Origin of the sequence: Streptomyces sp. NPDC101151, assembly GCF_044768335.1 — a bacterium.
Taxonomy (GTDB): Bacteria; Actinomycetota; Actinomycetes; order Streptomycetales; family Streptomycetaceae; genus Streptomyces.
This window is the reverse complement of the sequence record NZ_JBIWPP010000018.1, coordinates 89,792-147,134: the sequence shown is the minus strand read 5'-3', so window position 1 is coordinate 147,134 and position 57,343 is coordinate 89,792. Positions and strand designations below refer to the sequence as shown.

48 protein-coding genes and 1 pseudogene (1 of these 49 only partly in view) are annotated in these 57,343 nt (G+C 71.7%); 19 read left to right on the top strand and 30 right to left on the bottom strand.

Annotated features, from left to right (window positions below; all coding sequences use genetic code 11):
- The 9 genes from ACIRU3_RS29040 to ACIRU3_RS29000 all read right to left on the bottom strand — a co-directional run.
- Positions 1–149: the start of a M20/M25/M40 family metallo-hydrolase gene (locus ACIRU3_RS29040; protein ID WP_404062120.1), read on the bottom strand. Its footprint begins 1,156 nt before the window's first position; 149 of the gene's 1,305 nt are visible here — the first part of the coding sequence; its start codon is at positions 147–149; its stop codon lies beyond the left edge, outside the window.
- Positions 142–975: a M55 family metallopeptidase gene (locus tag ACIRU3_RS29035; protein WP_404062117.1), complete on the bottom strand. Its 834-nt coding sequence runs from the start codon at positions 973–975 to the stop codon at positions 142–144. Before ACIRU3_RS29035 ends, ACIRU3_RS29040 begins: the two co-directional genes overlap by 8 nt.
- Positions 976–1,032: 57 nt before the next feature.
- Positions 1,033–2,709 (bottom strand): ArnT family glycosyltransferase, encoded by a 1,677-nt coding sequence (locus tag ACIRU3_RS29030; protein ID WP_404062113.1) that lies wholly within the window; start codon positions 2,707–2,709, stop codon positions 1,033–1,035.
- 16 nt (positions 2,710–2,725) lie between these two features.
- Entirely contained in the window at positions 2,726–3,748 is a 1,023-nt protein-coding gene (locus ACIRU3_RS29025) for a glycoside hydrolase family 26 protein (protein WP_404062110.1), read from the bottom strand.
- Positions 3,745–5,340 (bottom strand): glycosyltransferase family 2 protein, encoded by a 1,596-nt coding sequence (locus tag ACIRU3_RS29020; protein ID WP_404062108.1) that lies wholly within the window; start codon positions 5,338–5,340, stop codon positions 3,745–3,747. Before ACIRU3_RS29020 ends, ACIRU3_RS29025 begins: the two co-directional genes overlap by 4 nt.
- A gap of 216 nt (positions 5,341–5,556) precedes the next feature.
- Positions 5,557–6,276 (bottom strand): class I SAM-dependent methyltransferase, encoded by a 720-nt coding sequence (locus ACIRU3_RS29015; RefSeq protein WP_404062105.1) that lies wholly within the window; start codon positions 6,274–6,276, stop codon positions 5,557–5,559.
- Between the two features lie 140 nt (positions 6,277–6,416).
- Positions 6,417–8,885 carry a SpoIIE family protein phosphatase gene (locus tag ACIRU3_RS29010; RefSeq protein WP_404062102.1) on the bottom strand — a complete coding sequence of 823 codons (2,469 nt, stop codon included), beginning with the start codon at positions 8,883–8,885 and terminating at the stop codon, positions 6,417–6,419.
- 153 nt (positions 8,886–9,038) lie between these two features.
- Positions 9,039–11,474, bottom strand: a complete 2,436-nt coding sequence (locus tag ACIRU3_RS29005) for an MFS transporter (RefSeq protein ID WP_404062100.1) — start codon at positions 11,472–11,474, stop codon at positions 9,039–9,041.
- Positions 11,475–11,637: 163 nt separating this feature from the next.
- Positions 11,638–12,081, bottom strand: coding sequence for an SRPBCC family protein (locus tag ACIRU3_RS29000; protein ID WP_404062097.1), 444 nt, complete (start codon positions 12,079–12,081; stop codon positions 11,638–11,640).
- 133 nt (positions 12,082–12,214) lie between these two features.
- Here ACIRU3_RS29000 and ACIRU3_RS28995 point away from each other — a divergent pair, with 133 nt between their 5' ends.
- The 4 genes from ACIRU3_RS28995 (at position 12,215) to ACIRU3_RS28980 (ending at position 15,990) form a co-directional block, all read left to right on the top strand.
- Entirely contained in the window at positions 12,215–13,279 is a 1,065-nt protein-coding gene (locus ACIRU3_RS28995; RefSeq protein ID WP_404062094.1) for an Rv2578c family radical SAM protein, read from the top strand.
- Between the two features lie 136 nt (positions 13,280–13,415).
- Positions 13,416–14,978, top strand: coding sequence for an alpha/beta hydrolase (locus tag ACIRU3_RS28990; RefSeq protein WP_404062091.1), 1,563 nt, complete (start codon positions 13,416–13,418; stop codon positions 14,976–14,978).
- Between the two features lie 55 nt (positions 14,979–15,033).
- A complete protein-coding gene (locus ACIRU3_RS28985; protein ID WP_404062087.1) occupies positions 15,034–15,432 on the top strand; it encodes a RidA family protein in 399 nt (132 codons plus the stop codon).
- A gap of 39 nt (positions 15,433–15,471) precedes the next feature.
- The gene (locus ACIRU3_RS28980; RefSeq protein WP_404062085.1) at positions 15,472–15,990 is read left to right on the top strand and encodes a GNAT family N-acetyltransferase; all 519 of its coding nucleotides are present in this window, start codon (positions 15,472–15,474) and stop codon (positions 15,988–15,990) included.
- Here ACIRU3_RS28980 and ACIRU3_RS28975 read toward each other — a convergent pair.
- Positions 15,977–16,579 (bottom strand): adenylosuccinate lyase, encoded by a 603-nt coding sequence (locus tag ACIRU3_RS28975; protein ID WP_404062082.1) that lies wholly within the window; start codon positions 16,577–16,579, stop codon positions 15,977–15,979. The two genes, ACIRU3_RS28980 and ACIRU3_RS28975, sit on opposite strands and share 14 nt — an antisense overlap.
- Positions 16,580–16,986: 407 nt before the next feature.
- Between ACIRU3_RS28975 and ACIRU3_RS28970 the strand changes: the two genes are divergently transcribed.
- From ACIRU3_RS28970 to pssA, 9 genes are all read left to right on the top strand, one after another.
- A complete protein-coding gene (locus tag ACIRU3_RS28970) occupies positions 16,987–18,792 on the top strand; it encodes a 3-hydroxyacyl-CoA dehydrogenase family protein (RefSeq protein WP_404062080.1) in 1,806 nt (601 codons plus the stop codon).
- A gap of 169 nt (positions 18,793–18,961) precedes the next feature.
- Positions 18,962–19,777 carry a TetR family transcriptional regulator gene (locus ACIRU3_RS28965; protein ID WP_404062077.1) on the top strand — a complete coding sequence of 272 codons (816 nt, stop codon included), beginning with the start codon at positions 18,962–18,964 and terminating at the stop codon, positions 19,775–19,777.
- A gap of 864 nt (positions 19,778–20,641) precedes the next feature.
- Positions 20,642–21,979: a crotonyl-CoA carboxylase/reductase gene (gene ccrA / locus ACIRU3_RS28960; protein ID WP_404062260.1), complete on the top strand. Its 1,338-nt coding sequence runs from the start codon at positions 20,642–20,644 to the stop codon at positions 21,977–21,979.
- A gap of 9 nt (positions 21,980–21,988) precedes the next feature.
- Entirely contained in the window at positions 21,989–24,016 is a 2,028-nt protein-coding gene (locus tag ACIRU3_RS28955) for a protein meaA (protein ID WP_404062074.1), read from the top strand.
- Positions 24,013–24,972: an HpcH/HpaI aldolase/citrate lyase family protein gene (locus ACIRU3_RS28950; RefSeq protein WP_404062071.1), complete on the top strand. Its 960-nt coding sequence runs from the start codon at positions 24,013–24,015 to the stop codon at positions 24,970–24,972. Before ACIRU3_RS28955 ends, ACIRU3_RS28950 begins: the two co-directional genes overlap by 4 nt.
- 5 nt (positions 24,973–24,977) lie before the next feature.
- Positions 24,978–25,505 (top strand): MaoC family dehydratase, encoded by a 528-nt coding sequence (locus ACIRU3_RS28945; protein ID WP_116145089.1) that lies wholly within the window; start codon positions 24,978–24,980, stop codon positions 25,503–25,505.
- Between the two features lie 3 nt (positions 25,506–25,508).
- Entirely contained in the window at positions 25,509–26,714 is a 1,206-nt protein-coding gene (locus ACIRU3_RS28940; RefSeq protein ID WP_404062068.1) for an acyl-CoA dehydrogenase family protein, read from the top strand.
- Between the two features lie 169 nt (positions 26,715–26,883).
- Positions 26,884–27,540 (top strand): phosphatidylserine decarboxylase, encoded by a 657-nt coding sequence (locus tag ACIRU3_RS28935; protein ID WP_145884640.1) that lies wholly within the window; start codon positions 26,884–26,886, stop codon positions 27,538–27,540.
- A gap of 22 nt (positions 27,541–27,562) precedes the next feature.
- Entirely contained in the window at positions 27,563–28,381 is an 819-nt protein-coding gene (gene pssA, locus ACIRU3_RS28930; RefSeq protein ID WP_385787229.1) for a CDP-diacylglycerol--serine O-phosphatidyltransferase, read from the top strand.
- A gap of 191 nt (positions 28,382–28,572) precedes the next feature.
- On the opposite strand, the gene ACIRU3_RS28925 is transcribed toward pssA, so the two are convergent.
- Complete coding sequence (locus tag ACIRU3_RS28925; protein ID WP_404062065.1) at positions 28,573–29,709, bottom strand: glycerate kinase; 1,137 nt, start codon at positions 29,707–29,709, stop codon at positions 28,573–28,575.
- Positions 29,710–29,873: 164 nt separating this feature from the next.
- On the opposite strand from ACIRU3_RS28925, the pseudogene ACIRU3_RS28920 reads away from it, so the two are divergent.
- The 3 genes and pseudogenes from ACIRU3_RS28920 to ACIRU3_RS28910 all read left to right on the top strand — a co-directional run.
- Positions 29,874–30,935 (top strand): annotated as a pseudogene (locus tag ACIRU3_RS28920) (ADP-ribosylglycohydrolase family protein); the annotation flags it as partial.
- Between the two features lie 87 nt (positions 30,936–31,022).
- Entirely contained in the window at positions 31,023–31,412 is a 390-nt protein-coding gene (locus tag ACIRU3_RS28915; protein ID WP_404062258.1) for a CU044_2847 family protein, read from the top strand.
- Between the two features lie 394 nt (positions 31,413–31,806).
- On the top strand, positions 31,807–32,298 hold the full coding sequence (locus ACIRU3_RS28910) for an NUDIX domain-containing protein (RefSeq protein ID WP_404062062.1): 492 nt from the start codon (positions 31,807–31,809) through the stop codon (positions 32,296–32,298).
- A gap of 40 nt (positions 32,299–32,338) precedes the next feature.
- On the opposite strand, the gene fdxA is transcribed toward ACIRU3_RS28910, so the two are convergent.
- The 13 genes from fdxA to gap form a co-directional block, all read right to left on the bottom strand.
- Positions 32,339–32,659, bottom strand: a complete 321-nt coding sequence (gene fdxA, locus ACIRU3_RS28905) for a ferredoxin (RefSeq protein WP_404062060.1) — start codon at positions 32,657–32,659, stop codon at positions 32,339–32,341.
- Positions 32,656–33,795: a flavodoxin-dependent (E)-4-hydroxy-3-methylbut-2-enyl-diphosphate synthase gene (ispG, locus tag ACIRU3_RS28900; protein WP_404062058.1), complete on the bottom strand. Its 1,140-nt coding sequence runs from the start codon at positions 33,793–33,795 to the stop codon at positions 32,656–32,658. The genes fdxA and ispG overlap by 4 nt, the downstream gene beginning before the upstream one ends.
- 13 nt (positions 33,796–33,808) lie before the next feature.
- Entirely contained in the window at positions 33,809–35,596 is a 1,788-nt protein-coding gene (locus tag ACIRU3_RS28895; protein ID WP_404062255.1) for a 1-deoxy-D-xylulose-5-phosphate synthase, read from the bottom strand.
- Between the two features lie 104 nt (positions 35,597–35,700).
- Entirely contained in the window at positions 35,701–36,690 is a 990-nt protein-coding gene (locus tag ACIRU3_RS28890) for a 4-hydroxy-3-methylbut-2-enyl diphosphate reductase (RefSeq protein ID WP_404062056.1), read from the bottom strand.
- Complete coding sequence (gene ptlI, locus ACIRU3_RS28885; protein ID WP_404062054.1) at positions 36,687–38,084, bottom strand: pentalenene oxygenase; 1,398 nt, start codon at positions 38,082–38,084, stop codon at positions 36,687–36,689. The genes ACIRU3_RS28890 and ptlI overlap by 4 nt, the downstream gene beginning before the upstream one ends.
- Before the next feature lie 35 nt (positions 38,085–38,119).
- Positions 38,120–39,133 (bottom strand): pentalenene synthase, encoded by a 1,014-nt coding sequence (gene ptlA / locus ACIRU3_RS28880; protein ID WP_404062051.1) that lies wholly within the window; start codon positions 39,131–39,133, stop codon positions 38,120–38,122.
- Positions 39,134–39,409: 276 nt separating this feature from the next.
- A complete protein-coding gene (locus tag ACIRU3_RS28875; RefSeq protein WP_404062048.1) occupies positions 39,410–40,423 on the bottom strand; it encodes a polyprenyl synthetase family protein in 1,014 nt (337 codons plus the stop codon).
- A complete protein-coding gene (ptlD, locus tag ACIRU3_RS28870) occupies positions 40,420–41,337 on the bottom strand; it encodes a neopentalenolactone/pentalenolactone F synthase (RefSeq protein WP_404062046.1) in 918 nt (305 codons plus the stop codon). The genes ACIRU3_RS28875 and ptlD overlap by 4 nt, the downstream gene beginning before the upstream one ends.
- A gap of 53 nt (positions 41,338–41,390) precedes the next feature.
- The gene (gene ptlE, locus ACIRU3_RS28865) at positions 41,391–43,214 is read right to left on the bottom strand and encodes a neopentalenolactone/pentalenolactone D synthase (protein WP_404062044.1); all 1,824 of its coding nucleotides are present in this window, start codon (positions 43,212–43,214) and stop codon (positions 41,391–41,393) included.
- Complete coding sequence (gene ptlF / locus ACIRU3_RS28860; RefSeq protein ID WP_404062041.1) at positions 43,187–43,999, bottom strand: 1-deoxy-11-beta-hydroxypentalenate dehydrogenase; 813 nt, start codon at positions 43,997–43,999, stop codon at positions 43,187–43,189. Before ptlF ends, ptlE begins: the two co-directional genes overlap by 28 nt.
- A gap of 143 nt (positions 44,000–44,142) precedes the next feature.
- The gene (locus ACIRU3_RS28855; protein WP_404062038.1) at positions 44,143–45,510 is read right to left on the bottom strand and encodes an MFS transporter; all 1,368 of its coding nucleotides are present in this window, start codon (positions 45,508–45,510) and stop codon (positions 44,143–44,145) included.
- An 84-nt stretch (positions 45,511–45,594) separates the two neighbouring features.
- Positions 45,595–46,449, bottom strand: a complete 855-nt coding sequence (gene ptlH / locus ACIRU3_RS28850; RefSeq protein ID WP_404062035.1) for a 1-deoxypentalenic acid 11-beta-hydroxylase — start codon at positions 46,447–46,449, stop codon at positions 45,595–45,597.
- 209 nt (positions 46,450–46,658) lie between these two features.
- Complete coding sequence (gene gap / locus ACIRU3_RS28845; protein ID WP_404062032.1) at positions 46,659–47,663, bottom strand: type I glyceraldehyde-3-phosphate dehydrogenase; 1,005 nt, start codon at positions 47,661–47,663, stop codon at positions 46,659–46,661.
- 135 nt (positions 47,664–47,798) lie between these two features.
- On the opposite strand from gap, the gene ACIRU3_RS28840 reads away from it, so the two are divergent.
- Positions 47,799–48,260 carry a MarR family winged helix-turn-helix transcriptional regulator gene (locus tag ACIRU3_RS28840; protein ID WP_404062030.1) on the top strand — a complete coding sequence of 154 codons (462 nt, stop codon included), beginning with the start codon at positions 47,799–47,801 and terminating at the stop codon, positions 48,258–48,260.
- Between the two features lie 74 nt (positions 48,261–48,334).
- On the opposite strand, the gene ACIRU3_RS28835 is transcribed toward ACIRU3_RS28840, so the two are convergent.
- Positions 48,335–48,535, bottom strand: coding sequence for a DUF2191 domain-containing protein (locus ACIRU3_RS28835; RefSeq protein WP_404062027.1), 201 nt, complete (start codon positions 48,533–48,535; stop codon positions 48,335–48,337).
- A 404-nt stretch (positions 48,536–48,939) separates the two neighbouring features.
- On the opposite strand from ACIRU3_RS28835, the gene ACIRU3_RS28830 reads away from it, so the two are divergent.
- On the top strand, positions 48,940–49,674 hold the full coding sequence (locus tag ACIRU3_RS28830) for an SIR2 family NAD-dependent protein deacylase (RefSeq protein ID WP_404062024.1): 735 nt from the start codon (positions 48,940–48,942) through the stop codon (positions 49,672–49,674).
- A 30-nt stretch (positions 49,675–49,704) separates the two neighbouring features.
- Here the strand turns inward: ACIRU3_RS28830 and ACIRU3_RS28825 are convergent, their stop codons facing one another.
- The 5 genes from ACIRU3_RS28825 to ACIRU3_RS28805 all read right to left on the bottom strand — a co-directional run bounded on the left by ACIRU3_RS28825 (position 49,705) and on the right by ACIRU3_RS28805 (position 56,798).
- Positions 49,705–50,187, bottom strand: a complete 483-nt coding sequence (locus ACIRU3_RS28825) for a methylated-DNA--[protein]-cysteine S-methyltransferase (protein ID WP_404062021.1) — start codon at positions 50,185–50,187, stop codon at positions 49,705–49,707.
- An 11-nt stretch (positions 50,188–50,198) separates the two neighbouring features.
- Entirely contained in the window at positions 50,199–51,686 is a 1,488-nt protein-coding gene (locus ACIRU3_RS28820; protein ID WP_404062018.1) for an AlkA N-terminal domain-containing protein, read from the bottom strand.
- An 83-nt stretch (positions 51,687–51,769) separates the two neighbouring features.
- Positions 51,770–53,446 carry a hypothetical protein gene (locus ACIRU3_RS28815; protein WP_404062015.1) on the bottom strand — a complete coding sequence of 559 codons (1,677 nt, stop codon included), beginning with the start codon at positions 53,444–53,446 and terminating at the stop codon, positions 51,770–51,772.
- A 26-nt stretch (positions 53,447–53,472) separates the two neighbouring features.
- Positions 53,473–55,041 (bottom strand): serine/threonine-protein kinase, encoded by a 1,569-nt coding sequence (locus ACIRU3_RS28810; protein WP_404062013.1) that lies wholly within the window; start codon positions 55,039–55,041, stop codon positions 53,473–53,475.
- Complete coding sequence (locus tag ACIRU3_RS28805) at positions 55,038–56,798, bottom strand: FHA domain-containing protein (RefSeq protein WP_404062010.1); 1,761 nt, start codon at positions 56,796–56,798, stop codon at positions 55,038–55,040. The genes ACIRU3_RS28810 and ACIRU3_RS28805 overlap by 4 nt, the downstream gene beginning before the upstream one ends.
- 83 nt (positions 56,799–56,881) lie before the next feature.
- Between ACIRU3_RS28805 and ACIRU3_RS28800 the strand changes: the two genes are divergently transcribed.
- Positions 56,882–57,343, top strand: a 462-nt coding sequence (locus tag ACIRU3_RS28800; protein ID WP_404062008.1) for a hypothetical protein, incomplete at its 3' end; no start/stop codon positions are given.

Below are 57,343 nucleotides of genomic sequence, written 5' to 3'. Positions count from 1 at the left end.
GGTTCCAGGCCGGCCCCGGCCAGCCGCTCGGCGGCGTACTCGGCGGCGGGCCGCTCCTGGCAGTCGCCGCCGCCCCGGTTGGTGGTGTCGATCCGGATCAGGCCGGAGGTGAACTCGACGACCTCGTCCAGTGCCTGCTCGTCAGCCATACTGCTCCTCCACTGCGGCCGAGACGATCGTGGTGACCGCCTTGAAGGTACGGATTCCCTCGTACATGGTGTCGCTGGTGTACGCCACCTTCCGCTCACCGATGCGGGCGACGCCCGGGACGACGGTGGCGGCCATCGCCAGGTGCTCGGCGTCGAACTCGACGGCGACGGTGAACGGCCCGCCCTGCGCGGGTTCGCGGCGGACCGCGAGCCGTGCGGCCTCCTTGGCCGCCGCGCGGATGTCGGCGGCGGTCCGGGCCGGGGTGCGACACACCGCCGCATACCGGGACACATGGTCCTTGACCGCGACCTTCAGCGCCTCCGGCGCGTACCCGAGCGCGTCCTCGCAGGCCAGGTCGTCGCCGGTGACCAGCACGACCGGTACGCCGTACTCCGCGACCACGTGTGCGTTGAGCAGACCCTCGCTCGCGCGGACGTCGTTCACCCACACCCCGGTGATCTGGTTCGCGAGATAGGTGTGGGCGAGGACGCCCTCCATGCCGGCACCCGCGTGATAGCCGACGAACGCGATGCCGTCCACGTCGCCGTGCTGCACGCCCTCCACCATGGACAGCGCCTTGTGCCGCCCGGTGAGCATCTCGACCCGCTCGTCGAGCCGCTCCAGGAGCAGGTTGCGCATGGTCCAGTGGGCCTCGTTGACGAGCACCTGATCGGCGCCGCCGTCGAAGAAGCCGAGCACGGCGGCGTTCACGTCCGACGTGAACATCGACCGGCAGCGCTCCCACTGCGGCGTTCCCGGGAGTACGTCCGCCGGCCAGGTGACACCGGTCGCACCCTCCATGTCCGCACTGATCAGGATCTTCATGCTGGGCACGTTACGCGTCCTGGCCGGGGCAGGCTACGACGGGGCTGCTCCGCGGCGTCAGGGCCGGCCGTCGCTCTGCCTGACCCAGATCTCGAAGTGCCCGCCGCCCGTGGACGTGCGGTACGGCAGCGAACCGGTCAGGCGGTAGCGTCCGCTGGTGCGCATCTCCTGGCGCACCGCCTCCTCGACCGCGGGCAGGCCGCCGGAGTAGTCCAGGACCACGCCGTCGAAGTAGCCGTCGCGGACGGCCGCGCGATAGCCGGGGATGCCCGACAGACGGCGGCCGTCGTGGGTCTTGTAGTCGATGAAGAAGAAGGACACCCAGTCCTGATAGGAGCTGCGGCGCTCGCGGCTGAGGTAGTACACCGGGCCCTCCTTCGGATCGCCCAGCCAGTGCTGCCCCGGACGCGCCGTGTAGGCCAGCTGCGGGATCAGATAGCGAGTGTCCGGCCAGCTGCCGAAGTAGGCGGCGGACTGGCTCAGGCCGAGGGTGAGCGCGACGACCCCGATGGCGATGCCCCACTGCGGGAACTTGAAGTGGGCGCCCATCAGCCGGGTCACCCCGACGCCCGCCATGGGCGCGGCGAAGAACAGCCCGAAGCCGATGTGCTTCTGCAGGGACGTCTCGGTCTGCAGATGGATCTGGTAGGCGGGCGCGAGCAGCGCGGTACCGGTGAGCAGCACGCCCAGGCAGGTGCGCCAGCGCCGGCCCGGGACGGCCCGCCGCCACCCGGGGATCTCGCTCAGCCGGGCGGTGCGGGCGTAGGTGACCGTGCCGACCAGGGCGACGGCGACCAGCAGCCCCGCCCAGCGGCTGGTGTCGTGCAGGATCTGCCAGGCGGGCGTGTCCCCGTGGGCGCGTGCCGTGGTGGTGCTCTGGATCGCCGTCAGATAGCCGCTGGCGGCAAGGCCGCCGACCAGCGCGGCGACGGTGGCCACGGAGAAGACCGTGCCGCGCAGCAGGGCACGGCGCACATGGTGATGCCGGTACGCGGCCAGCACGTACAGCAGCACCAGGGTGGGCAGGAACAGCGCGGAGGCGTACTTCACGGCGACCGCGAGTGCGGCGACCAGCCCGACGGGCGTGGCCAGGATCCAGTGCCGCGGTGCGATCACCACCAGGAGCCACGCGGTCAGGGCCAGCAGACAGACGGCCATGGCGTCGTAGGTGGCGAAATGACCGAGGAAGAGCGTCGGCATCGAGACGGCGAACAGCGCGCCGGCGCACAGCCCCGCGCGCTCGTTGAACAGCCGCCGGGTCAGCCCGTACAGACAGGCCGTGGCCGTCAGCATGAACAGCAGGCTGAGCGCGCGGACCCCTTCGAGGCCGAGGACGGAGTCCACGGCGGCCGCCAGCACGGGGTACAGGACGGGCGCGCCGGAGAAGTAGGTGTCGAAGCCGCCGTAGTCGGGGGCTCCGTAGAAGAGGTGGCCGATCTCCACGTGTCCGGCGTAGACGTAGAGCGCTTCGTCCTCGAAGGCGGAGTTGGCCAGCCGCAGCGACAGCGCGGCCTGGACGAGCAGGATCACGGCGAGCAGCGCGAGGCCGACCGCGCGGCGGCGCCGCCCGGTGTCGGCGGCCCAGCCCATCCGGGCGGGCGGCGGCAGCGTCCAGCCGGGCAGCGGCTGCTCGACGAAGGAGAAGCCGGGGTCGGCCTCCGCCGGTGGCGGCGGCAGGACCCGCAGTTGCAGGGTCTCTTCGTGCACCGGCCGGAACGGCTCCGTGTGGGTCATCGTGGCTTCTGTCTGTCTACTTCAGGGCGGCGAAGTCGAGGTCGTAGCGGTGGTTCTTGGCTGCCGCGCGGAACGCGGCGAGCGTCTCGGGACTGCTGTCGACCCGCCAGTCCGTCTCCTTGTTCAGGTCGAACCAGATGAAGCCCACGATGTCGCTGCGGCCGGCGACGGTCTTCAGCAGTTCGGTGATCTGCGCGCTCTTGCGCACATTGGGCTGGGACCCCGTCTCGGCCAGCAGGAAGGGGCGCTCGGTGAAGGTCCTGATCTGCCGGAAGGTGGGCCCGAAGAGGCTCTGGAAGTCCTGGGCGCCGGTGCGCGCGTAGTAGCCGACGACGCCGACCCAGTCGACGTAGCCGTCGCCCGGGTAGTAGGGCCTCAGGGCCACCTGGGGCACCGGATTGATGACGTTCGGGCTCCAGACCCAGATGACCGTGGAGACGCCCTCGTCCTGGAAGACGTCGTGCACATGGCGCCAGGCCCTGACGAACTGCGCGGCGGTCGCGTCCTTGGTGCCCCACGGGTACCAGGCGCCGTTCATCTCGTGGGCCAGGCTCATCGCGACGGGCACGTTCAGAGCGCGCAGCGTCCGGGCCGTGCTGACGATGTAGGCGTCCTGGCTGCCGTCGGCGATCTGGGCGAGCGTGGCCTTGTGCGGTTCCCAGGCGATGTACGGCAGCTGGCCGTTCTCCCACACGGCCCGGGTCTGGTCGGCCTGCGGTTCGTCGCCCCAGCCGAGGTAGTACTCCAGCATCGTCGGGGTGCGCCCGACCTGGGAGGCGTAGCGCTGGACGGGACCGAGGTCCTTGGGGACGCCGTCGAAAGTGGCGCCGAAGTACTTGTTCCTCGGGTGCAGGAGCGGGGTGACGTCGTAGGGCTGCGCGGGCGCGTACGTCGTGCCGCCGCCGGGCAGCGTCGCGGCCGGCTGGGCCCCGTCGCCACCGGCACCGATGGGCGCCGGGCCGGAGTCGGCGCAGCCCGCCAGGCAGACGATCGCGGTGAACAGGGCGGCCAGCAGCCGGGCGAGGGCGGTCGCCTTCACTCGGTCACCTCCCTCGGCTGGATCAGCACACGGGTGACGGCCACCGCGTAGAACAGGCCGGATGCCAGCATCAGCGCGAAGTTCTCCGGGTGAGCGCCGTTCATCCGCCACACGGAGAGGGCCGGCCACAGTACGGCGGTGGGGGCGCTCCACAGCCACATCCCACCCCAGAAGCGGCGGGTCTTGTTCTTCTTCGCGCCGCTGGATCCGGTGGGCTGCCAGCCCATGGGGCGGCGGCGTACCACGTCCCAGATGGCGAAGACGTGCGCCCATCCGTACATCACCCGTGTCGCCCAGGCCTCCAGCCGGTAGGGGTTGCGGTGCCACAGGGGGTAGACCACGGTCAGGTACAGCACGCTGGGCAGGACCATCCAGTAGTTGGTGGCCTGCAGCTGGTCGGGATAGCGCACCAGCAGGGTCAGCGCGATGAGCGGGGTGACGAAGGTGAGCAGGGCCGTTTCGATGTAGTAGATGAAGCCGGAGATGTAGCAGAGACGGCTGGCGAAGCGCATGCGCACCTGCCAGAAGTCGCGCAGGCTGCCGAGCATGCTCATCGAGGCCATGCACCAGCGGTACTGCTGGTTGTAGTAGGCGCCGACGGTGTCCGGGCACATCCCGGTGGACAGCGCGAGCGGTACATAGCGCAGGTCCCAGCCGCGGGCGCGCAGGTCGAAGCCGGTGTGCATGTCCTCGGAGTGCTCGATGAGGCTGGTGCCGCCGATCTCGTCCAGGGCGGCGCGCCGGTAGACCGCGCAGGAACCGACGCAGATCGAGCCGTCGCTGCGCTGCCGGGAGACCTGCACCGAGCGGTAGAACAGCTCCTGGACGGCGCCGCCGCCCCGCTCGATCCAGTTCTGCTGGTCCAGGACCCGGAAGAACTGCGGGGACTGGACGATGGCGCAGCGCGGGTCGGCGTCCAGGTAGGGCATCAGCTCGTGCAGCAGGTCGGCGCGCGGCACGAAGTCGGCGTCCAGAATGAGGACCGCCTCGCCGGAGGAGTTCTCGAAGCCGTGGCGGAGGTTGCCGGCCTTCTTGAACCAGCCCCGGTTGGGCCGGACCAGGTGGCGGAAGCCGAAGTCGGCGGCCATGGCGGCCGCCTCCGCGCTGTCCCCGTCGTCCAGCACCAGGACGTCGACCTCACCGGGGTAGGTGTCGGCCAGGATCCGCACATGGCGCCAGGTGTTGTGCAGCACCTCGATCGGCTCGCCGCAGACCGGCAGGAAGACGTCGACGCTCGGGAAGTGCTGCGGCTGCCAGCGGCGGACCAGGCGGCGGTGGGCCCTGAGGTCGAAGCTGGGGGCGAACGCCTCCAGCCGCATGGATATGAGGAAGCCGACGACGGCCAGCAGCAGAGAGGGCGCGAACACCCAGATCCATGCGCCGTGCCGGGCGGTGTCGACCTGGCTGAGCAGCACACAGACGAAACCGAGGAGGGAGCTTGACGTCAGCACCCAGGTGTGGCGCTTGACGTAGCTGTACTTCTCCCGTTCGTCGGGCGGCGTGGGCAGCAGCCCCTGGGGGGCCTGCTGGCGCCCGGAGCGCGGAGCACGCCGCCGCCCTCGGCTGCGTACTTCCGCCGTACGGACGGTCACGGCTGAGGGCCCCCCTCTACACCTTCGTGTGAATAAGCGAGGGGAATGCTATAGGACGGATCTTCACTGGATGAACACGACTACGTCACGGGTGGACCCTTGGACTCCGGCCACCGTCACGGGGGGATCCGGCCCGGCGGACCGCGCGCCGCGCGGGAGGGCGGCCACTGCGCCCGCCCGCCCCGCGCCGCACGGCGATCCGGTGTCCGGAGGCGCCTACTTGCCGGCCAGTACGAACCAGCGTGCCGGAAGGTCGATGCGGGTGCCGTCCGCGAGGTGCTCGGTCTGCGGCAGGGCGGTCTCGCCGTCGGCGAGCACCTCAAGACCGGCCTCGCCGAGCAGCCGCGGGATCTCCTCGTCGTCGGCGTCGGCGGGCTTGAGGCCGTGGTGGAAGACCCGCTGGAGCTTGGGCCCCGGGCCGTCGGGCTGGGTCGCCGCGTGTTTGAGGACGTCCCGTGAGCCGGAGGTGAGTTCGACCACGAACGCCCGCCCCTCGGTGCCGATGATCTTGGCGACCGCGGCGGCCACCGCGGCGCGTGCGTCCGGTTCGCTCTGGTGGATGACGGCCCGCATGTAGACGTGGCTGTCGCCGAGCCGCTCGTGCAGGGACCGTACGGCGCCGGTGTCGGTCAGATCGAGCTGCTGGAACTCGACGGGGTGACCGTCCGCGGCGCGGCGGGCGTGCTCGACGGCGGCGTGCGAGAGGTCGACGCCGACGGCGCGGGCGAACCGGGTGGCGAGGTAGCGGGTCTGGGTGCCGTTGCCGCAGCCGAGGTCGACGATGGCGCGTGCCGTGTCCGCGAACGGCAGGAAAAGCTCGCTGTGCGGTTCGGCGGTGAGGGAGGGAGCGGAGTCCCAGATCGCCTCGCCCGCCTCGTCGGAGGTTTCCCGCCAGTAACTCTCCCACGCGTTGCGGTAGTTGTCCGATACGTTCATCGCGCTCTCCCCACGGTCGGTTCCGTGATCGGAATATCGCGAGGGCCGCGCGCGGGGCAAGGGGCGGGAGGTCACGTTCACTGGATGTGTGGACCCCGGTCACCCGTCGAGGGCGCGCAGGTGGGTCACGCGCCCCCTGTTCAGCGTCTTCCGGTGATGGCCTGTTCGAACCAGACGGTCTTGTGGTGCCCGCTCGCGCTGGCGCCCCACTCGCGGGCCAGGCGGCTGACCACGCGCAGACCGCGGCCCGACTCGTCGGACGGTCCGGCGCCGAGCATGGCCGGCAGAGCCGGTTCGTCGTCCGTGACCTCGAACAGGAGGGCGTCGGTGCGGACCACCCGCAGTCCGACGGGACCGCCCGTGCCGTGCCGGACGGCGTTGGTGACGACCTCGCTGACCAGCAGCTGAGCCGTCTCCACCGCGTGCGGCAGGCCCCACTCCAGCAGCCGCTCCCGGACCAGGCGGCGGGCCCGCGCCACCTCACGCGGGTCGGCGTCGAGATGCCACGCGGCGACATGGTCGTCGGGGATGCCGTTGAGCCGGGCCATGAGCAGGGCGACGTCGTCCTTGCGGCCGCCGCGGGTGTTGAGGGCCCGGATGATGGTGTCGCAGGCGGCGTCCATGGAGGCCGCGGGGTGGGCGGCGGACTCGCAGAGCGCGGCGAGACCCTCGCCGATGTCGGAGCCGCGCACCTCGACCAGTCCGTCGGTGCACAGCACCAGCCGGTCGCCGGGCGAGACGCGCACGACGACGGACTCGAACGGGACACCGCCGACCCCTATGGGCGCACCGGTCGGCAGGTCGAGCAGTTCGCTGCGGCCGTCCTCGGCGCGCACCAGGACCGGCGGGATGTGTCCGGCGTTGGCGAGGTGCAATTCGCCGCCGATGGGGTCGTAGACCGTGTACAGGCAGGTGGCGAGGTAGTTCTCGCCGAGCCGGCGGGCCAGGTCGTCCAGGTTGCGCAGCAGTTGGGCCGGCGGGGTCTCCAGCGTGGCCATCGTCTGCACGGCCGTACGCAACTGGCCCATCATGGCGGCCGAGTTGAGGCCGTGGCCCATGACGTCGCCGACCACGAGGGCGGTGCGCGAGCCGGGCAGCTTGATGGTGTCGAACCAGTCGCCGCCGATCCGGCCGAGCCGGGTGCCCGGCAGATAGCGGGTCGCCACGTCGCAGCCGGCCATCCGCGGGGCCACCTGCGGCAGCATGCTGTCCTGCAGGGTGTCGGCGACGTTCTCCTGGTAGGTGTACATGCGGGCGTTGTCGAGCACGAGCCCGGCACGGGCGGCGAGTTCGGCGCCGGTGGTGCGGTCCATGTCGTCGAAGGCCGCGCGGTCAGGGCGGCGCATCAGCACCATGAAGCCGAGAACGACGTTGCGCGCCTTGAGCGGGACGATCAGCAGGGAGCGGCCGTTGATCAGCGGCCTGAGGTCGCGCTTCTCGAACTCGCTGGAGATGCGGTTGCCCAACTCCTCGCTGATCCTGGGGATGAGGACCGGCTCGCCCGTGACCATGCACTGGAAGAACGGGGTGTGCTCGGGAAAGGCGAAGGCCTCGCCGACGGGCACGGTGTCGTCCCAGCGTCCCGGTTCGTCGTTGTGCTCGACCCAGACGCGGTGCATCAGGGTGCTCGCGTCCGGCGGGCCGTCGGGGAACCCTTCGCCCGCCAGGACGGCGGAGCGCAGATGGGTGCCGGCGAAGTCCGCGAAGCGGGGCACGGCGGCGCTGGTGACCTCGCGGATGGTCTCGCCGAGGTCGAGCGAGGAGCCGATGCCGGAGCTGACCTCGTTGAGGAACTCCAGCCGCTCGCGCACGGCGGCGTACTCGAGGTCGTGCTCGGCGCCGGTGGGGATCACGGGCGCCGTGCGCTGCTGCGGCACGACGGCTTCGGTGCGGCCGCGGCCGGGGCGGCGCGGCACGCCCCAGTACGGGGTGACGGGCACCCGGTCGTACTGACTGAACTCCAGGACGGGATAGCCGAGTTCGAGGATCTGGGAGACGATCCGGCCGCTGGGCCCCGGGCCCATGTTGGGCAGGACCTCGGGAAGCCGGCGGGCCAGTTCGTCGGAGGCGGGCAGTTCGGTGTGGCGGGCGAAACCGGGTGAGATGCGTTCGGCGGTCTCGTCGTCGTAGCCGCGCTCCTCCCGCAGCCGGGTGGCGTCGGCGGCGAGCACCAGCAGCCGGGAGGGTTCCGGGCCGACCAGCGGGTAGGCCCACCACAGCACGTCGATCCGCGTCTCGTCGTCCAACTCGGCGCCGGACTGCTCGTCCGGGTGCGGAAAGAGGCGGGCACGGCCGGCGGTCGGGTAGGCGGTGCGGCCGCCGAGGGAGGCCTCCAGGTCGGGGCCGAGCCCGTCGTAGGCGTCGGTCAGGGCGTCGCCGTCGGGATCCTGGGGATCGTCGGAGAGTGCGCCCGAGACCGGCAGCAGGTCCACGACGGGATGCCCGACCGCGTCCTGCCTGTCCACGCCGAACAGGCGGCGCGCGCCGCTGCTCCAGTGGGACACCAGACCGTCGCGGTCGACGACCACCACGGCCAGCGGGATCCGGCCCGCCGCGGCGTCACCGGCACCGCGGCCGGGAGGTGTGTCCCGCTCGCTGCCACGGTCCATGGCCCAGGCCCTCTCTCCCCACGGCTGTTCGCAAACGATCTGTGCCGCCCGCCACTACGGTACGGCTGCGGCCGGTCGCGATGTGTGGCAATCCTGGAATTGGTTTCACCGCATCGCACCGGCGCGCAGCTCGGCGCCCCGCGGGCGCTCCCCTCAGTCCTCGTGGCCCAGTTGGAGGTCCCGTTCGGTGCGGCCACCGCCCGCGACCTGGAGGACCGTGGCGACCGGCGGGTAACCTGCGGCGATCACGGTGTACTCGCCGGAGGACAGATCCACGAACCGGAACGTTCCGTCTGCTCCGGTGGTGAGGGTGTCGACGACATTGCCTGCGGCGTCGAGGAGCGTCACGCGCGCGTCCTGCACGGGGCGGCCGCCGCCCGCCCGGACGGTGCCCTTCAGAACCGCGCCGCCCGCGAGTTCGATGTCCTGCCGGGTCTCGCGGGCGGCCTGGACGGTGACCGGGAGCGCCGTGGGGCGGAACGCGGGGGCGCTGGCGGCGAGGGTGTACTCGCCGGCGACCAGTTCGGTGATGACGTAGCCGCCCTCGCGCCCGCTGCGGGTGGTGGCGACGACCTCGCCGTGCACGTTGGTGAGGGTGACGATGGCGTCCCGGACGGCGCTGCCGTCGGCGGTGAGCACACCGCCGGCGAGGCGTCCGGCGCCGCCGAGGACGACGTCGAGTTCGACGGGCCGCTCGCCGACGGTGACGGAGACGGCCTGCGGCTGGTGGCCGCCCGCGGCGGCGATCAGCACGTACGAGCCGGAGCCGGGGGTGGCGAGCGCGTACCGCCCGTCCTCGCCGCTCGCGCCCCGCCCGATCTGCTGTCCGGCGACGTCGATGAGGGTGAGCGCCGCGCGGGGCACGACGGTCCCGTCGGGGTGCTGCACCGTGCCGCACACCGGGATGCCGGCGGTGTGCGGCGAGCGAAGCGGGATGGGGGTCCCCCCGGCCGAAGGCTCGGGGCGGGCCTGCGGGATGGGGGCGTTCACGGTGGCGGGTTCCGTCTCGGTGGCGTTGTGGGACACCAGCGGTTTCTCCTTGAGGAAGAAGGCGATGAGCAGGCCGAGGACGAGCACCGGGACGAGGTAGAGGAAGATCCGGGGCATCGCGTCGGCGTAGGCGCGGATGTAGGCGTCGCGCAGGGCCGGCGGCAGCGCGTGGACGAGCTGCGGGGTGAGGGATTCGGGATCGGGCAGCCGGGCGCCCGCGCTCGGGGACAGTTCGCTGCGCAGGGCATCGGTGAGCCGGCCCGCGAAGAGGGTTCCGAAGACGGCGGCGCCGACGCTGCCGCCGATCTGCCGGAAGTAGGTGTTGGCGCTGGTGGCGGTGCCGAGGTCGGCCGGGCGCACGGAGTTCTGCACAGCGAGGACGAGAACGGGCATCACCAGGCCGATGCCGGCGCCGAGGACCGCCATCCAGATGCTGTAGTGCAGCCGGGGTGTGCCGGCGTCCAGGCGGGACAGCAGCCACATGCCGACGGCGGCGAGGGCGCCGCCGAGGAGCGGGAAGAGCTTGTAGCGGCCGGTGTGGCTGATGAGCTGTCCGCCGATGATGGAGGCGCCGACGATGCCGGCCATCATGGGCAGCATCAGCAGCCCGGACTCGGTGGCGCTGGCCCCGTCGACCATCTGCAGGAAGGTCGGCAGATAGCTGGCCGCGCCGAACAGGGCGACGCCGATCACCAGGCCGACCAGGCCGGTGACGTTGAAGACGGGGTCCCTGAACAGCCTGAGCGGGATGAGGGGTTCGGGGGCGAAGCGCTCGGCGACGAGGAAGAGGGCGGTTGCGGCGAGGGCACCCGCGCCGAGCCCGAGGATCTCCCGGGAGTCCCAGGCGTACTCGGTGCCGCCCCAACTGGTCAGCAGCACCAGGCAGGTGGAGGCCGCGGCGAGCAGCAGCGCGCCGAGCACGTCGAGCCGGGCGCGGACCCGTGGCCTGGGGAGTCTGAGGACGACCGTGACGACGGCCAGGGTGACCAGGCCGAAGGGGACGTTGATGTAGAAACACCAGCGCCAGGACAGGTGGTCGGTGAAGTAACCGCCGAGCAGGGGCCCGGCGACGGAGGCCAGGCCGAAGACGGCACCGATCAGACCCATGTAGCGGCCGCGCTGCCGGGACGGCACGATGTCGGCGATGATCGCCTGCACGCCGATCATGAGCCCGCCCGCGCCGACTCCCTGGACGGCGCGGAAGGCGATCAGCTGGTCCATGCTCTGCGCCCGTCCGGCGAGCGCGGAGCCGACGACGAAGGCGAGGATCGCGAACTGGAAGACGCCCTTGCGGCCGAAGAGGTCGCCCACCTTGCCGTACAGCGGCAGGCCGATGGTGGCGGTCAGCAGATAGGCCGTGATCGCCCAGGACATCTTGTCCAGACCGTGCAGTTCACCGACGATCTTCGGCAGCGCGGTCGCGACGATCATCTGGTCCAGTGCCGCGAGGAGCAGCGCGAGCATCAGCCCGACGAAGACCAGTCGCACCCGGCGCGCGCCGAGTCCGGCGGGCGGGGCGGGTGGCGGCGGTTCGGCGACGGTCTCCACCGGAACCGGTGTCACGGCCGCATCGTGCTGCACCAGAGTCGTCCCGCCCACGTACCGCTCCCCTCGTCGCACCTGTCACACATTTCCCGCGTAAGGCGACAACTGCGAACAAGTACGGCGAGTTACGGCACAATCCCGAACGGGATGGAGGTCCACCCGAACCGGTGAGGGGTGCAACACCCCTTCACCGGTTCGCCTTTGGGGCCGCGCGGGGTTACGCCTCGACCTCGCGGGCGAGGTTGGCGAGCAGCGCGTCGTAGATCCGGCCGAGGCCCTTGGGGGCGAAGGTCTTCTCGAAGAAGCCGCCGATGCCGCCGGCGCCCTTCCAGGTGGTGGTGACGACGACGCGGGAGCTGCCCTCGCCGGCCGGGGTGACGCGCCATGTGGTGACCATGGAGGAGTTGCGGTCCTTCTCGATCAGCTCGCCGTCGGTGGGCTCGCTGACCTCCAGGAGGCAGTCGCGCACGCGCTTGCTGGTGGCCTGGAGCTTCCAGTGGACGAGGGTGCCCTCGCCGTCGCCGCCCTCGCGCACCTCGTACTCGCTGAAGTGCTCGGGCAGCAGCTTCTCGCGCGTGCCGCGATAGTCGGCGAGGGCGTCGAACACCTTCTCCGCGTCCGCCGTGACGACCCGCTCCGTAGTGGCCTCGACCTGCGCCATTGCGTTCCTCCAGGACCTGATTGCTCGGGGTTGGGGCAAGCCAACCACCCTGGCACCCGGCCACCCAAATCGGGGTCGCACGATCATGGGAACGTATGTTCTATTCTGTGGCGAGCGCTACCGAGGAGGCGTCATGCGCTGGGAGAACCTCACCGTGGAGTCCGAGGGGTCCGGCGGTCACGGCCGGGCCGCCGATGCCGCGCTGTTCGGCGCGGACGCCGTCATCACCCGTACCTTCGACACACCCGAGTTCCGCGGCATCACCTTTCACGAGGTGCGCGCCCGCTCGATCCTGAACCGGGTACCGGGCGCTTCGCGCATGCCGTTCGAATGGACGGTGAACCCCTACCGGGGCTGCACGCACGCATGCGTGTACTGCTTCGCCCGCAAGACGCACAGCTATCTGGACCTCGACACGGGCCTCGGCTTCGACTCCCAGATCGTGGTGAAGGTGAACGCGCCCGAGCTGCTGCGCCGCCAGCTGGGCTCGCGCCGCTGGCAGGGCGACCACGTGGCGATGGGCACCAACGTCGACTGCTACCAGCGCGCCGAGGGCCGCTACCGGCTGATGCCGGGGATCATCTCGGCCCTCACCGAGCACGCGAACCCGTTCTCGATCCTGACCAAGGGCACCCTGATCCTGCGCGATCTGGACCTGCTGACCCGGGCGGCCGAGGTGACGGACGTCGGCATCTCGGTCTCCGTGGGCTTCACCGACACCGAGCTGTGGCGCACGGTGGAGCCGGGCACACCGGCGCCCGAACGGCGCCTGGAGGTCGTCCGCACCCTGGGCGAGCACGGGATCGGCTGCGGGGTGCTGATGGCGCCGGTCCTCCCGTTCCTGAGCGATCACCCGGCTCAACTGCGGGACACCGTACGGGCGATCGCGGCGGCCGGGGCCACCTCGGTCACGCCCCTGGTGCTGCATCTGCGCCCGGGCGCCCGGGAGTGGTTCACGGCCTGGCTCGAACGGCACCACCCGCACCTGGTGCGCCGCTACGAGCGGCTGTACGCGGAGGGCGCCTATGCGCCCAAGTGGTACCAGCGCCGGATCACCCGTCAGGTGCACGAACTGGCCCAGGAGTACGGCATCGGGCCCACGCGCACGGACATGGCCCGGCGGATCCGGCCGGCCCAGGACGCTGAGGTCGTCGAGCCTCCGGCCGGGGCCGAGCCGACCCAACTCACCCTCATTTGAGTTCGTTGGAGGGCATCCCTCGACCCAATCGGGTCAAGTATTGACAGAACACGTATTTCAGGGCCCTGTCTCCGGGACGATCCGGCGAGAGCCGTGACCCTCGCGGTTCGCGTCACCCTCCGTCCCGGGAGGACCCATGAGAACACGCGCAGCCGTGCTGTGCGCAGCCGCCGCCGTGGTGGCGGGCTCGGTCACGGCCGTTCCCGCACCGGCGGCCACCGCCGCTCCCCCGGCGAAGCTCGCCTGGAAGAAGTGCGGCACCCCCGACTATCCGACCCTCCAGTGCGCGTCCCTCGAAGTGCCGCTGGACCACGCCCGTCCGACCGGCCAGAAGATCACCCTCGCCGTGTCCCGCGTCCCGCACACCGCGGCGACCTCTCAGGGCCCATTGCTGGTGAACCCCGGCGGGCCCGGCGGCAGCGGTCTGTCGCTCGCCGGATTCGTCGCGTCCGCGCTCCCCCGGAGCGTGGCGGCCCGGTACGACGTGATCGGCTTCGATCCGCGCGGGGTCGGCGCGAGCACGCCGGCCCTCGACTGCTCACCCCGTCACTTCAAGTCGGTGCGCCCCGACACCGTGCCCGCGACGACCGCCGTGGAGCAGGCGAACGTGGAGCGCGCGAAGTCCTTCGCCGCCGCCTGCGGCCGCAAATACGCGAGCCTGCTGCCGTACATCGACACCGTCGACGCGGTCCGGGACATGGACTCTGTCCGGCAGGCCCTGGGTGCACCGAAGATCAGCTACTTCGGCTATTCCTACGGCACCTACCTCGGCGCGGTCTACGCGAAGCTCTTCCCCGAGCGGGTCCACCGCCTGGTGCTGGACTCGATCGTGGACCCGACGGGCGTCTGGTACGACGACAACCTCGGCCAGGACTACGCCTTCGACGGCCGCCACCGTGCCCTGATGGCGTGGATCGCCAAGTACGACTCGACGTACAAGCTCGGCAAGGACCCCGCGAAGGTCGAGGCCCAGTGGTACGCGATGCGGGCGGCCCTGGCGAAGAAGCCGGCGGACGGCAGGATCGGCGCCGCCGAGCTGGAGGACACCTTCATCCCCGGCGCCTACTACAACGGCTACTGGCCCTATCTCGCCGAGGCCTTCGCGGCCTACGTCCACGACAAGGACCCCGAGCCGCTGGTGGAGGCGTACGAGAACCACGCCGCCGTGGACGCATCGGGCGACAACGGCTACAGCGTCTATGCGGCGGTGCAGTGCCGTGACGCCGGCTGGCCGCGCTCCTGGGACCAGTGGCGGGCGGACACCTGGAAGGTGTACGAGAAGGCACCCTTCATGGCCTGGAACAACGCCTGGTACAACGCACCCTGTGCGTACTGGCCGGCCGGCGCCCTTAAGCCGGTGGACATCGCCAACGGCAAGCTGCCGCCGACGCTGCTGTTCCAGGCGACCGACGACGCGGCGACCCCCTACCCCGGCGGGGTGACGGCCCACCGCCTGCTGGCCCGCTCCGGCCTGGTGGTCGAGGAGGGCGGCGGCAACCACGGCATCACTCTGAGCGGCAACGCCTGCCTGGACAAGTACCTGGCCGACTACCTGGCCGACGGCAAGGTCCCGCAGGGCACCGGAGTGGCCGACGCGGTGTGCCCGAAGTCCCCGGATCCCAAGCCGCTCAACGCCAGGGCGGCATCCACGGCGTCCCGCGGCTCGACCCTGCACGGCCTGCTGGGGTTCCGCCGGTAGCCGAACCTCCCGGCCCGTCGGGGGCATTGTCGGACCCGTGGTCCACCATGGAGCCATGACCGAACCGACCCGGATCCCCACCCCCGACGGAGTCGCCCCCGCGGCCCAGTACAGCCATGTGGTGACGGCCACCGGCCGATTCGTCGCCGTCTCCGGCCAGCTCGCCCTGGACGAGGACGGCAAGCTCGTCGGCGAGGACGATCCGGCCGCGCAGGCCCGGCAGGTGTTCGAGAATCTGAGGCGCTGTCTGGCCGCCGCCGGGGCCGGCTTCCAGGACGTGGTCAAACTGACCTACTTCGTCACGGACATGGCGCACCTGCCGGCGATCCGCGCGGCCCGTGCCGCACACATACCCGACGACCGGCTTCCCGCGGCCTCCGCCGTGCAGGTGGCCGCGCTGGTCGCCCCTCGGTTCCTGCTGGAGGTCGAGGCGATCGCGGTCGTGGGCGAATAAGGACGGGCGCCCGCGGGAGCGGCTCTCTAGGGTGCCGCCATGGACACCCCGCTCCCGCACATCCGCCCGATGACCCTCGCCGACTGCGACCGTGTCTCGGAGATCCGCATCCGTGGCTGGCAGCACGCCTACCGGGGACTGATGCCGCAGCCGTACCTCGACGCGCTCAGCGTGGCGCAGGACGCCGAGCGGCGGCGGACCTGGTTCGCGCAGGGGAACGGCGCCGTGGTGAACCTGGTCGCCGAGCGGGACGGCGAGGTCGTCGGCTGGGCCGCGCACGGGCCGTACCGGGACGGTGAAGTGCGCACCGGGGACGCCGAGTTGTACGCGATATACCTCGACCCCGCCCATGCCGGCAGCGGGGTCGGCCGGGCGCTGCTGGCCGAGTCGGTCGAGCAGTGCTCCCCCTACCCGCGCCTCTTCCTGTGGGTCCTGAAGGAGAACACGCGCGCCCGCCGCTTCTACGAGCGGGCCGGTTTCCGTCCGGACGGCGCCGAGGAGCCCTTCGACGTGGACGGTGTGGCCGTGCCCGAGGTGCGGTACGTCAGGGATCGCTGAGCGGGCGCCACCCCTGCTTCTGCTGCGGGATGCGGGCCAGGGCGTGCACAGCCGCCTCGGCGAGCGCCGGATGCGCGAGGGCCTCGTTCAGCACGCGGCGGGCGCGGTTGTCGCCGAGGGCGCCCAGGCCCTCCACGCAGGCGAGGGCCACGCGCCGGTACGGGTCGTGCGGGCGCAGCCGCCGTTCCAGGGTGATGATCAGCGCGGGCACGGACTCGGGGGCGCGCAGTTCCGCCAGGAGCCGCACCGGGTGCAGGGCATAGGCGACGCGCAGTTCGTTGGTGGCGAGGGCGGCGGCCGCCCGGGCCGTGCGCCGGTCGCCGAGGCGGGCGAGGGCGTGGGCGGCGGAGGCGCAGCGCGGCGGGTCGCGGTGATTGAGCAGCAGGACCAGCGACTCGAAGGCACGCCGGTCGCCGGCGACGCCCAGCCGGAACGCGGCCAGTTCCCTGGCCCACAGCGGCTGTCCGGGCGCGGTGAGCACCTCCGCCAGTTCGTCGTGGTCCTCGGTCGCCACCAGCCGGTCGTACGCCGCCGAGCCGCGCGACTCCTGCCGAACGCGTTCCGTGAGCGATCGCAACTCTTCGTCCACGAGCACCAGCGTAGGCGGGTGGCACCCGCGGAGGGAGCTACATCACTAACTCGGTCCGGCTCAGGGCTGGCGCGCTCGTTACTCGCCGGTTAAGCTCATACGAGCGAGTTACCCACTCGCGTATCCACTGACGACGGTTTGGTGACGCAGCCGTCGTCGGGATCGTCCCCACGCTCTTGAGGCAGTGGGGAGTTGGTCGGTTCGGTACATCGGTACCGCAGTACGACCCGGCTCCGGGACAGGGCCGGTCGGAATCAGCCGCTCCTGGGCGTGTGCACGCCCGCGGCGACAGCACCGGGCGTGTGCGCTCGCAGCCCGGCAACACCCGCATCCCTTTCCGCTTCGCGTGCGCCTTCGGGCGCACCCGGCGCGTTCCCAGTCGTCACCCTCATTCCTGGAGTCCCGCGATGGCCACTCCCCTGTCCGACACCCCTCTGTCCCCGCTCAAGACGATCGCCGTCGTCGGCCTCGGCACCATGGGCACCGGCATCACCGAGGTCCTCGCGAAGGCCGGCCGCGAGGTGATCGGCATCGACATCAGCGAGGCCCAGGCCGCGCGCTCTTTCGCCGCCCTGGAGGCCGCCACCGCCCGCGCCGTGGAGCGCGGCCGGCTGACCGAGCAGGAGCGCGCCGACGCCCTGGCCCGGGTCCGCACCTCCACCGACCTCGCCGCGGCGGCCGACGCCGACCTGGTCATCGAGGTCGTCCCGGAGTCGTACGAGATCAAGCAGCAGATCTTCCGTGCACTGGACGGCATCGTCCGCCCGGAGACGATCCTCGCAACGGGCACCAACGCCCTGTCCGTCACCCGGCTCGCCGCCGACTCGGCCCGCCCGGAGCGCGTGCTCGGCCTGCACTTCTTCAATCCGGCCCCGGCGATGAAGCTGGTCGAGGTCGTCTCCTCGGTGCTGACCGCGCCGCAGGCCGTCGCCGCGGTCACCGACCTCGCGATCGAGCTGGGCAAGGAGCCCGTCGCGGTCGGCGACCGCCCCGGGTTCGTCGCGGACGGGCTCCTGTTCGGCTACCTCAACCAGGCCGCCGCCATGTACGAGGCCCGCTACGCCTCCCGTGAGGACATCGACGCGGCGATGCGGCTCGGCTGCGGCCTGCCCATGGGCCCCCTCGCCCTGCTGGACCTCATCGGCATCGACACCGCGCGTACGGTCCTTGAGGCCATGTACACCGAGTCCCGCGACCGGCTGCACGCCCCCGCCCCGATCCTGAAGCAGCTCAGCGAGGCCGGCCTGACCGGCCGCAAGTCGGGGCGCGGCTTCTACACCTACGAGGCTCCCGGCAGCGCCACGGTCGTGACGGACGCCCTGACCCCCGCCGCCGACGGCGGAGCGGCCCCGGGCCGCACGGTCCGCTCCGTCGGTGTGGCCGGCTCCGGCACCATGGCCTCCGGCATCGCCGAGGTGTTCGCCAAGGCCGGGTACGAGGTCGTGCTCGCCGCCCGCAGCGCGGAGAAGGCGCAGACGGCCAAGGCCCGGATCGGCAAGTCGCTCTCCCGCTCCGTCGACAAGGGCCGGCTGACCGCCGAGGCCGCCGCCCAGACCCTGGACCGGATCACCCCGGCCGGCTCCTACGACGCCTTCGCCGACGTCGACCTGGCCGTCGAGGCGGTCGCCGAGGACCTGGAGGTCAAGCAGCAGCTGTTCGCGGCGCTGGACAAGGTCTGCAAGCCGGGCGCGGTCCTGGCCACCACCACCTCCTCGCTGCCCGTGGTCGCCTGCGCCCGCGCCACCTCGCGTCCGCAGGACGTGATCGGCATGCACTTCTTCAACCCGGCCCCGGCGATGAAGCTGGTCGAGGTCGTCCGGACCGTCCTGACGGCCGACGACGTCCACGCGACCGTCCGCGAGGTCTGCCTGAAGATCAGGAAGCACGCCGTGGACTGCGGCGACCGGGCCGGGTTCATCGTGAACGCGCTGCTGTTCCCGTACCTGAACAACGCGGTCAAGATGGTCCAGGAGCACTACGCGTCCCTGGACGACATCGACGCGGCGATGAAGCTGGGCGGCGGGTACCCGATGGGCCCCTTCGAGCTGCTGGACGTCGTCGGCCTGGACGTCTCGCTCGCCATCGAGAAGGTGCTGCACCGCGAGTTCCGCGACCCGGGCCTGGCCCCGGCCCCGCTGCTGGAGCACCTGGTGGCCGCGGGCTGCCTCGGCCGCAAGACGGGCCGCGGTTTCCGCGAGTATGCCCGCCGCTGACGGCGCCGGCGACTCGTTCCCCGGCGCCCCCGAGGGTGCGGACTGGGGCGGACTGCTCGAACCGGGCGGGTTTCTCCCGCCCGCCCGGACCGGCGGCCCCCCGCCCCCCACGGGCGGGGGAAACCCCGGACCTGCGCATCGAGCTGCGGACATGCAGTACGTTCAGGTCATGTCCCAGCCCGCCAAGTCCTCACGTACACCTGCCACGCCCGACGCGCCGGAAAGTGCCGCAGGCAGTCGCGCCGCCGCCCAGCGGCTGAAAATGCGCCGAGAACTGGCTGCCGCAGCGATGGAACTGTTCGCGACCAAGGGCTACGAGGCGACCACCGTCGACGAGATCGCGGCTGCCGCCGGGGTCGCGCGCCGCACCTTCTTCCGCCACTTCCGGTCCAAGGAAGAGGCGATCTTCCCCGACCACGACGACACGCTGATCCGTGCCGAGGCGGTCCTCAACGCCGCCCCCGCGCACGAGCATCCGCTCGACACCGTGTGCCGCGGCATCAAGGAAGTCATGAAGATGTACGCGGCCCGGCCGGAGATCTCGGTCGCCCGCTACAAGCTGACGCGCGAGGTCCCCACCCTGCGCGAGGCCGAGATCGCCTCGGTGGCCCGCTACGAGCGCCTGTTCACCCGTTATCTGCTCGGCCACTTCGACGAGCACGCGCACGCCGACGACGCCAACGACGACCCGCTGCTCGCCGAGGTCGCCGCCTCCGCCGTCGTCACCGCCCACAACCATGTGCTCAGGCGCTGGCTGCGGGCCGGCGGCCAGGGCGATGTGGAGACCCAGCTCGACCACGCGTTCGCAATCGTGCGGAGGACGTTCGGCTCGGGGATCGGGGCCGGTCGTCATGCTTCCCCGCGGCAGGCCTCACCGGCTTCCTTGATCTCGCAGGGCGAGGTGCTGGTGACCGTCGCCCGCACCGACGCACCGCTGGACGAGGTGATGCGCACGATCGAGCAGGCGCTCAAGGAACGGGCGTAGCGGCAAAGGAACGGGCGCAGGGGCGAAGGGACAGACGTAGCGGCGGCTCTCGAGACGTAGCGGCCCCTGTCGCCCAGGACGCGGCTTCGCTGCTTGTCCTCGGCCTGCGGCCGGGCCTCGGGCCCGAGGCCCGGCGGGAGGAGAGCGGCGAGCCCGACTCCCCCGCCACCGGGCCGGCCACCAGCAGTCCGGTCACCGGGCCGGGGCGTCGCGAGGATGTGCGACGCCCGGCCCGGAACCGTCGATGGCACTGCGTGCCGGGACCCGGCCGGAGCCCGCCGGGCCGGGCCGGGCGTTCCCGCTCGCCGACCTGAGAACGCCGTAGTGGCCGGCCGCGGCGGTGCCCCAGGAGCCCGCCCGGAACATGCCCGGTACGCGGTGGTGCCGCTGCCGGGGGTGCGGAAGCGCGAGGATCAGCCGCCGCACAGGACGGCGATCGCGTGGGCCGAACGCGGCATGCCTGACGGATCTTCTCCGACACCCACAAGACCGCCCATTGTCACCTACTCGACAGTAGCTTTGATCGATCATCGCTCATTTGTTACGTAAAGATTTCATCTGAGGGGAAGTTCTGACACTCAGTGCCTTGTCACGTGACACGCGGTGTCATACGTTGAAGGAGTCCGGGCGGCCGGCGTGCAGAGACCATTCGTACGTCGGCTGTCCCCGCAAGCCCTTCCCGGGCCTGCGCGCCCGGACGCCTGCGTCACAGGCAACCTCCCGCGCCACAAAGCGCTGCCGAAGCACCACCCGCCGAACCGACGGCACGTTCCACCAAAACCCTCAGCAGCACTCTCAGCAGCACCGACGAACCCCTAGCGCCCCTCCCTCAGGGCGCTCACCGCCGGAGGCAACACCGTGACCGTGAAGGACATCCTGGACGCGATCCAGTCGAAGGACGCCACGTCCGCCGATTTCGCCGCCCTGCCGCTCCCCGAGTCGTACCGTGCGATCACCGTGCACAAGGACGAGACGGAGATGTTCGCGGGCCTGCAGACCCGCGACAAGGACCCGCGCAAGTCGATCCACCTGGACGATGTGCCGGTGCCCGAACTGGGCCCCGGTGAGGCCCTGGTGGCCGTCATGGCCTCCTCGGTCAACTACAACTCGGTGTGGACCTCGATCTTCGAGCCGCTGGCGACCTTCGGCTTCCTGGAGCGCTACGGCAAGCTCAGCGAGCTCACCAAGCGCCACGACCTGCCGTACCACATCATCGGCTCCGACCTCGCGGGCGTCGTCCTGCGCACCGGCCCGGGCGTCAACGCCTGGACCCCCGGTGACGAGGTCGTCGCGCACTGCCTCTCCGTCGAGCTGGAGTCGTCCGACGGCCACAACGACACGATGCTCGACCCCGAGCAGCGCATCTGGGGCTTCGAGACCAACTTCGGCGGCCTCGCCGAGATCGCGCTCGTCAAGTCCAACCAGCTGATGCCGAAGCCCAAGCACCTCAGCTGGGAGGAGGCCGCGGCCCCGGGCCTGGTCAACTCCACCGCCTACCGGCAGCTGGTCTCCCGCAACGGCGCCGGCATGAAGCAGGGCGACAACGTCCTGATCTGGGGCGCGAGCGGCGGCCTCGGCTCGTACGCCACCCAGTTCGCGCTGGCCGGCGGCGCCAACCCGATCTGTGTCGTCTCCAGCGACCAGAAGGCGGACATCTGCCGCTCGATGGGCGCCGAGGCGATCATCGACCGCAACGCCGAGGGCTACAAGTTCTGGAAGGACGAGCACACCCAGGACCCGAAGGAGTGGAAGCGCTTCGGCAAGCGCATCCGTGAGTTCACCGGCGGCGAGGACATCGACATCGTCTTCGAGCACCCGGGTCGCGAGACCTTCGGCGCCTCGGTCTACGTCACCCGCAAGGGCGGCACCATCACCACCTGCGCCTCGACCTCGGGCTACATGCACGAGTACGACAACCGCTACCTGTGGATGTCCCTGAAGCGGATCATCGGCTCGCACTTCGCCAACTACCGCGAGGCCTGGGAGGCCAACCGCCTCATCGCCAAGGGCAAGATCCACCCGACCCTGTCGAAGACGTACTCCCTGGAGGACACCGGCCAGGCGGCCTACGACGTCCACCGCAACCTCCACCAGGGCAAGGTCGGGGTGCTGTGCCTCGCCCCCGAGGAGGGCCTGGGCGTGCGCGACGAGGAGATGCGCGCCAAGCACATCGACGCCATCAACCGTTTCCGGAACGTCTGAGAGCCTTTGATGACAGAGCGTCAGAAGGACCGTCCGTGGCTCATGCGGACGTACGCCGGCCACTCCACGGCCGAGGCGTCCAACGAGCTGTACCGGCGCAACCTCGCCAAGGGCCAGACCGGTCTGTCGGTGGCGTTCGACCTGCCGACGCAGACCGGCTACGACCCCGACCACATCCTCGCCCGCGGCGAGGTCGGCCGGGTGGGCGTGCCCGTCTCGCATCTCGGTGACATGCGCCGGCTGTTCCAGGACATCCCCCTGGAGCAGATGAACACCTCGATGACGATCAACGCCACCGCCATGTGGCTGCTGGCGCTCTACCAGGTCGTCGCCGAGGAGCAGGGCGCGGACATCACCAAGCTCCAGGGCACGACCCAGAACGACATCGTCAAGGAGTACCTCTCCCGCGGGACGCACGTCTTCCCGCCCGGGCCGTCGCTCCGCCTGACGACGGACATGATCGCGTACACGGTCTCCCACATCCCGAAGTGGAACCCGATCAACATCTGCAGCTACCACCTGCAGGAGGCCGGGGCCACACCGGTGCAGGAGATCGCGTACGCGATGTCCACCGCGATCGCCGTCCTCGACGCCGTGCGCGACTCCGGCCAGGTGCCGCAGGAGCGCATGGGCGACGTGGTCGCCCGCATCTCCTTCTTCGTGAACGCGGGCGTCCGCTTCGTCGAGGAGATGTGCAAGATGCGGGCCTTCGGGCGCATCTGGGACAAGGTCACGCGTGAGCGGTACGGCATCGAGAACGCCAAGCAGCGCCGGTTCCGCTACGGCGTCCAGGTCAACTCGCTCGGCCTGACCGAGGCACAGCCGGAGAACAACGTCCAGCGGATCGTGCTGGAGATGCTGGCCGTGACCCTCTCCAAGGACGCACGCGCGCGTGCCGTGCAGCTGCCCGCCTGGAACGAGGCGCTGGGCCTGCCCCGCCCCTGGGACCAGCAGTGGTCGCTGCGCATCCAGCAGGTGCTCGCGCACGAGAGCGACCTGCTGGAGTACGAGGACATCTTCGAGGGCTCGCAGGTCATCGAGGCGAAGGTGACCCAGCTGGTCGAGGACTCCCTCACGGAGATCGACCGGATCCAGGAGATGGGCGGCGCGATGGCGGCCGTCGAGTCCGGCTACCTCAAGTCGCAGCTCGTCGCCTCGCACGCCGAGCGCCGGGGCCGGATCGAGTCCGGCCAGGAGAAGATCGTCGGCGTCAACATCTTCGAGACGACCGAGCCGAACCCGCTGACCGCCGATCTGGACGCGGCGATCCAGACGGTCGACCCGGCCGTCGAGGCCCGCGTCGTCGAAGCGATCGGCACCTGGCGCGACACGCGCTACCAGCCGCCCTTCAACCACCCGCGCCCGTGCAAGGCGCTGGAGCGGCTGAAGGAGGCCGCCAAGGGCACCGGCAACCTCATGGAGGCCACCCTGGAGTGCGCCCGCGCCGGGGTCACGACCGGCGAGTGGGCCGGGGCCCTGCGCGAGGTCTTCGGGGAGTTCCGGGCGCCGACCGGTGTCTCCTCGGCGCCGGTGGCCGTCCCGGTCGAGGAGGGCTCGGCGCTGGCCGAGGTCCGGGCCAAGGTGGACGCCACCGCCCGCGACCTGGGCTCCGGCAAGCTGCGCTTCCTGGTCGGCAAGCCGGGCCTGGACGGGCACTCCAACGGCGCCGAGCAGATAGCCGTGCGCGCCCGTGACGCCGGCTTCGAGGTGGTCTACCAGGGCATCCGGCTCACCCCGGAGCAGATCGTGGACGCGGCCCTCGCCGAGGACGTGCACGCGGTCGGCCTGTCCATCCTCTCCGGCTCGCACGCCCAGCTGGTCCCGGACGTGCTGGACCGGCTGCGGGAGGCCGGCGCGAACGACATCCCGGTGATCGCGGGCGGGATCATCCCGAACGCCGACGCCGAGCAGCTGAAGGCCGCCGGCGTGGCCGCGGTGTTCACCCCGAAGGACTTCGACATCACCGGGATCATCGGCCGTATCGTCGACGAGATCCGGAAAGCGAACAAGCTCGACCCCCTGGAGGTCCCCGCATGACCGTCAACCGTCTTCGTCCGCGGCGCTCCTGCCTCGCCGTGCCCGGAAGCAACCCGCGCTTCCTGGAGAAGGCGCAGGGCCTCCCGGCGGACCAGGTCTTCCTGGACCTGGAGGACGCGTGCGCACCGCTCGCGAAGCCCGAGGCGCGGCACACCATCGTCAAGTTCCTCAACGAGGGCGACTGGACGGGCAAGACGCGCGTCGTGCGCGTCAACGACTGGACGACCGAGTGGACGTACCGCGACGTCGTGACCGTGGTCGAGGGCGCGGGCCAGAACCTCGACTGCATCATGCTGCCGAAGGTCCAGACCGCCGAGCAGATCGTCGCCCTCGACCTGCTGCTGACGCAGATCGAGAAGACCATGGGCTTCGAGGTCGGCAAGATCGGCATCGAGGCGCAGATCGAGAACGCCCAGGGCCTCAACAACGTCAACGCGATCGCGCAGGCTTCCCCGCGCGTCGAGACGATCATCTTCGGCCCGGCCGACTTCATGGCGTCCATCAACATGAAGTCGCTCGTCGTGGGCGAGCAGCCGCCCGGCTACCCGGCGGACGCCTACCACTACATCCTGATGAAGATCCTGATGGCCGCCCGCGCCAACAACCTGCAGGCGATCGACGGCCCCTACCTGCAGATCCGCAACATCGACGGCTACCGCGCGGTCGCGCAGCGCGCCGCCGCGCTCGGCTTCGACGGCAAGTGGGTGCTGCACCCGGGCCAGGTCGAGGCGTCCAACGAGATCTTCTCGCCGTCCCAGGAGGACTACGACCACGCCGAGCTGATCCTGGACGCGTACGACTACTACACGTCCGAGGCGGGCGGCAAGAAGGGCTCCGCGATGCTCGGCGACGAGATGATCGACGAGGCCAGCCGCAAGATGGCCCTGGTCGTCTCCGGCAAGGGACGCGCCGCCGGCCTCCAGCGCACCAGCAAGTTCGAGATCCCGGAGGCCTGAGCGCGATGCAGTTCGGACGCACCTACGAGGAGTTCGAGGTCGGGGCGACGTACAAGCACTGGCCGGGCAAGACGGTCACCGAGTACGACGACCACCTGTTCTGTCTCCTCACCATGAACCACCACCCCCTCCACATGGACACGAACTATGCGGAGAAGACGACGGACTTCGGCAAGAACGTCGTCGTGGGCAACTACATCTACTCCCTGCTGCTCGGCATGTCCGTCCCGGACATCTCCGGCAAGGCGATCGCCAACCTGGAGATCGAGTCGCTCAAGCACGTGGCGCCGACCTTCCACGGCGACACGATCTACGGCCAGACGACCGTGCTCGACAAGTGGCCGTCCAAGTCGAAGAACGACCGCGGGATCGTCTACGTCGAGACCAAGGGCTACAAGCAGGACGGCACGCTGGTCTGCGTGTTCCGCCGCAAGGTCATGGTGCCGACCGAGACGTACATCAAGGAGCGCGGCGGCGAGCAGCCCGGCCGCCCGGAACTGACCGCACCCGCGGACAAGAACACGGAGAAGTAGGCCATGGCCCGTCTCGCCCAGACCGCCGGTCTGACCGACGTCCAGCAGGAGATCATCTCCACCGTTCGGGACTTTGTCGACAAGGAGATCATCCCTGTCGCGACCGGGCTGGAGCACCGCGACGAGTACCCGCAGCAGATCGTGGACGGCCTGAAGGAACTCGGCCTGTTCGGTCTGATGATTCCCGAGGAGTACGGGGGCCTGGGCGAGTCGCTCCTCACCTACGCGCTGTGCGTGGAGGAGATCGCCCGTGGCTGGATGTCGGTGTCCGGCATCATCAACACGCACTTCATCGTCGCGTACATGCTCAAGCAGCACGGCACGCAGGAGCAGAAGGACCACTTCCTGCCGCGCATGGCCGCCGGCGACATCCGGGGCGCCTTCTCGATGTCCGAGCCCGGCCTGGGCTCCGACGTGTCGGCCATCACCTCGAAGGCGGTCAAGGACGGCGACGAGTACGTCCTGAACGGCCAGAAGATGTGGCTGACGAACGGCGGGACCTCGTCCCTGGTGGCCGTCCTGGTCCGAAGTGACGAAGGACACCCCGAGGGCACGGCGCCCCACAAGTCGATGACGACCTTCCTGGTGGAGAAGGAGCCCGGCTTCGGCGAGGTCCGTCCCGGCCTCACCATCCCGGGCAAGATCGACAAGATGGGCTACAAGGGCGTCGACACCACCGAACTGATCATGGACGGCCTGCGGGTACCGGCCGATCGGGTGCTCGGCGGCGTCACCGGCCGAGGTTTTTACCAAATGATGGACGGCGTGGAGGTCGGCCGCGTCAATGTGGCGGCGCGTGGCTGCGGCGTCGCTCAGCGTGCCTTCGAACTGGGTGTCCAGTACGCCCAGCAGCGACACACTTTCGGCAAGGCGATCGCCCAGCACCAGGCCATCCAGTTCAAGCTGGCCGAGATGGCCACCAAGGTCGAGGCCGCGCATGCCATGATGGTCAACGCGGCACGCAAAAAGGATTCAGGGGAACGAAACGACCTCGAAGCGGGGATGGCGAAGTACCTCGCCTCCGAGTACTGCAAGGAGGTCGTGGAGGATGCCTTCCGGATCCACGGCGGCTACGGCTTCTCCAAGGAGTACGAGATCGAGCGCCTCTACCGAGAGGCCCCGATGCTGCTGATCGGTGAAGGTACCGCCGAGATCCAGAAAATGATCATCGGTCGCAGACTGCTCGAAGAGTATCGATTCCAGGGCTGATTGTCCGGAAACGGGGTGTTTTCTTCGAGAAGAAGATCACACCCCGTAGGCACTGTTCGAGCACCGACTCGGCTGCCTGGCTTGCCCAGTTGCAGCCCGCGACCGGTACGATCCCCGGAAAGCCGCCGTCCCCCGTTGAGCGCGGCATCATCCGCTACGAAGGTCATCCATGCCCCACAGCCAAACCTCTGCACCTCGCGACCGCCAGGTAGGCGTACGCCTCGCGCGCGGAGCATCGCCGTGGCTTCTCCCGACCGTCGCCACCGCAGCCCTCAGCCTGGCCCGCGCCCGCCGCTCGGGCGCAGCCAAGGCCGTTGCCGTGCCCGCCACCGCGCTCGCGGCGGGCATGCTGTGGTTCTTCCGCGACCCCGAGCGCGAGATCGCCCAGGGCCGGGTCATCTCGCCCGCCGACGGTGTGGTGCAGAGCATCATGCCCTGGAAGGACGGCCGCACCCGCGTCGCGATCTTCATGAGCCCGCTCAATGTCCACGTCAACCGCGCGCCCCTCTCGGGCACGGTGACATCGGTCGAGCACATCCCGGGCGGCTTCGTTCCCGCTTTCAACAAGGAGAGCGAGAACAACGAGCGCGTAGTCTGGCATTTCGACACCGAACTCGGTGACATCGAGATGATCCAGATCGCCGGTGCGGTGGCCCGCCGCATCGTGCCCTACATCCCGGAAGGCACGAAGGTCGAGCAGGGTGACCGGATCGGTCTGATCCGCTTCGGCTCGCGTGTCGACCTCTACCTGCCCGAGGGCGTGGAGGTCGCGGTCGAGGTCGGTCAGAAGACCGTGGCTGGGGTGACTCGCATTGACCGTGATTGATCCGGAGACCCAGGCGGGCTGGGTGCCCGAGGCCGACGAGGTGGACGAAGAAGAGGAGATGCCTCTTTCTCTCCGCCTCTCAATAGCGGACACCCTCACCCTGGGCAACGCCACGTGCGGCTTCATGGCGGTGTACTTCACCACCACCGGGATCCTGATCCCGCACCTCACCGGCAGCCAGGAGTCCGGCATGGCCCGCCACAGTGCGGCCACGGCGGTCATCCTGATGCTCTGCGCGGCGGTCTTCGACCTGTTCGACGGCCTGGTGGCGAGGAAGCTCCGTTCCTCCCCGATGGGCGCGGAGCTGGACAACCTCTCCGACCTGATCAGCTTCGGGCTCGCCCCCGCGTACTTCGTCCTCGTCTACGGCATGGTCGCGGACGACGCGCACCAGCGAATGGCGGCGCTCGGGGCAATCGTGGTGCTCCTGGCCGTCGTCCTGCGTCTGGCCCGCTTCTCCTGCGTGACCCCGAGGAACGGCATGTTCCAGGGCATGCCCTCGCCGTTCGGCGCGCTGACGGTCGTCTCGATCGTCCTGCTCGAGCTGCCCTTCGTGGCGACGCTGCTGGCGATCCTGGGCACCGCCTGGCTGATGGTGAGCCGCGTGGAGTACCCGAAGCCGCGGGGCCGCCTGGCCGGCGCCATGCTCGGCTGGATCGTCCTGTCCATGGGGCTCCTGGCCGCCTGGGCCTTCGACGCCCCGAGCGGTCAGCTGCTCCTCCAGACGGGCTGTGCCCTGCAGCTGGTCATGGGCGCGGTGATCCCGCTGTTCGCCACGGCGCGCCGGGTGAACAACTTCCGCGACAACCGTCGTGAGGCGCGGGCGGCCCAGCTGCCCTAGCGCTCCGCTTCGAGGGCCCCGGATCCGATGGGATCCGGGGCCCTTCGCTTTGTGCGCGGCACCGGGGTGACAGCCCTGGGGGGCCGCCCCCGAGACCCCCTGGCCCGCCTGCCCGCCCGTCTTCCTCGTAGCCGACCGAGTCGGGTGGGCAGGTGGGAAGCGGGGGTCCGGGGGCGGAGCCCCCAGGTGCGTCAGATCAAGTTGTCCTCGGCGATCCGGGCCGCGACGCGTTCCAGGATCGGGCCGGCATCCGCGATGCACTTCGCGATGTCGGGCTCGACCGAGGTGAGGGGGTAGGCCCGACCGATACCGGCCCGCAGCAACGCCTCCTGCGGCAGAGCGAGTCGGCCGCACACCGCGACGACCTCCTTGCCGGCCGCCCGGGCCGCCGCGGCAACCCCCGCCGGCGCCTTGCCGTGCAGGGTCTGCTCGTCCAGCGACCCCTCACCGGTGATCACCAGATCGGCCCGCTCCAGCGCCGGTGCAAAGCCGAGGACGTCGAGCATGACCTCGATGCCGGGCCGGAAGCGGGCACCCAGGAGCAGCGCGCCGTAGCCGATGCCACCCGCCGCCCCGGCACCCGGCGCCGCCGCGTGCTCGGCGGCCCGCGGCCCCACGGCCGCCTCCAGCACCTTGGCGAAGTGGGCGAGGGCCGCGTCCAGGGTCGCCACGTCGTCCGGGGACGCCCCCTTCTGCGGCCCGTACACCGCGGGCGCGCCCTTCGGCCCGGTCAGCGGGTTGTCGACGTCGCTGGCGAGTACCAGCTCGACCGAGGACAGGCGCGGGTCGAGGCCGGACAGGTCCGCCCGCGCCAGCTCGGCCAGTCCGCCGCCGCCCGGCGGCACCGGCTCCCCGGCCTCGTCCAGGAACCGGGCACCCAGGGCGGCCAGCATGCCGGCGCCGCCGTCCGTCGTGGCGCTCCCGCCGACGCCGAACACGATCGTCCGGGCTCCCGCGTCCAGCGCGGCCCGCAGCAGCTCCCCGGAGCCGTACGTGGAGGCGGTCAGCGGTGCGAAAACACCGGCCGGCAGCCGCTGCAGGCCGCTCGCCTCGGCCATCTCCACGACCGCGGTGTCGCCGCGCAGCGCGAAGGCGGCCGTCACCTCGGTGCCCAGAGGCCCGGCGACCCGGACCTCCCGGCGCTCGAAGCCCGCCGCGACCGCAGCGTCCACGGTCCCGTCGCCGCCGTCGGCCACGGGCAGCGCCTCTACATCGAGGCCGGGCGCGACCCGGCGCAGCCCGGCCGTGACCCGCTCGGCGACCTGCACGGCCGTCAGCGAGCCCTTGAACTTGTCCGCGGCGATGAGCACCCGACGGGTCTCGTTCACTGCAGCGTCCGCCACCTTGCTTTCCCCTTGCTCTCCGGGCCCCGCGCACGTCAGGGCCAGTCGCGCCGCTGCGACCATAACCGGAGGACACCCCCGCCGTCATGCCCCGACCGAACCCTGGGAAGCCGCTGGGAGGCGGCGGGGAAAACGGGTAGACCCCAGCCATGAGCCACCAGGACACCGTTCCGGACCTCGCCGACCGCATCCACGGGGGCTGGCTCGGCCGGATCGCGGGCAACATGCTCGGCAAACCGGTCGAGCAGGGCGAGGTGTGGACCCGTGACCGCATCGACCGCTATCTGCGGCAGGCCGCAGCCCTGCCGCTCACCGACTACCTGCCCGAGCCCGCCGACGCGGCCGACGGCGCCGTACTGCGCCCGGAGTGGCGCCAGTGCGTGCGCGGCCGGATCCACGGCAGCTGCCGCGACGACGACGTCGACTACGCCATCCTCGGTCTGCACCTGCTGGAGACCCACGGCTTCGGCTTCAGCACCGAGCAGGTCGGCGACCTGTGGCTGCTCAGGCTGCCGTACCTGCAGACGTTCACCGCGGAACGGGCGGCGTACCGCAACCTCGCGAACGGTCTGAAGCCGCCGCTGACGGCGACGTACGACAACCCGTACCAGGAGTGGATCGGGGCCCTGATCCGCGCCGACGTCTACGGCTGGACCTGCCCCGGCGATCCGCGCCGCGCGGCCTCGCTGGCCCGGCGGGACGCGGTGCTCTCCCACACCGGCAACGGCGTCTACGGCGCGATGTTCGCGGCCGCGCTGGTCTCGGCGGCCTTCACCGCGCCGGGCGTGCGGGAGGCACTGGAGACCGCGCTCGCCCTGATCCCGGCGGGCAGCCGGCTGGCGCGCACCGTGCGCCGGGTGGTGTCGCTGCACGAGACCCGCCTGCCCTGGGAGGAGACGCTGGCCACGGTGTCGGCGGAGACCGCCGGTCTGGGCTGGATCCACACCGTCCCGAACGCGGCCGTCCTCACGGCCGGGCTGCTCTACGGCGACGGGGACTTCACCCGCACCATCGCCCTCACCGTCCGCGGCGGGCTGGACACCGACTCCAACGGCGCGACGGCCGGCTCGGTGGCCGGAGTGCTCACCGGCGCGGCGGCCATTCCGGCCCAGTGGAAGGACCCGCTGCGGGACACGGTCCGCAGCGCGGTGTTCGGCTTCGACGGGGTACGGATCAGCGACCTGGCGGAGCGCACCCTTCGGCTGACGAGCGAGCCGCAGCGGGAGGAGGCCGCCTCCGGCGGCTCGAATCCGCCGAAGGCGCCGTCATCACGGTGCGCCGGTCGGCACAGTGACCCCATGCCGGAGTACTTGGAACTCGACCTGGCCGGAGCCGCGGTCCGTGTGGAACTCGCCGATGTCGGCGAGCCGTTGACGGACGACGGCCTGCCTGCGGAGTTCGGCGTGCCGAGCCCCGCCTCGCGCGGCGGGGGCCGGGCCGCGGCCGCCGACGCGCTGCGGGCGACGCTGCGCCCGCTGGGCCCGCTGCTGGACGAGGTGCACGACGCGGTCCGCGGTGCCGCGAACCCGCCGGAGTCGTTCACGGTCGAGTTCGGGCCGGAAGTCGGCAAGGACCTCAAACTCGGCATCGTGGGCGTCAAGGGTGCGGCCACGATGACCGTTTCGGCACCTGGCGGCATGAGGTGCGCGCAGCCTAGGGGTGAACTGGTTCCGCAGGCCCGCGGGTGAGCCGGCGGTGGTCTCGGTGCTGCGCCGGGACGGCGGCCCGGCCGTCGGCGCGGCCACGCTCCTCTCCCCCGACCGCGCGCTGACCTGCGCGCACGTCGTCAACGACGCCCTCGGCCTGGCGCCTCGCGGCACCCGGCGGCCCGACGGCGAGGCGGTCGAGGTCGCCTTCTTCCAGGGCGAGGACCGGTGCGCTGGGCCCGGACTCCGTCGAGACGCTGTCCAGCGCCCATCAGCCGGCCGTCGCACTGCGGGGCTCCGGGGCGGCGGCGGAGGCCGTGGCACTGGCCGAGGAGCTGCTGCCGCGGCAGCCGCGTGTCCTGGGGCCCCACCACCCGGAGACGGAGGACGTCGGGCAGCTCCTTCGGGGTCACGGAGGCCCGTTACCCTCTGCAGAATGACCACTGCGGACTTCGCCACGTACATCGCGAGCCTCCCCCGTGTCCTCGCCGGTGCCGCCGCACTCTTCCGGGACGCCGAGGGGCGGGTGCTGCTCGTCGAGCCCAACTACCGCGAGGGCTGGGCGCTTCCGGGCGGCACGGTCGAGTCCGACGACGGCGAGACACCGCGCCAGGGGGCCCGCCGGGAGACCCGGGAGGAGATCGGCCTCGACCGGGAGCCTGGACGGCTGCTGGCGGTGGACTGGGCGCACGGGACGGGACGGCCGCCGCTGGTCGCCTATCTGTACGACGGCGGTGTCCTCACCGAGGCCGAGTTCAAGGCCATTCGGCTGCAGGAGGAAGAGCTGCTGTCCTGGCGTCTGGTCGCCCGTGCGGACATCCCGGACCATCTGCCCGGTGCCCTCGGCCGGCGTGTCCTGGCCGCGCTGGACGTCCTGGCGGAGAGTGCGGGCACGGTGGAGCTGGAGAACGGCCACCGGGTGGCCTGAGGCGCCGCCGGGGCGTCGTGCGTCCCCGACGGCGCCGCGCTCAGCCCGTGCCGACCGGGTGCTGGGCGACGACCGGGTGGTCCCGGTCGATCAGCCCGTGGGCGGCGGCGCCCCCGGGCGAGCCGAGGTCGTCGAAGAACTCGGCGTTCGCCGTCCGGTACTCCGACCACTCCCGCGGGGTGTCGTCCTCGTAGAAGATCGCCTCGACCGGGCAGACCGGCTCGCAGGCTCCGCAGTCCACGCACTCGTCCGGGTGAATGTAGAGGGCGCGCTGTCCTTCGTAGATGCAGTCGACCGGGCACTCCTCGATGCAGGCCTTGTCCTTGATGTCGACGCAGGGCTGGGCGATCACGTAGGTCATGGACGTTCCTTCTCCCTCTCCATCTCCCTCTCCATCTGCTCGGCGAGCTTGAGTGCCTCGTCGATGAGCGTCTCGACGATCTTCGACTCGGGTACGGTCCGCACGACCTCGCCCTTGACGAAGATCTGGCCCTTGCCGTTGCCGGAGGCGACCCCGAGGTCGGCCTCCCGGGCCTCGCCCGGGCCGTTCACCACGCATCCCATGACGGCGACACGCAGCGGGACCTCCATGCCCTCGAGGCCGGCGGTCACCTCGTCGGCGAGCCGGTACACGTCGACCTGGGCCCGCCCGCAGGACGGGCACGACACGATCTCCAGCCGGCGCTGCCTCAGGTTCAGCGACTCCAGGATCTGGATGCCGACCTTGGCCTCCTCGGCGGGCGGGGCCGAAAGCGAGACGCGGATGGTGTCGCCGATGCCCTCGCTCAGCAGCGCGCCGAAGGCGACGGCGGACTTGATCGTGCCCTGGAAGGCGGGGCCGGCCTCGGTGACGCCCAGATGGAGCGGGTAGTCGCACTGCTCGGCGAGCAGCCGGTAGGCACTGACCGTCACGACCGGGTCGTTGTGCTTGACGGAGATCTTGAGGTCCCGGAAGCCGTGCTCCTCGAACAGCGAGCACTCCCACAGCGCGGACTCCACCAGCGCCTGCGGGGTGGCCTTGCCGTACTTGGCCAAGAGGCGCCGGTCGAGGGAGCCCGCGTTCACCCCGATGCGGATCGGGACGCCCGCGTCCCCGGCCGCCCGGGCGATCTCCTTGACCTTGTCGTCGAACTGCCGGATGTTGCCGGGGTTGACGCGGACGCCCGCGCATCCGGCGTCGATCGCGGCGAACACATAGCGGGGCTGGAAGTGGATGTCGGCGATCACGGGGATCGGGGACTTCCGGGCGATGGCCGGCAGCGCGTCCGCGTCGTCCTGCGAGGGGCAGGCCACCCGGACGATCTGGCAGCCGGACGCGGTCAGTTCGGCGATCTGCTGGAGGGTGGCCCCGACATCGGCGGTCGGGGTCGTGGTCATGGACTGGACGGAGATGGGCGCGTCGCCGCCGACGGCCACGGACCCGACCTGGATCTGCCGGCTGGCACGGCGTGGGGCGAGGCGCGTCGGCACGGTGGGCACCCCGAGCGAGACGGACATGGCACGTTTCTCCTCAGTGTGGAGGTGCGGCTGTGTGGGGAACTGCCTGGTGCGGTACGGCGAGTTGGGCGCGGGTCAGGCCCGCGCGGCTGTAGGTGAGGGCCGCCGCGAGTTCGTCGGCGATGCGCGGCGCGGTGAGTCCGGCGGACTCGAGGATCTCGGACCGGGAGCCGTGGGCGAGGAACCGCTGGGGCAGACCGAAGGTGCGGACGGGAGCGGGCGCGCCCGCATCGCCCAGCGCCTGGGCCACCGCGGCTCCGGCTCCGCCGGCCCGACCGTTGTCCTCGACCGTGGCGACCAGGCGATGTCCGAGGCTCAGTTCCACCAGGGCCTGCGGCACCGGCTTGATCCAGCGCGGGTCGACGACGGTGACACCGACGCCCTCCAGGGCGAGCAGCGCGGCGGTCTCCAGGCAGGTGCCGGCCATGGCCCCCACGGAGATCAGGAGCAGGTCCGCGCGCTCCCCCCGACGGAGCACGTCGACCCCGCCGACGGTGTCGACGGCGGGAATGTCCTGGCCCGTGGTGCCCTTGGGGAAGCGCAGGGCGGTGGGCCCGTCGTGCACGGCTACGGCCTCGCGCAGCGCACGGCGCAGGGTGCCGGCGTCGCGTGGCACCGCCGTCCGCAGTCCGGGGACGATGTTCAGCAGCGACAGGTCCCACATGCCGTTGTGCGAGGGGCCGTCGTCCCCGGTGACGCCCGCCCGGTCCAGGACCAGCGTCACGGGGGCGCGGTGCAGGGCCGCGTCCATGAGCAGCTGGTCGAAGGCGCGGTTGAGGAAGGTGGCGTAGATCGCCACCACCGGGTGCATTCCGCCGAGGGCCAGGCCGGCCGCGGCGGTCACCGCGTGCTGTTCGGCGATACCCACGTCGAGGGTGCGTTCCGGGTGCCGGGCGGCGAACTCGGTCAGGCCGGTCGGGTGGAGCATGGCCGCGGTGACGGCCACCAGGTCCGGTCGCCGTGCGCCGAGTTCGGCCAGCTCACGGCCGAAGACGGCGGTCCAGGAGGGCGAGCCGTCACCGCCCGGCCTACCGGAGCGCCGGGGGCGTACGGCGTGCTGCCGGTCCGCCTCGTCCTGTTCGGCCGGGGCGTGGCCGCGGCCCTTCTCGGTGACGCAGTGCACGACGGCGGACCGGCCGAGGTCGCGTGCCCGGCGCAGGGCCGCCTCCACGGCCGTGATGTCGTGTCCGTCCACGGGCCCCAGATAGCCGAGGCCCAGGGTCTCGAACATGCACTCCGGGGTGGTCTCGTCGCGCAGCGCGGCCAGGTGTTCGGCGATGCCGCCGACGGTGGGCCCGTAGGAGCGGGTGTTGTCGTTGAGCACGACGATCACCGGGTGGCCGGGCGCGCTCGCGAGATTGTTCAGCGCCTCCCAGGCCATGCCCCCGGTGAGCGCCCCGTCGCCGAGTACGGCCACCACGGCCCGGCCGGTGTCCTCGGTGTTCTTGCGCACGCCGTACGCGTGGGCCACGCCGGCCGCCCAGGACAGCACGGTGGAGGCGTGCGAGTTCTCGATGACGTCGTGCGGGGACTCGGCCCTGCAGGGGTATCCGGACAGTCCGCCGCGCTGCCTGAGCGAGCCGAGTGCGCCGGCGCGGCCGGTGAGGATCTTGTGGACGTAGGACTGGTGGCCGGTGTCCCACAGGATGCGGTCACGGGGTGACTCGAAGACGCGGTGCAGGGCGATGGACAGCTCGACGACCCCGAGGTTGGGGCCGAGGTGACCGCCGGTGCGGGTGACGGTGTCCACCAGCAGCCGCCGGATCTCCGGTACGAGCCGGTGGACCTGCTGCGCGGACATGGCCCGCAGGTCCTCGGGCCCCCGTATCTCCTCGACGACACTCTTCCCGGTGCCGGTCTCCGCCGCGCGTGTCTCCGTCGTCACGCGTATCTCCTCTGCTGCGTTCATCGCACCTGTGCCTCGTCCGCGAGCGGTGTGCGCGGAATCCGGCCGGTGACCGGGTCGGCCAGCCGGGCCGGCATGGAGAAGACCACGTCCTCGGGCATCGCCTGCTGCAACTCCACGTCGCCGTAACCGAGTTCGGACAGCCGGTCGAGGAGCCCGCGGACGAGGACCTCGGGTGCGCTGGCGCCGGCGCTGACGCCGATGCTCGACGCACCGTCCAGCCAGGCCTCCTGGAAGTGGTCCCGGTCGGGCACGAGGTGGGCCCGGCAGCCGTGTTCGCGCGCCACCTCGACCATGCGCAGCGAGTTGCTTGAGTTGCCGGACCCCACGACGAGGACCAGGTCGTGACGGCGTGCCAGGTCCTTGACGGCGTTCTGCCGGTTCTGGCTCGCGTAGCAGATGTCGTCGCCGCCGGGGGCGACGAGGTTGCCGAACCGTACGCGGAGCGCCTGGACCACCTTCGCGGTCTCGTCGAAGGACAGGGTGGTCTGGGTGAGGAAGGCGACCGGGGTGTCGTCCGGCAGGTCGAGCCGGGCCACGTCCTCCACCGTCTCGACCACGACCGTGCGCTCGGGCGCCTCGCCGAGGACACCGTCGACCTCCTCGTGGCCGGCGTGCCCGACCAGCAGGATGGTGCGGCCGTCGCGGGCGAAACGCAGCGCCTCCTGGTGCACCTTGGCCACCAGCGGGCAGGTGGCGTCGATGACCTCCAGCTGCCTTTGGTCGGCGCCGGCCCGCACCGCCGGGGAGACGCCGTGGGCGGAGAAGACGCACACGGCGCCGTGCGGGACCTCCTCCTCGCCGTCCACGAAGACGGCTCCGCGTTTTTCCAGTTCGGAGACGATGTGGTGGTTGTGCACGATCTCCTTGCGCACGTAGACCGGTGCGCCGTGCAGGTCCAGGGCCCGCTCCACGATGCCTATGGCCCGCCGTACGCCCGCGCAGAAGCCGCGGGGCTGGGCCAGTTCGACCGTCCCGGCCCCGCTCACGCGGCATCACCCCCGCCGAACCCGGCCGAGGGGACGGCCGCCGCGGTGGGGCGGTCGGTGCGGCTGTTGATCCGCAGCCGCAGCCGGCGGGGGTGGTAGACGGTGGCCAGCGGGACGGGCCGGACGTCGGCGTCGGGCTCGCAGGTGATCCGCCACTTGCTCAGGATGGTGGCGAGCCCGAGCGTGGCCTCGGTACGGGCGTACAGGTCGCCGATGCACTTGCGGGCGCCGGTGCCGAACGGCATGAACGCCTGGCGGGCGAGCGGGGTGACCCGGTCGGGCAGCCAGCGGTCGGGGTCGAAGCGCCGCTCGTCGGGGTAGGCCTCCTCGTTCAGCGCCACCGCTGCGGGGCTGAAGACGATGGTGGTCCCCTTGGGCAGGTGCTGTCCGGCCAGTTCGGTGTCGTCGGCGGTGAGCCGGGTGAACAGCCAGGCCGGCGGGTGCAGCCGGAGGGTCTCGCTGATGATGCGGTCGGTCAGCGAGAGGTTCGGCAGGTCGTCCCACTGCGGTTCCCGGCCGCCGAGGACGGTGTCGATCTCCTCGTGGAGCGCGGCCTCGACGGCGGGGTGCTGGGAGAGCAGGTGGAAGATCCAGGTGAGGGTGCCGGCGACGGTCTCGGTGCCGGCCGCCATCACGGTGATGACCTGGTCGTGGATCTCGGTGTCGTCCAGTCGGCTGCCGTCCTCGTCGCGGGAGGCGAGCAGGGCGGAGAGGAGGTCGTCGTGTTCGGCGTCGTCCCTGCGGTAGTCGTCGATGAGCTGCTGGGTGGTCGCGTGCAGGTAGTCCAGGTTGCGCCGGTAGCGGCGGTTGGCCGGGGTGGGCAGCCGGCGCAGGAAGCGGGGCAGGAACATCTGCCGGAACAGCCCGTTGAGCACCGTGTCGAAGGCGCGTTCCACGCCGTCGGTGAGTTCCTTGCTGACGGGGGTGGAGTACAGGGTGCGGGCGACCGTGCGCAGGGCCATGCCGTACAGCTCCTGGAAGGCGTCGACGACCATGCCGTCGTGCCAGCGCTCGGAGGTGGCCTCGATCTCGGCGTGCATGGCGGTGGCGTAGCGCTTGAGCTGGGAGCGCTGGAAGGCCGACTGCATCAGCCGGCGCTGTCGGCGGTGGTCCTTGAACGGGCAGGTGACCAGCCCGTTTCCGGCGATGTCACGGGCCCGGTCGTAGAAGATGCCGCCCTTGTCGTAGGTGCGGTCGTTGGTCAGGACGTCGCGCAGCAGGCTCGGGTGGCAGGGCACGTAGGCGGAGGTCGGACCGATCTTGATCTTCACCAGGTCGCCGTGGGCGGACAGCGACGACATGAACCGCACGGGCCGGCGCATCATCTGCAGGGCGTGGCCGACGACGGGGACCGCTCCGGGGGCCGTCCCGGAGCTGTAGGTCTGCTGGGGCATCGCAACCTCACATCGGGTGGGTGGTGGGTGGGGGACTAGCGGCGGCTGCCGCCGAGTTCTTCGAGGTAGCCCTGGAGGCCGGCGGCGACCGCGAACTCGGCGTCGTAGCGGCCGGAGGAGCGGTGCCAGTCGTGGGAGCCGCGGATCACGGTGCGCACGGCGTCGGTGCGGTACCGCTCGACGGCCTCTCGCTCGCCGGCGTCGAGGTCGTAGATGTCGCACACCTTGGGCAGGCAGGTCTCCAGGAGGAGGAACTGGGAGAGGCGGGCGTGCACCTCGTCCTGCAGGTGGGCGATGCTGCGGCCCTTCGGCCAGCCGTGTTCCCGCTGCAGGATGAAGACCAGGTTGTTCTGCTCGCCCCGGGCCTCCTCCTTCTCCAGCGACGCGATGTCGTTGAACATCAGGTTGACGTCGATGGCGATCTGCAGCATCGCGGAGAGCACGGCGCTGTCGAAGACGCGCTGGGGCACCTCGAAGTGCCCGGTGCTCTCGGCCATGTCCACGGTGGGCTGGACGCCGATGGTCTGCCGGCGCACGGCCAGGTACTGGGCGGCGGAGTCGTACGGGGTGTCGTGGAAGCGGCTGACGGCCTCGTCGACGTATCCGGTGAAGTAGTTGCGCCAGTGCCGTGCGCTGCGTGCGCACCAGGCGGGTGACATGCCCTCGCAGGAGCGGCGCCAGATGTCGGCGAAGCCGTGCGCGATGGGCGGTGCGGTCTGCGGGAGCGGTCCGTCGAGGGCGGCCGCCACCGCGTCCGTGAGGCGGCGGGCCTCCTCCGGGTCCTCGCCGCGCGGTCCGTCGAAGAGGTCGTCGAAGAGGAAGAACCACGACATCAGGTCGACGCCGAGGTCGAGGTCGGCGCCGGTGGTGTGCGGGTAGAAGCGGGAGGCCAGGTCGGCGTAGGCGCCGCGCAGATGGCGCTGGGCGGCGGCCTCGGTGGTGATCAGGCCCTGGGAGCGCGGCCATTTCAACTGGTGGGCCTCCGCGCGCCGGTGGTCGGGGCTCTGCCGGCCGGGCAGCGGTATTCGGAAGTCGACGTCCTGCGGCATGGTGGTCTCCGTGGTGGGGGAAAACGGTGGTGCCGTGGGGCGGCGGGTCATGTCCCTCGGGGGGACGACCGGGCGGTGCTGCCCGACGGCACGAGCAGGGGGGAAGGCCGTGGGCCACGCTGCCCACGGCCGCAAACGGCTCCGGGGCGACGCTGCCCGGGGAGCCGGGTCTTGCCGGGTGGCACCGCCGCCGCTGGGACAGGGGGTGGTGTCACTCTTGTTTGCTCCGATGCCGTGCGGCGCGAGGCTTCCTCGTTCGTTCCTCGCGCCGGCCGATCACACCTCGCGATGGACGATGAACCTGCCGACCGCGAGCAGTTCCTCACGCGCGCCGGTGTCCAGACCGGCGCCTCGCAGTGCGGCCTCGCCCAGTGCCATCCGGTGGACCGCCTCGGCCCGGGCCCAGTCGCGGCCGCCGGCGGCCTCGATCAGGTCGGCCGCGCGGCGCAGCTCCGCCGGGTCGGGGTCGCCGGGCGCGGCCAGCCACGCGGCCAGCTCGACGCTGAGCGTGCCGCCCTGGTTGAGCGCGTAGGCGACCGGGAGGGACTTCTTGCGGGAGCCGAGGTCGGAGTGGACCGACTTGCCGGTGGCGGCCGGGTCGCCCCAGATGCCGAGGACGTCGTCGGTGAGCTGGAAGGCGAGTCCGACCTGCTCGCCGTAGAGCGCCAGGGCGTCCACGGCGGGCTGCGGTGCCCCGGCCAGCAGCGCACCGATCGCGGCGCTCGCCGAGAGCAGTGCGGCGGTCTTGCCGCCCGCCATCTCCAGGCACTCCTCGACCGTGACGTGCTGGCGCTGTTCGAAGGCCATGTCCTGGACCTGACCGTGGATCAGGCGGCGGGTGGTGCGGGCGAGGAGTGCGGCCGCGGGCGCCGCGGTGGGCAGCCCGCAGTCGAGCAGCACCTCCTGGGCGAGGGCCAGCAGCGCGTCGCCGGTGAGGATCGCGCTGGAGGCGCCCCACAGCGACCAGACGGTACGGCGGTGGCGGCGCTGCTCGTCGCCGTCCATCAGGTCGTCGTGCAGCAGGGAGAAGTTGTGCACCAGCTCGACGGCGACGGCTCCGGGCAGCGCGGTCTCGGGTCGCGCGCCGACCGCCTCCGCCGACAGCAGGGCCAGCGCGGGGCGTACGGCCTTGCCGCCGTCGGCCGCGGTCGGCGCGCCGGCTGCGGTGATCCAGCCGAGGTGGTAGGCAGCCTGGTGACGGGTCCTGCGGTCGAGGAGGTCCAGGGCGGTGCGCAGCGCGGGCGTGGTGGCGTCCCGGCTGCGGTGCAGACTCGCGGGGGTGACGCTCACGCCGCGGCCTCCGCTCGCCAGGGCTCCACCGGATCGTCGAAGATGGCCACCACCTTGCGCAGGATGCGCCGGTCCGCCGGGTCGAAGGGCGTCTTCGCGTGGACGGTGCCGAGCTGGTCCCACATGACGATGTCGCCGGGCTGCCAGGTGTGGGCGTAGGTCAGCCCGGGCGCGCCGGCGTGGCCGCACAGGTCCTGCAGCAGTTCCTTGCTGGCGGTGGGGTCCAGTTCGAGGACGCGCTTGGTGTTGAGCGAGTTGACGTAGACCGCGTGGCGGCCGGTGCGCGGGTTGCGGGCGATCAGCGGGTGGACGGTCGAGGTGCCGTCCTCGGGCAGGATCGTGGCGGCGGGAAGAGGGTCGCCGCCGCGGCTCGCGATGGAGACCTCGCCCTGGTAACTCTCCTCGATGGTCTCCTCGTAGCCGGAGCGCAGGGCGTGCCGGGCCCGGTAGGCGTGCAGCCGCTGCCGCAGTTCCCCGGGCAGGGAGTCGTAGACGGCGTACATGTCGGTGAACAGGGTCTGTCCGCCGCCCGAGACGGGCAGTTCCACCGCGGCGAGGAAGCCGATCCGGGAGACGCGGGGGCGGAAGGAGTAGTCGGTGTGCCAGTCCATCCAGCCGGCGTCGCCGACGCCGATCTTCTGTCCGTTCTCCACGATGTTGGAGATGATCAGGATCTCGTTGTGGTCAGGACTGGCGCCGGTGGTGAGCCCTGTCTTGGGGATGTGACCGAAGCGGCGCCCGAAGCCGAGCAGTTCGTCGTTCGAGGGGTCCTGGTGGCCGCGGAAGACCAGCACCAAGTGCCGGTCGAGTGCGGCCCAGATCCGTTCGACGGCGGTGTCGTCGAGGTCCGGGGTGATGTCGGCGCCGTGCACGACGGCTCCGACGGAGGATCCTGGTATCGGCGAGACGTCCATGGCCTTGCGTCCCCCTTCGTGGTTGCTGCGTGGGTGCTGCGTGGACGGGTGGGTCAGTCGCTCAGTTCGAGATGGGCGAGGTCACCGGCCTCGCGCCAGGTGCGCAGGACGTTCACGAACTCCACCGAGCCGCCGCCGTAGCTGCCGTTGAGGACGTGCAGTTCGCTCGGGCGGCCCTCGTTGTTGAACAGGCCAGGGGTGCAGGACTCGGCGTAGTCGAGGTTGCGGTTGGCGAGCCGGAGGATCTCCTCGACCCATTCCTTCTCGCCGGTGGCGGACGCCTCCACGACGTGCCTGCCCCGGTCCTGGACGGCCTTGAGGATGTGGGCGACGTGTCTGCTCTGCTCGCCCAGCATGTACGGGACGTTGACATGCAGGCCCGACTGGACCTTGGACAGGACGAAGCAATTAGGGAAACGATTCACCATCACGCCGTGGAACGTTCGCGCTCCGTCCGCCCACTTGTCGGACAGCCGCAGCCCGTCCCTCCCCACGACCTCGTAGCCGGCCCGGGCGGTGTACGGCACGGCGTACTCGGACTCGTATCCCGAGGCGAACACCAGGCAGTCCACCGGGTACTCACGGCCGCCCGCCACCACCGCGTGCTCGGTGAGCCGCTCGATGCCACGACCCCCGGTGTCCACCAGGGTGACGTCGGGACGGTTGAAGGTCCCCAGGTAGTCGTCGTGGAAGCAGGGCCGCTTGCAGAACAGCCGGTAGTACGGCTTCAGCGCGGCCGCCGTGGCGGGATCGCGGACGACGGTGTCGACCCGGGCCCGCAGCTCCTCCATCTTGAGAAAGTCGGCGCGTTCGACGGCACCGGCCGCGTCCTCGGGGTTCGCCTCCGCGGACTTCGGGAGGATGGCCGCGAGTCTGGCCGTGATCTCCGTCCAGCCGTCCGCGACGAGGTCCTCCTCCTGCGGGACTCCCGAGGTCAGGGCATGGAAGTTGTCCATGCGCCGCTGCTGCCAGCCCGGTTCGAGCGCCTTCGCCCAGTCCGGGTCGGTCGGCCGGTTGGCCCGTACGCCCACCGAGGGCGGGGTGCGCTGGAAGACGTACAGGTGCTCGGCCGCCTCGGCCAGGTGCGGGATCACCTGGACGGCCGTCGCGCCCGTCCCCACGATCCCGACCCGCTTGTCCCGCAGCGCCGCGAGGCTGCCCGGGACTCCGCCGCCGGTGTACCCGTAGTCCCAGCGGGCTGCGTGGAAGGAGTGCCCGCGGAAGGTCTCGATGCCCTCGACGGCGGGCAGTTTGGGCCGGTGCAGGGAGCCGATCGCCATGCACACGTACCGGGCCCGGAAGCGGTCGCCGCGGTCCGTGCGCACCAGCCAGTGCGCGGAGTCCTCGTCCCAGCGCAGCTCGGTGACCGAGGTGTGCAGGAGCGCGTCGCGGTAGAGGCCGTAGTGGCGGGCGAGGGCCCGGCAGTGGGCGAGGATCTCGGCACCGGTCGCGTACTTCTCGGTGGGCACCGTGCCCAGTTCTTCGAGCAGCGGCAGATAGATGTAGCTCTCGATGTCGCATCTGAGCCCGGGGAACCGGTTCCAGTACCAGGTCCCGCCGACGTCACCGGCCGCGTCGATCAGGCGGATCCGCTCGAAACCGCAGCTCTCGCGCAGCCGTGCGCCCATCAGCAGGCCCCCGATGCCGGCACCGACGACGGCGACGTCGACCTCGTCGGTGACCGGGTCCCGCTCGATCGCTTCGGTGTGGGGGTCGGCCGCGTAGCGGGACAACTCCCCGCGCGCGAACCGGTAGATCCGGCCCTCGGCCGCCAGCAGGCGCTTGTCGCGCTCCTCGCGGTACTTGGCCCGCACCGTCTCGATGTCGACGGGGCCGGACGGTTCGCCGGCTAGGGCGTCTGTTCCAGAGCGTTCCACAACGTCTCCTGCGTCGGGTGGACGGGCGAGATCAAGTGGCGCTGTACGTCGTCGAACTGGTCACGCAGCCGGGTGGGCGCGTCGGCGTTCGTGAACAGGTAGAAGCGGTCGGAGCCCAGTGCGTCCCACACGGTCTCGGCCACCAGACCGGCCGCGACCGTCGTGTCGCCGGTCGCGTCGCGCGGCGCGGCGAGTCCCTGGACCATCGGTGTGTCGACCCGGCCGGGACAGAGCACCGAGACCCGTACGGGGGTCCCGGCGAGGTCGGCCCGCAGACTGCGGGCCACGGCCAGGTCCGCGTGCTTGGAGGCGGCGTAGGCCGCGCTGCCGCTGCCCACGGCGAACGCCGACATCGAGGCGGTGTGCACCAGGTGCGCGGGCCGCCCGCACTCCAGCAGCCGCGGCACGAAGGCGCGGGCGACATGGATGTGCGCCCAGTGGTTCACCTCGAAGACCTCGCGCATCCGCTCCAGCGGCACGGACCACAGGGGCATCCCCACAGGGCCGACCACTCCGGCGTTGTTGCAGACCACGTCGATCTCGCCGAGCGTGGCGTACGCCGTCTCGGCCAGGGCCGCCACCGCGTCCGGGTCGGTGAGGTCCACGGTCTCGGCGTGGACGTCGGCACCGCGTTCGGCGAGCTCACGGGCCCGGCGGTGCAGGGCGTCGCCCTGGATGTCCGCCATGATCACCTTGACGCCGGACCGGGTGAACCGGTCGGTGAGGGCGAGACCGATACCGCTCGCCGCGCCGGTGACCACGGCCGTCCTGGGGTGTAGGTGCACGGGAGTGTCCGTTCCTCGCATCCTGGGGCGGGCAGGGCACGGGCCGCATCCTTGCGGCCCGGAGGGGACGTGCGGGGCGGGCATGTGCGCTGGGGCCCGGTGACGTCCGCCCGTTTCCGGGCCGGGCGGACGCCACCGGTGGTTCAGGCGGGGTCGGGCAGTTTCAGGCTGATGGCGAAGATGGTCACCGAGAAGAGCGCCAGCAGGGCGAGGACGATCACCGCCGCCGAGGCGTGCCCCATCGAGTCACCGAGGGCGAGGTAGATCGTGCCGCCCACGGTCGCGCCCAGGGCGGTGGCCGTCTGCTGGCTGGTGACCAGCACACCGCTGCCCATACCGGCCTGGCCCGGCGGGACGTCGGCAAGGATCATCCGGAACAGGGTCGGCCCGATCAGGGCCTGCCCGACACCGGTGAACGCCAGCACGGCCAGCACCAGCACGACCGGAACGTCCGGCCAGGTGACCCCGATCAGCAGCGCCATGAGGAGCAGACCGGCTCCCTGGACGGCGGCGCCGAGGGTCACGATGCGCCGGCCGATGGCCGCCGCGATCTTCGGGGTGAAGAGCGCCACCACGAAGAAGGCGGAGGCGAACGGGGACAGCAGGGCCCCCGAGCCCAGCCCGCCCAGACCGAAGTCGTCCTGGGCGACCAGGGCGTAGACGAACATGAAACTTCCGAACCCGATCGAGAACGGAACCATCGCGAGCAACCCCCGGCGCATCCCGAGCTGCGAGAGGACCGATGGAGGCAACAGCGGCGAACCGCCCTCGGCCTCCAGCCGCCGCTCGACCCGGACCAGCGCCACCACGGCGGCTGCCGCGACCACGGGCAGCGCCCACAGCCACAGCGGCCAGCCCAGCGCCTGCCCCTCGACGATCACCATCAGCACGCAGACCAGGGCGACCCCGAACAGCACGGTGCCGATCAGGTCGAAGCCCGGCCTGCGCTCGGCCCTGGTGTCCGGCATGTGCCGCACGGCCAGCAGCGCGGCCGCTCCGACCGGCACATTGATGAGGAACACCGACCGCCAGCCGACCCCGGCGATGTCCAGCCAGACCAGCAGGCCGCCCAGGATCTGCCCGGCCACCGCCGCGAGTCCCGCGGTCGCGCCGTACAGGCTGATGGCGCGCGCACGTGCCTGGCCCTCGGTGGCCGCCTGGATCGTCGCGAGGACCTGCGGCACGAGCATGGCCGCGGACAGGCCCTGCAGGAGCCGGGCCGCGATGAGGAAGCCGACGCCCGGGGACACACCGCACAGCGCGGAGCTGAGCGTGAAGGCGATCAGGCCCCACACGAAGAGCCGGCGTCTGCCGTAGGTGTCGCCCAGGCGCCCGCCGAGCACGAGCCCGAGCGCATAGGCGATGCCGTAGCCGGACACGACCAGCTCCAGTGCGGTCTCGCTGCCGTTCAGGTCGTGGCCGATCGTGGTCAGCGCCACGTTGACGATGAAGAAGTCGACGATGGACAGGGCGAACCCGGTGAGCACCACGACCAGACCGATCGGGGACAAGCCCGCCGTCCTGTGGACTTGCTGCGGGGGTGACGGGTCCTGGGTCCCGGGAGCGCCGGTGGGGGGAGCTTCGCGATGAGTCATCTATTCAACCGAGCTGGGGGTTCCGGTGATCTTCGACATGATTCCCTTGGAGGGGTCCTTCGCCGATTCCGTCCACGGTGTGAGCGCGTTGAAGCCGCGCTCCGACGCGGCCGGCTGCACGCGGGTGTCCATCGACATCCGCATGACGGCCGGGGACGACAGGTTCGGGACCGACTTGTGGCAGGTGTAGGCGTGCATGAACAGGACGTCGCCCGGCTCCATGCCGGAGTGCAGCAGGGGCTCGTCCGCACCCATCAGCTCGGCGGATATGCCGCGCACCGGGTGGCCGAACCTGCGGAAGGACTCGTGGACGACGTGCTCGCGCGGACCGCGCCGGTGGCTGCCGTCCACGAGCGCGACCCCGCCGGACTCCTTGGTGGTCGCGACGAGCGGTATCCACACGGGGCGGAAGTCCTTGTTGGGGCCTATGTAGAAGCCGTCCTGGTGGAACGGCGTCAGGTGGGCGAACGACGGCTGCTCGACGTCCGCGGCCGACGGGTAGTAGCGGATGGTGGTGGAACGGAAGACGAAGACGGGTTCGCCGAGGACCTGCTCGAAGACCTTGAGGGTCGAGGGGTCGTTCCAGAACTCGTCGTACTTGACGTACTCGTGCATCGCCACCTCGTCGACCTCCTCGAAGGAGTCGATGGTGACGCCGTCCAGCGTGGCCTTCGGGTCCGCCGCGCCCAGCGCGACCAGCCCCGCCAGCATCTGCTCCGCGGTGGTGCGGACGAGGTCGCGGTCGAGGACGCCGCGCAGATACAGATAGCCGTGCTCCTCGAAGAAGGCGTCGAGCGCCTCCCGGTCGTCGAGCAGCGGTGTGCAGTCCGTGTATTCCCCGGTCACGTACGTCATGGGTTCCCGTCCTTGTGACATGGTCCGAAGAGGCGTGTGACGTGTCCCGCCCGGCACGCGGGAAGGCCGACGGCCGTGAGGGCGCCGGTGGGGGCGTCCCCGCGCACGGTGTGCCGGGACGCCGACGCGTCGGGGCGGCGGCCGCCGCCCGGAGGCGGGCGGCCGACGAACTAGGAAGTGATCGAAGAGGAGTCGGGCCGGACGGCGCGTCAGAGACCGGCGCCGACCAGCAGGGCGAGGTCGATGAGTCGGTTCGAGTAACCCCACTCGTTGTCGTACCAGCCGACGACCTTGACCTGCCCGTCGGTCACGCGGGTCAGTTCGGCGTCGAAGACGCAGGAGGCGGGGTCGCCCACGATGTCGGTGCTGACGATGGGCGCCTCGGTGTAGGAGAGCAGGCCCTTGTAGGCACCGGCCGCGGCCGCCGCGTACGCCTCCTTCACCTCCTCGACGGAGGTACGCCGGCTCGGGGTCACCGTCAGGTCGGTGACGGAACCGGTGGGCACGGGCACCCGCAGGGCGAAGGCGTCCAGCCGGCCGGCCAGTTCCGGCAGCACCAGGCCGATGGCCTTGGCGGCCCCGCTGGAGGTCGGCACGATGTTCAGGCCGGCGGCACGCGCCCTGCGCAGGTCCTTGTGGGGGGCGTCCTGGAGGTTCTGGTCCTGGGTGTAGGCGTGAACGGTGGTCATCATCCCCGCCTCGATGCCCACGCTCTCGTGCAGCACCTTGGCCAGCACCGCGAGACAGTTGGTGGTGCAGGAGGCGTTGGAGATGATGGTGTGGCGCTCGGGGTCGTAGGCGTCGTCGTTGACACCGAGTACGACCGTGATGTCCTCGCCGCTGGCCGGGGCCGCGATGATGACCTTCTTCGCACCGCCCTCGACATGCGCGCGGGCCCGGGCGGCGTCGGTGAAGATACCGGTGGACTCGATCACGATGTCCACGCCGAGATCACCCCAGGGCAGGGCACCCGGGTCGCGCTCGGCGAGCACCTTGACCGTCCGGCTGCCGACGCGGATCGCACCCGGCTCGGCGGCGATCTCCTCGGGGAATCGGCCCAGGATCGAGTCGTAGGCCAGCAGATGGGCCATGGTGCCGACGTCACCGAGGTCGTTGACGGCGACGATCTCCAACTCCGAGCCCCGCGCGGCCATCGCGCGGAAGACGTTGCGGCCGATACGCCCGAAACCGTTGATACCGATGCGCACAGTCATTGATATGTCCCTCACCTTGCGCTACTGGGTGGTTGACGCGCCGTTGCGCCGAGGTGCGATGCCGGACCACACATCACCGCGGGGCGGGGACGTGATGCATCACGACCTTATATAAGCATGCGATACATTTCCAGGGTGACCTCTCCTCAGAACATCAGCCACAGAACCGACTTGGACGTCGGTGATCTCACCAGGGCGATCGAGAACTTCAACCGCTTCTACATCCGGCTCGCCTCCGTACAGAAGCTGTCGTTCACGACGCTGTCGGTGCTGGACACGCTGGCCTTCAGCGGTCCGACGCGGCTGACGGACCTCGTCAGGACGGAACAGATGAGCCAGCCCGGGGTAACCCAGCTGGTGACCCGGCTCGAACGGGACGGGCTCGTGGAACGCCGCCCCGACCCGACCGACGGCCGTGCCGTCCTTGTCCACATCACGGAGGCGGGCCTCAAAGTCGGCCAGGCCCGGCACCAGGACCGGGCCCGCCATCTGCAGCCCCTGATCAGCCTGTTGACGTCCGAGGAGCGGCAGACCATCTCCGCGGCCCTCCCCGTCCTCGCCCGCCTCGCCGACCTCGGCATGCAGACCCGCCAGTAGGGCGGCTCCGCGTCGAACCCGCCCGCTCCGGTGGTACTGGCAGCACAACCCCGCGAACGTGCCCGGAGCAGCGCTCAGCCCTCCGGGTCCCGGGGCTTCACGTCCACCGCACGCAAGGCCTCCTCGCGCGCGGCGGTGCGCGCCTCGGTCCGGTGCCCGCGCTCGACGTAGTCCCGGACGACGAGTTCCACCGCGTCCTGCGGATTGCCCACGTCCGCCAACGCCATTACCTCCACTACGAGTTGGGCGTCGAGCGAGACAGTCACCTTGGCCATGGCCGGACGCTAGCATCCGGAGGGCCGGCCCGAAATTGGTCCACTCCACCGCCCGCAAAGATCGCGCCACACCGATTCCCCGCCCCGGTCACCCCGACGACGACCGCGGCTGCGTCCGCCTGGTCCTCGCCGTGCCGGGTCGCGGGGGTGCGCCGGGTCCGGGCCGGCCGAGCGGTGGCGGTCGGCTTGGCCGAGAGACATCGGTTCGCAGGAGTGCGCGACCCGGTGTGCGGCACGAGCGGGATGCCTGGAACACCGGCCGGTCCGGATGCCGATGGCGCCCCGGCTGCCGCGCCCGGCAGTGCGCCTCGGTCGGCAACGGCTCGGACACCGCCCGCAACTCGCCGTTCACGACTTCTGTGCCTCGCTCGCCCCGAGCGGACGGGCGGCCTACTCTCGGGCCCATGGACAGGCCTCTCGTAGCCATTCTCAGCGGCGCAGGTGTCTCCACCGATTCCGGTATCCCGGACTATCGCGGTCCGAACGGGCTGTGGCGGCGGGATCCCGAGGCGGAGAAGCTCGTGACGTACGAGTACTACATGGGCGACCCGGAGATCCGGCGACGCTCGTGGCAGATGCGGCGCAAGAGCAGCACGCTCGGGGCCGAGCCGAACACCGCGCACCTCGCCGTGGCCGGTCTGGAGCGATCAGGAGTACCCGTACGGGTCATCACGCAGAACGTGGACGGGCTGCACCAGCTCGCCGGGATGCCCGCCCGCAAGGTGCTGGAACTGCACGGCAGCGCCCGCAGCGTCGTGTGTACGCAGTGCCGCGCGCGGGGCCCGATGGAGGACGCGATCGCCCGGGTCGAGGCCGGCGAGGTCGATCCGCCGTGTCTGGAGTGCGGCGGCATCCTCAAGTCCGCCACCGTGATGTTCGGCGAACGGCTCGACCCCATGGTGCTCGGCGAGGCCATGGCCGTCACCAAGGCCTGCCAGGTGTTCATCGCCGTCGGCACCAGCCTCCAGGTGCAGCCGGCCGCCGGCCTCGCGGGGCTCGCCGCCGACCACGGCGCGCGCCTGATCATCGTCAACGCCGAGCCGACCCCGTACGACGAACTCGCACAGGAGATCGTGCGGGAGCCGATCGGGACCGCACTGCCCGCGCTGCTGGACCGGCTGGTCGCGAGGCCTAGCTGAGTACGGTGCCCGGACCAGGGCCGCCGCCGTTCAGAACAGAGCCGTCCCCCGCTCGAAGTCCAGCAGTCGGCGCTTGCGGTCCAGGCCGCCGCCGTATCCGGTGAGGTCGCCGGCCGCTCCGATGACCCGGTGGCAGGGCACGATGATGCCGACCGGGTTCTTCCCGTTGGCCAGTCCGACCGCGCGGGACGCCTTGGGGTTGCCCAGGGCGTCCGCGAGTTCGCCGTAGGAGCGGGTCTCGCCGTACGGGATGCGGGTGAGCTGGTCCCAGACGCTGCGCTGGAACGGGGTGCCGTTCAGCCGGAGTTCGAGGGTGAACTCCTTCAACTCGCCCGCGAAGTAGGCCGACAGCTGTTCCTCTACCCCGGAGAAAGGGGTGTCGTCGAGCGTGCCGAAGGACTCCTCCGGCGGGCGGTGGCGCTGGTCCGTCATGTAGAGGCCGCACAGGATGCCGTCGTCGGCGACGAGGGTCAGGGGGCCGTAGGGGCTGTCGATGACGGTGTGCTGCTTCATGTCGAAGATCCTTACACGGGCAGGAAGTTGATCGGGTGGCTGTCGGTCGCCCACAGGTACTGCACCGCGTAGGCCCGCCAGGGCCGCCAGGCCTCGGCGCGGGCGGTGAGCGCGGCCGGGGTTGCGGGCAGGCCCAGCTCACCCGCGGCACGGCGGATCCCGAGGTCGGTGGCGAGGAAGGCGTCGGGGTCGCCGAGGGCGCGCATGGCGATGACGTCGACCGTCCAGGGCCCGAAGCCGGGCAGGTCGAGCAGCCGCGCACGAGCCTCGGCCCAATCGGATTCCACCCCCAGGTGGAGGGTGCCGTCGGCGAGTTGACGGACGAGTGTGGTGAAGGTGCTGCGCCGGGTGCGGGGCATGGCCAGGGTCTCGGGGTCCACGGCGGCCAGCGCCTCGGGAGAGGGGAACAGATGGGTGAGTCCGCCCTCGGGGTCGTCCAGGGGCTTGCCGTGGCCGGTGACCAGGCGGGCCGCGTGGGTGCGGGCGGCGGCCGTGGAGACCTGCTGGCCGAGCACGGCCCGGACGGCGAACTCGGCCTCGTCGACCGTGCGCGGCACCCGGCGGCCCGGCGCCCGGTCCACCAGCGGTGCGAGCAGAGGGTCCGTGCGCAGCCGGTCGTCGACGGCGACCGGGTCGGCGTCCAGGTCGAGCATGCGCCGGCAGCGGCTGATGGCCACGGTCAGATCGCGCAGGTCGCTCAGGGTGAGGCGGCAGGCGATGTGGTCGGGTCTGGGGGCCAGCGCGACGATCCCGTGTCCGTACGGCAGCCGGAGCGTGCGCCGGTAGGCGCCGTCGCGCCACTCCTCCACGCCCGGTACGGCCGTGGCGGCCAGGTGACCGAAGAGGTTGTCGGGGTTGAGCGGGGCGCGGAACGGCAGCCGCAGTGCGAGGGTCCCCGGGGTGCCCGCGGCGGTGGCGCTGTTCTTCGGCAGCCTGGCGCGCAGCTCGCTCGGGGACAGCGCGAAGACCTCGCGGACGGTGTCGTTGAAAGTGCGGATGGAGGAGAAGCCGGCGGCGAAGGCGATCTCCGCCATGGGCAGCGGGGTCGTCTCCACGAGCAGCCTTGCGGTCTGGGCGCGCTGGGCGCGGGCCAGCGCCAGGGGTCCGGCGCCCAGCTCGGCGAGCAGCTGCCGTTCCACCTGCCGGGTGCTGTAGCCGAGCCGGGCGGCGAGCCCGGGTACCCCTTCGCGGTCCACGACACCGTCGGCGATCAGCCGCATGGCGCGGGCCACCAGGTCGGCGCGCCGGTTCCACTCCGGGGAGCCGGGGCTGGTGTCCGGGCGGCAGCGCTTGCAGGCCCGGAACCCGGCCTGCTGGCAGGCGGCGGCGCTCGGGTAGAAGGTCATGTTCTCCGCCTTGGGCGGGACGACCGGGCAGCTGGGCCGGCAATAGATGCGGGTGGTCAGGACGGCCGTGAAGAACCATCCGTCGAACCGCGCGTCCTTGGACTGCACGGCGCGCACGCAGTGCTCCCGGTCGAAGTGCGTCCCTGTCTGCATGCGTCCAGCATCGACCATCACGGGAGGCGTCCGCTGGCGAGAATCCGACACGTACCTGGCGGTGGCCAGGGATCCGGTGATGCTCAGGGGCAGACGTAGGTGAAGCTCGCCTTCGCCTCCATCGGGGCCCGCTGGTGAGCGATCCGCAGCCGGGCGGTCCCCCGGAAGCGCCCGGGACCGCGGACCGTCCAGCGCAGGTGCACCCGCAGCCGGCGCTCACCACGACGGGCGGTACGGACCAGCTCGTCCGGCTCCTGGCCGTCCCCGCGCAGCCACCGGTACGTGACGGGTCCGCCCTGGCCGTCGGTGGTGACGACTCCGACCAGGTCGGCCGTCTGACCGCAGTGCAACGGCCCTGCGGGGGCCTGGACCCGGACGGCTACGACCGCCGGGGCGGAGTCCGGCCGCAGCAGCAGCCAGAGCAGGACTGCGGCGATGGCCAGGACGGCGGTGGTGACGAGCCGGCCCCGGCGTCTTCGGCGCGGTCGCCGCGCTGCGGGTGCCGCTGCTTCGATGTGCCACCGGGCGCGCAGAACGTCCTGTTCGTCGAAGGGAACCCCGGGGCCGAACCGGAGCAGGACCTCGTCGGACTCTTCACTGGCGGGTACCGGGGGCGTGTCGGCGCGGTGGCGCTTGCCGAGCACGGTGGCCCGGGTGTCCGAGACGGCGCTGGAGCGGGCACGACCGATCGTGGTGGGCTGGTCGGCGGCGGCTGGGGGGTGCGGTGCGAGGGCTCGCGGGGCCGGGCTCCCGGAATCGGCAGGGGCCGTCGGGAGGGCGGCCCGGTCGGGGGCCGGATCCGGCGTGGTGAACGGTGTGACGACTCCGGTGGTCGTTGCCGGGTGTCCGTCCTCCCTGGCTCGGGCAGGGTGATCGGAGGGCGCAGCGGCGGAGTGCGCCGGTGACGGCGGCGGTGCGGTGAACTCCGGCGTCGACGCGGCAGCCGCCGCGCGCAGTGCCGTACGGCGCAGGAAGTCCGCCGGGAGCGCCGCGCGCCCGGCCACCAGCGCGGCTCGGGCCGCCGCCAGCCCCTCGGACTCGGCGGTGGTGGCACAGCGGGCGAACAGGTCAGCCGCGGGAGCTCCGGCCGGCGTCCAGGCGGCGCCCAGGGCGCGGGCCAGGGCGGCCCAGGCGGTGATGTCGGCCGACCGGCGGTCGGCGTGCGGCCCAGCGCCCGAAACGTCATGCGCAGCACCCGAAACCTGCTGCGCAGCGCCCGGCGGCGGTACCGCCGCAGCGTCCGTGTCCCCGGCCCGACGGGGGGCGTGCGGCGAGTCGCCCAGCACCGTGCTCAGCGCCGCCTCGGCGAGCAGGGCGACGCCGTCCGTGGTGAGGACCACCGTGTCCGGGCCGAGGGAGCCGTGGGCCAGGCCTGCCCTGTGCAGGGCCAGCAGGGTCTGTGCGGTCTCGTTGAGGATGCTCGCCGCGCCGCCCGCGTCCGGGCGGGGGCCGTCGGCGGACAGGACGTCGGCGAGCACGGGGGCCGGCGGCCGGTCCGTGAGCAGCCACACCTCACCGCCCTCGGCCACGAGGTCGACCGTGCCGGCCAGTCCGGGCAGCCGGAGCTGTGCCGTGGCGAGCACCACGGCCGCCAGGCGCTCGCGCGTGCCCGAAAGGCCGAGCAGGGCCGGGTCGATGCGCAACGCACCGAGCACCGGATCGCCGGAGCGGTCGGGCAGCAGGGCGTGCCAGGTGCCGAGGCGGGTGTCCCGTGACCAGCCGGACAGGGGCCGGCCGGCCACTGTGGTGGCTGTCGTCATGTCGATCCGTTCTGGTCGGCCGGTGTTCAGCACGGCGGTGCGTCCAAGGAGGCCGTCTGGGGGCCGTTCGCGGCCGCCGGGTCGCTGCCGAGCGTGACGTCCCAGGTCCCCCGGCAGGGATGGTTGGAGAAGTCGGCCTCGAAGGTCAGGTCGTACCGCGTGCTCCCGGACAGGGGCTGGGTTTGGGAGCCGTACGGGTCGGCCGGCGTGTCGACGTAGTAGTTCGCGGTGACGGTCACCGGACCGGTACCCGTCGTCACGACCGTCACCGCCGCGACGAGCGTGCCCGGTCTCTGCCCGCGCTGCCAGGAGCCGATGGTGATCGTGACCGTGCCGGGGCCGGCCGGGTCGGGGGGCACGGTGGCGGTCGGTGTCCCGGCCGATGCCGTCGCCTCCGTGGACGGCGAGGACGAGGACGAGGACGAGGACGAGGGGGTGGTGGAGGGGGACGCGTCGGTCGTGGGCGGGGCGGTGCTCGGCGTGGCGGACGGGGAGGGTGAGGTGGCCGGCGCCTTGGATGGGCCGACCGGTGACGGGGTCGACGTCGCCGCCGTCGTCGCCGTGTCGTGCGGGCGGCCCGTCGTGTACGTCGCTCCGCCCGCGACGACCACCAGCGCGGCCACGCCGCCGGTCGCCGCCTTCCATCCCCCGCGCTTGAGCCGGCCCAGCAGGGTCAGCGCGGCGGCCGAGCCGTCGAGCGTCGCCGTCGCGGTGAAGGGGAACAACAGGGCGAGCAGTGCGGCGAGTTCGGCCAGCCGGCTGCGGCCGCGCTCCTCCCAGCGGGCGCCGTAGCCCTCGGTGGCGGCCCGTTCCAGGTCGGCGAGGAACGCCTCGACGCCGGGCCGGTCCGCCGGGTCCTTCGCCAGGCCCGCGCGCAGCAGTCCGCGCACCGGCCCGGGTACGCCGTCCAGCGGGGCCGGTGCGCGCAGGTGCTGGAGGCGCAGTGCGCTCACGTCGTCGCCGGGGAAGGGCCGCCGTCCGGTCAGGCACTCGTAGAACACCACGGAGGCCGCGTAGACGTCGGCGGCCGGGCCGGCCGGCTCGCTGTTCCACTGCTCGGGCGCCATGTAGGCGGGTGTGCCCGCGGCCTCGGTCTCCCGGCCGCTGCGCACCGCGATGCCGAAGTCGGCGAGTGCGCTGGTGCCGTCGGCGCGGACCAGGACGTTCTCCGGCTTGTAGTCGCGGTGCACCACCCCGGCCGTGTGGGCCGCGCCCAGCCCCAGCAGGGAGCCCTTGAGCAGGACGAGCGCCGCCTCGGGGCCGGTCGCCCCGTGCCGGCGCAGCAGGTGGCGCAGGCTGACGCCGTCCACCGCCTCCATCACGATCGCGGCGCCGGCGCGTGCCTCGACGTACTCGTACAGCCGCACCACGCACGGGTGCCGCAGCTCGCCGAGCAGCCGGGCCTCGGCCCGGAACCGGGCCAGGAACTCCCGGTCCGTGCGCAGGAGTTCGCTCAGGTACTTGATCGCGACGGGCCCGCCGGTCGCGGTGTGCCGGGCGAGGACGACCCGGCCGCCGGCCCCCTCGCCGAGCGTGCGGACGCTCTGGTAGCCGGGGACGGTCCAGCCGCCCTCGGTGTGCGCCTCCTGGGTCATGCCGCCCCCTCCGCGGGTGCGGTGAACCCGGCGTCCTGCGGTAGTACGTCCGTCACGTCCCGGCGGCGCCTGAGCCGGCGCAGCAGCCAGCGCACGGGCGCGGCCCACACCGGGAACGCGACCAGGGCGACGACGGCCGCTTCGATCACCGTGGTCCACGGCTCGGCCAGCCGGCCCGCGAGCAGGTCGCCGATCCGGGAGCGCCAGGCCAGCAGGGCGAGGGCGAGGAAGCCGTAGGTGCCCACGACGACCGCGAGGCCGTAGGCGGCCATGCCCGCCTGGCGGGGGCCTGGCCGTCGGCCCCCGCGCAGGTCGCGCCACAGGCCCGTGCGGAAGTAGGCGCTCGCTTCCTCGCGCAGCCGGGGCACGCGCAGGACGTCGGTCAGCGCCTGGTAGCCGTCCAGCGGCATCAGCGGGTTGAAGTTGTAGAGCGTGTTCAGGTAGAGGCCGAAGGCCAGGTGGTAGAGGACCGCGGAAGCGGGTCCGCCGGGCAGCAGGGCCGCGCCCGTGGCGCACCAGCCGGCCAGCGCCGCCGTGGACAGCGGCCCGGACAGGGCCACCACGACCCGTGACCAGCGCGAGCCGAACCACATGTCGCTGGTGTCCACGAACGCGAACGGCATGCCCATCATCAGCAGGAACCCGCCGCGCCGGACCTTGCGGCCGTACGACTTCACGGCCAGCGCGTGCGTCAGCTCGTGGACGAGCAGCGCGGTCACGTATCCGGCAGCCAGCAGGACCGGGCCCCACACGCCCGCACCGTCGAAGTCCAGCAGGTGGTGACGGCGCTGGGCGGTGAGGAACGCGACGAGACCGCCGACGACCGAAAGCCAGGCGAGGAGCACCCCGGTCCGGGTGAACAGCCGCCAGCCGAAGGCCTGGTAGAGCCTGGTCACCAGCCGGTCGAGGCCGGGGACGGACAGCTCCAGCTTCAGCAGCGCCCGGTACACCGCACGCACCGCCCGGCGCCAGCCCCGCGGCTGCTCCTGCTCGGGCTCGCCCGGCACGCCGCGCAACAGCCCCGCGGCCGCGAACGCGGACAGCGCGGACTCGATGCGGGGCAGGGCGAGTTCGCCGTAACGGTCGGCGTACGCGAAGAGCAGGTCCCGTACGGTGTTCTCGCCGTCGACGGCGTGCCAGAGGAAGACCTGGCGCTCGTCCAATTCCAGATAGCGGCCGGTGCGGGTGTTGCTGAGCACCCAGCGCGGTGCACCGCGTTCCGTGGGGATCTGCTTGAGGGCCCAGCCGGAGCGGCGGCGGGGGCGCGCGGTGAGCGGGCCGCCCGCCTCCGGGGCCTCCTCCTGTCCGGCGGAGGGCAGGTGGGTCAGCTGGGTGCCGACCACCATCGTGCGGGACCCGATCCGGGTGTCGCGGGGCTGCTCGAACACCAGGCGTACGTCGCCCACGGACAGCTCGGTGCCGTCGGCCAGCTGGGCCGCGCCGCCGTGCAGGTCGACGCCGGCGGCCGCGGTGCCGTTGAAGGAGTCCAGGTCCTCGATCCGGAAGCCCTCGGCGGTGCGGACGATGCGGGCGTGGCGGCGCGAGACGCTGCCGTCAGGCAGGACGACGTCGTTGTCCTCGCCCCGGCCCAGCGTGGTGACCGGGCCGGTCAGCGCGACGAGGAGCGCCGGGTCGTCGAGGCCGCGCAGCCGGGGCGCGGCGTACGAGGTCGGTGCGGCACCCCGGCGCGGGGTGCCGCAGTGCAGGCAGTAGGGAAAGTCGCGCCGCACGTGGACGCGGCAGAGGTGGCAGAGCATGCGGTGGCTCAGCCTCCGCCGGAACCGCTGAGGAACGTACCGCCGTTGAAGCCGCCGTCCGCGTCGGGTGCGGAGGGCGACAGGTGGGTGGCGACGTCGCCGGTGCCGGGCAGGTCGATGCCGCCGCGCACGGTCGTCGCGGCGCGACCGAAAGTGCCTCCTCCGCCGCCGCCTTCACCACCGCCGCCGCCACCGCTGGGACGCCGGCCGTTCTCCGAACCGCCACCACCACTCTCACCGCCGCCGTCACCACCCCCTACACCGCCACCGCCACCGCCACCGCCACCGGGGCGCCGGCCGTTCTCCGAGCTGCCGCCGTCACCGCCACCGTCGCCGCCGCCTTCACCGCCGCCACCGCCACCGGGACGCCGGCCGTTCTCCGAACCGCCACCACCACTCTCGCCACCACCGCCGTCACCGCCACCGTCGCCGCCGCCTTCACCGCCGCCACCGCCACCGCCACCGGGACGCCGGCCGTTCTCCGAACCGCCACCACCACTCTCGCCACCACCGCCGTCACCGCCACCGTCGCCGCCGCCTTCACC

Excerpts from the sequence above, each read along its gene's own strand:
- gap (WP_404062032.1), bottom strand. The coding sequence starts at position 47,663 with ATGACTGTGCGCATCGGTATCAACGGTTTCGGGCGTATCGGCCGCAAC.
- ACIRU3_RS28970 (WP_404062080.1), top strand. The coding sequence starts at position 16,987 with ATGGCCACTCCCCTGTCCGACACCCCTCTGTCCCCGCTCAAGACGATC.
- ACIRU3_RS29000 (WP_404062097.1), bottom strand. The coding sequence starts at position 12,081 with ATGGCGCAGGTCGAGGCCACTACGGAGCGGGTCGTCACGGCGGACGCG.
- ispG (WP_404062058.1), bottom strand. The coding sequence starts at position 33,795 with ATGTCCGTCTCGCTCGGGGTGCCCACCGTGCCGACGCGCCTCGCCCCA.
- ACIRU3_RS28940 (WP_404062068.1), top strand. The coding sequence starts at position 25,509 with ATGGCCCGTCTCGCCCAGACCGCCGGTCTGACCGACGTCCAGCAGGAG.
- ACIRU3_RS28895 (WP_404062255.1), bottom strand. The coding sequence starts at position 35,596 with ATGTCCGCGCAGCAGGTCCACCGGCTCGTACCGGAGATCCGGCGGCTG.
- ACIRU3_RS28945 (WP_116145089.1), top strand. The coding sequence starts at position 24,978 with ATGCAGTTCGGACGCACCTACGAGGAGTTCGAGGTCGGGGCGACGTAC.
- ACIRU3_RS28915 (WP_404062258.1), top strand. The coding sequence starts at position 31,023 with ATGCCGGAGTACTTGGAACTCGACCTGGCCGGAGCCGCGGTCCGTGTG.
- ptlA (WP_404062051.1), bottom strand. The coding sequence starts at position 39,133 with ATGCCGCAGGACGTCGACTTCCGAATACCGCTGCCCGGCCGGCAGAGC.
- ACIRU3_RS28830 (WP_404062024.1), top strand. The coding sequence starts at position 48,940 with ATGGACAGGCCTCTCGTAGCCATTCTCAGCGGCGCAGGTGTCTCCACC.
- ACIRU3_RS28810 (WP_404062013.1), bottom strand. The coding sequence starts at position 55,041 with ATGACCCAGGAGGCGCACACCGAGGGCGGCTGGACCGTCCCCGGCTAC.
- ACIRU3_RS29030 (WP_404062113.1), bottom strand. The coding sequence starts at position 2,709 with ATGACCCACACGGAGCCGTTCCGGCCGGTGCACGAAGAGACCCTGCAA.
- ACIRU3_RS28910 (WP_404062062.1), top strand. The coding sequence starts at position 31,807 with ATGACCACTGCGGACTTCGCCACGTACATCGCGAGCCTCCCCCGTGTC.
- ACIRU3_RS28825 (WP_404062021.1), bottom strand. The coding sequence starts at position 50,187 with ATGAAGCAGCACACCGTCATCGACAGCCCCTACGGCCCCCTGACCCTC.
- ACIRU3_RS29010 (WP_404062102.1), bottom strand. The coding sequence starts at position 8,885 with ATGGACCGTGGCAGCGAGCGGGACACACCTCCCGGCCGCGGTGCCGGT.
- ACIRU3_RS28950 (WP_404062071.1), top strand. The coding sequence starts at position 24,013 with ATGACCGTCAACCGTCTTCGTCCGCGGCGCTCCTGCCTCGCCGTGCCC.
- ACIRU3_RS28815 (WP_404062015.1), bottom strand. The coding sequence starts at position 53,446 with ATGACGACAGCCACCACAGTGGCCGGCCGGCCCCTGTCCGGCTGGTCA.
- ACIRU3_RS28805 (WP_404062010.1), bottom strand. The coding sequence starts at position 56,798 with ATGCTCTGCCACCTCTGCCGCGTCCACGTGCGGCGCGACTTTCCCTAC.
- ACIRU3_RS28935 (WP_145884640.1), top strand. The coding sequence starts at position 26,884 with ATGCCCCACAGCCAAACCTCTGCACCTCGCGACCGCCAGGTAGGCGTA.
- ACIRU3_RS28980 (WP_404062085.1), top strand. The coding sequence starts at position 15,472 with ATGGACACCCCGCTCCCGCACATCCGCCCGATGACCCTCGCCGACTGC.
- ACIRU3_RS29035 (WP_404062117.1), bottom strand. The coding sequence starts at position 975 with ATGAAGATCCTGATCAGTGCGGACATGGAGGGTGCGACCGGTGTCACC.
- ACIRU3_RS28820 (WP_404062018.1), bottom strand. The coding sequence starts at position 51,686 with ATGCAGACAGGGACGCACTTCGACCGGGAGCACTGCGTGCGCGCCGTG.
- ACIRU3_RS29015 (WP_404062105.1), bottom strand. The coding sequence starts at position 6,276 with ATGAACGTATCGGACAACTACCGCAACGCGTGGGAGAGTTACTGGCGG.
- ACIRU3_RS28995 (WP_404062094.1), top strand. The coding sequence starts at position 12,215 with ATGCGCTGGGAGAACCTCACCGTGGAGTCCGAGGGGTCCGGCGGTCAC.
- ACIRU3_RS28990 (WP_404062091.1), top strand. The coding sequence starts at position 13,416 with ATGAGAACACGCGCAGCCGTGCTGTGCGCAGCCGCCGCCGTGGTGGCG.
- ptlD (WP_404062046.1), bottom strand. The coding sequence starts at position 41,337 with ATGGACGTCTCGCCGATACCAGGATCCTCCGTCGGAGCCGTCGTGCAC.
- ACIRU3_RS28965 (WP_404062077.1), top strand. The coding sequence starts at position 18,962 with ATGTCCCAGCCCGCCAAGTCCTCACGTACACCTGCCACGCCCGACGCG.
- ACIRU3_RS28955 (WP_404062074.1), top strand. The coding sequence starts at position 21,989 with ATGACAGAGCGTCAGAAGGACCGTCCGTGGCTCATGCGGACGTACGCC.
- ptlH (WP_404062035.1), bottom strand. The coding sequence starts at position 46,449 with ATGACGTACGTGACCGGGGAATACACGGACTGCACACCGCTGCTCGAC.
- fdxA (WP_404062060.1), bottom strand. The coding sequence starts at position 32,659 with ATGACCTACGTGATCGCCCAGCCCTGCGTCGACATCAAGGACAAGGCC.
- ACIRU3_RS28835 (WP_404062027.1), bottom strand. The coding sequence starts at position 48,535 with ATGGCCAAGGTGACTGTCTCGCTCGACGCCCAACTCGTAGTGGAGGTA.
- ptlI (WP_404062054.1), bottom strand. The coding sequence starts at position 38,084 with ATGCCCCAGCAGACCTACAGCTCCGGGACGGCCCCCGGAGCGGTCCCC.
- ACIRU3_RS28985 (WP_404062087.1), top strand. The coding sequence starts at position 15,034 with ATGACCGAACCGACCCGGATCCCCACCCCCGACGGAGTCGCCCCCGCG.